The 57,285-nt window shown below is 62.5% G+C and carries 45 protein-coding genes, 3 tRNA genes, 3 rRNA genes and 1 pseudogene (1 of these 52 only partly in view); 27 read left to right on the top strand and 25 right to left on the bottom strand.

Features of this window, described 5'->3' with window-relative positions:
* The 8 genes from ACP16H_RS21475 to ACP16H_RS21440 form a co-directional block, all read right to left on the bottom strand.
* Positions 1 to 614 carry the 5' portion of a LysR family transcriptional regulator gene (locus ACP16H_RS21475; RefSeq protein WP_425074281.1) on the bottom strand. Its footprint begins 292 nt before the window's first position, so the window shows 614 of its 906 coding nt (coding positions 1-614); it begins with the start codon at positions 612 to 614; the stop codon falls past the left edge of the window.
* 90 nt (positions 615 to 704) lie between these two features.
* On the bottom strand, positions 705 to 1,178 hold the full coding sequence (locus ACP16H_RS21470) for an Hsp20 family protein (protein WP_425074280.1): 474 nt from the start codon (positions 1,176 to 1,178) through the stop codon (positions 705 to 707).
* Between the two features lie 142 nt (positions 1,179 to 1,320).
* Positions 1,321 to 2,046 carry a trypsin-like serine peptidase gene (locus ACP16H_RS21465; protein ID WP_425074279.1) on the bottom strand — a complete coding sequence of 242 codons (726 nt, stop codon included), beginning with the start codon at positions 2,044 to 2,046 and terminating at the stop codon, positions 1,321 to 1,323.
* 38 nt (positions 2,047 to 2,084) lie between these two features.
* Positions 2,085 to 2,876 (bottom strand): trypsin-like serine peptidase, encoded by a 792-nt coding sequence (locus tag ACP16H_RS21460; RefSeq protein WP_425074278.1) that lies wholly within the window; start codon positions 2,874 to 2,876, stop codon positions 2,085 to 2,087.
* 87 nt (positions 2,877 to 2,963) lie between these two features.
* On the bottom strand, positions 2,964 to 4,271 hold the full coding sequence (gene glcF, locus ACP16H_RS21455) for a glycolate oxidase subunit GlcF (protein ID WP_425074277.1): 1,308 nt from the start codon (positions 4,269 to 4,271) through the stop codon (positions 2,964 to 2,966).
* A 9-nt stretch (positions 4,272 to 4,280) separates the two neighbouring features.
* Positions 4,281 to 4,589, bottom strand: coding sequence for a hypothetical protein (locus tag ACP16H_RS21450; RefSeq protein WP_425074276.1), 309 nt, complete (start codon positions 4,587 to 4,589; stop codon positions 4,281 to 4,283).
* 29 nt (positions 4,590 to 4,618) lie between these two features.
* The gene (locus ACP16H_RS21445; RefSeq protein WP_425074302.1) at positions 4,619 to 5,731 is read right to left on the bottom strand and encodes an FAD-binding protein; all 1,113 of its coding nucleotides are present in this window, start codon (positions 5,729 to 5,731) and stop codon (positions 4,619 to 4,621) included.
* Between the two features lie 53 nt (positions 5,732 to 5,784).
* On the bottom strand, positions 5,785 to 7,230 hold the full coding sequence (locus ACP16H_RS21440; RefSeq protein WP_425074275.1) for an FAD-linked oxidase C-terminal domain-containing protein: 1,446 nt from the start codon (positions 7,228 to 7,230) through the stop codon (positions 5,785 to 5,787).
* Positions 7,231 to 7,391: 161 nt separating this feature from the next.
* On the opposite strand from ACP16H_RS21440, the gene ACP16H_RS21435 reads away from it, so the two are divergent.
* Positions 7,392 to 7,802: a CopD family protein gene (locus ACP16H_RS21435; protein WP_425074274.1), complete on the top strand. Its 411-nt coding sequence runs from the start codon at positions 7,392 to 7,394 to the stop codon at positions 7,800 to 7,802.
* On the top strand, positions 7,802 to 8,509 hold the full coding sequence (locus ACP16H_RS21430) for a DUF599 domain-containing protein (RefSeq protein WP_425074273.1): 708 nt from the start codon (positions 7,802 to 7,804) through the stop codon (positions 8,507 to 8,509). Before ACP16H_RS21435 ends, ACP16H_RS21430 begins: the two co-directional genes overlap by 1 nt.
* Here ACP16H_RS21430 and ACP16H_RS21425 read toward each other — a convergent pair.
* From ACP16H_RS21425 to ACP16H_RS21410, 4 genes are read right to left on the bottom strand one after another with little or no spacing between them, the layout of a single operon-like run.
* Positions 8,506 to 10,545, bottom strand: a complete 2,040-nt coding sequence (locus ACP16H_RS21425) for a glutamine amidotransferase (RefSeq protein ID WP_425074272.1) — start codon at positions 10,543 to 10,545, stop codon at positions 8,506 to 8,508. The genes ACP16H_RS21430 and ACP16H_RS21425 overlap by 4 nt on opposite strands.
* A complete protein-coding gene (locus ACP16H_RS21420) occupies positions 10,542 to 13,319 on the bottom strand; it encodes a DUF4159 domain-containing protein (RefSeq protein ID WP_425074271.1) in 2,778 nt (925 codons plus the stop codon). Before ACP16H_RS21420 ends, ACP16H_RS21425 begins: the two co-directional genes overlap by 4 nt.
* Positions 13,316 to 14,191 (bottom strand): DUF58 domain-containing protein, encoded by an 876-nt coding sequence (locus tag ACP16H_RS21415; RefSeq protein WP_425074270.1) that lies wholly within the window; start codon positions 14,189 to 14,191, stop codon positions 13,316 to 13,318. The genes ACP16H_RS21420 and ACP16H_RS21415 overlap by 4 nt, the downstream gene beginning before the upstream one ends.
* Entirely contained in the window at positions 14,188 to 15,204 is a 1,017-nt protein-coding gene (locus ACP16H_RS21410; RefSeq protein WP_425074269.1) for an AAA family ATPase, read from the bottom strand. The genes ACP16H_RS21415 and ACP16H_RS21410 overlap by 4 nt, the downstream gene beginning before the upstream one ends.
* 67 nt (positions 15,205 to 15,271) lie before the next feature.
* On the opposite strand from ACP16H_RS21410, the gene ACP16H_RS21405 reads away from it, so the two are divergent.
* Positions 15,272 to 15,853 carry a DUF1285 domain-containing protein gene (locus ACP16H_RS21405; RefSeq protein WP_425074268.1) on the top strand — a complete coding sequence of 194 codons (582 nt, stop codon included), beginning with the start codon at positions 15,272 to 15,274 and terminating at the stop codon, positions 15,851 to 15,853.
* An 85-nt stretch (positions 15,854 to 15,938) separates the two neighbouring features.
* On the opposite strand, the gene ACP16H_RS21400 is transcribed toward ACP16H_RS21405, so the two are convergent.
* Both ACP16H_RS21400 and ACP16H_RS21395 read right to left on the bottom strand, forming a co-directional pair.
* A complete protein-coding gene (locus ACP16H_RS21400; RefSeq protein WP_425074267.1) occupies positions 15,939 to 16,313 on the bottom strand; it encodes a rhodanese-like domain-containing protein in 375 nt (124 codons plus the stop codon).
* A 12-nt stretch (positions 16,314 to 16,325) separates the two neighbouring features.
* Positions 16,326 to 17,219 carry an MBL fold metallo-hydrolase gene (locus tag ACP16H_RS21395; protein WP_425074266.1) on the bottom strand — a complete coding sequence of 298 codons (894 nt, stop codon included), beginning with the start codon at positions 17,217 to 17,219 and terminating at the stop codon, positions 16,326 to 16,328.
* A gap of 491 nt (positions 17,220 to 17,710) precedes the next feature.
* On the opposite strand from ACP16H_RS21395, the gene mutL reads away from it, so the two are divergent.
* The 5 genes from mutL to lpdA all read left to right on the top strand — a co-directional run bounded on the left by mutL (position 17,711) and on the right by lpdA (position 26,651).
* Positions 17,711 to 19,582, top strand: coding sequence for a DNA mismatch repair endonuclease MutL (gene mutL, locus ACP16H_RS21390; RefSeq protein WP_425074265.1), 1,872 nt, complete (start codon positions 17,711 to 17,713; stop codon positions 19,580 to 19,582).
* The gene (locus tag ACP16H_RS21385) at positions 19,579 to 20,745 is read left to right on the top strand and encodes a DNA recombination protein RmuC (RefSeq protein WP_425074264.1); all 1,167 of its coding nucleotides are present in this window, start codon (positions 19,579 to 19,581) and stop codon (positions 20,743 to 20,745) included. Before mutL ends, ACP16H_RS21385 begins: the two co-directional genes overlap by 4 nt.
* 242 nt (positions 20,746 to 20,987) lie before the next feature.
* Positions 20,988 to 23,645, top strand: a complete 2,658-nt coding sequence (aceE, locus tag ACP16H_RS21380) for a pyruvate dehydrogenase (acetyl-transferring), homodimeric type (RefSeq protein ID WP_425074263.1) — start codon at positions 20,988 to 20,990, stop codon at positions 23,643 to 23,645.
* Between the two features lie 22 nt (positions 23,646 to 23,667).
* Entirely contained in the window at positions 23,668 to 24,915 is a 1,248-nt protein-coding gene (locus ACP16H_RS21375) for a 2-oxo acid dehydrogenase subunit E2 (protein WP_425074262.1), read from the top strand.
* 5 nt (positions 24,916 to 24,920) lie between these two features.
* Positions 24,921 to 26,651 carry a dihydrolipoyl dehydrogenase gene (gene lpdA / locus ACP16H_RS21370; RefSeq protein WP_425074261.1) on the top strand — a complete coding sequence of 577 codons (1,731 nt, stop codon included), beginning with the start codon at positions 24,921 to 24,923 and terminating at the stop codon, positions 26,649 to 26,651.
* Between the two features lie 354 nt (positions 26,652 to 27,005).
* On the opposite strand, the gene ACP16H_RS21365 is transcribed toward lpdA, so the two are convergent.
* Positions 27,006 to 27,662, bottom strand: coding sequence for a ChrR family anti-sigma-E factor (locus ACP16H_RS21365; RefSeq protein ID WP_425074260.1), 657 nt, complete (start codon positions 27,660 to 27,662; stop codon positions 27,006 to 27,008).
* Positions 27,659 to 28,237, bottom strand: coding sequence for a sigma-70 family RNA polymerase sigma factor (locus ACP16H_RS21360; RefSeq protein WP_425074259.1), 579 nt, complete (start codon positions 28,235 to 28,237; stop codon positions 27,659 to 27,661). Before ACP16H_RS21360 ends, ACP16H_RS21365 begins: the two co-directional genes overlap by 4 nt.
* Before the next feature lie 212 nt (positions 28,238 to 28,449).
* Between ACP16H_RS21360 and ACP16H_RS21355 the strand changes: the two are divergent.
* The 5 genes and pseudogenes from ACP16H_RS21355 to ACP16H_RS21335 form a co-directional block, all read left to right on the top strand.
* Positions 28,450 to 29,280, top strand: a pseudogene (locus tag ACP16H_RS21355) (NAD(P)/FAD-dependent oxidoreductase); the annotation flags it as partial.
* Positions 29,281 to 29,723: 443 nt separating this feature from the next.
* Entirely contained in the window at positions 29,724 to 30,488 is a 765-nt protein-coding gene (locus ACP16H_RS21350; protein ID WP_425074258.1) for a DUF1365 domain-containing protein, read from the top strand.
* Complete coding sequence (locus ACP16H_RS21345; protein ID WP_425074257.1) at positions 30,485 to 31,048, top strand: DUF3833 family protein; 564 nt, start codon at positions 30,485 to 30,487, stop codon at positions 31,046 to 31,048. Before ACP16H_RS21350 ends, ACP16H_RS21345 begins: the two co-directional genes overlap by 4 nt.
* Positions 31,045 to 31,779 (top strand): SDR family NAD(P)-dependent oxidoreductase, encoded by a 735-nt coding sequence (locus ACP16H_RS21340; RefSeq protein WP_425074256.1) that lies wholly within the window; start codon positions 31,045 to 31,047, stop codon positions 31,777 to 31,779. The genes ACP16H_RS21345 and ACP16H_RS21340 overlap by 4 nt, the downstream gene beginning before the upstream one ends.
* A 111-nt stretch (positions 31,780 to 31,890) precedes the next feature.
* A complete protein-coding gene (locus ACP16H_RS21335) occupies positions 31,891 to 32,229 on the top strand; it encodes a DUF3775 domain-containing protein (RefSeq protein WP_425074255.1) in 339 nt (112 codons plus the stop codon).
* A gap of 34 nt (positions 32,230 to 32,263) precedes the next feature.
* Here the strand turns inward: ACP16H_RS21335 and ACP16H_RS21330 are convergent, their stop codons facing one another.
* Positions 32,264 to 33,517: a DNA polymerase IV gene (locus tag ACP16H_RS21330; protein ID WP_425074254.1), complete on the bottom strand. Its 1,254-nt coding sequence runs from the start codon at positions 33,515 to 33,517 to the stop codon at positions 32,264 to 32,266.
* 97 nt (positions 33,518 to 33,614) lie between these two features.
* Here ACP16H_RS21330 and ACP16H_RS21325 point away from each other — a divergent pair, with 97 nt between their 5' ends.
* From ACP16H_RS21325 to ACP16H_RS21315, 3 genes are read left to right on the top strand one after another with little or no spacing between them, the layout of a single operon-like run.
* Positions 33,615 to 34,511 carry an SPFH domain-containing protein gene (locus ACP16H_RS21325; protein ID WP_425074253.1) on the top strand — a complete coding sequence of 299 codons (897 nt, stop codon included), beginning with the start codon at positions 33,615 to 33,617 and terminating at the stop codon, positions 34,509 to 34,511.
* Positions 34,508 to 34,771, top strand: coding sequence for an NfeD family protein (locus ACP16H_RS21320; RefSeq protein WP_425074252.1), 264 nt, complete (start codon positions 34,508 to 34,510; stop codon positions 34,769 to 34,771). Before ACP16H_RS21325 ends, ACP16H_RS21320 begins: the two co-directional genes overlap by 4 nt.
* On the top strand, positions 34,764 to 35,180 hold the full coding sequence (locus ACP16H_RS21315) for an NUDIX domain-containing protein (RefSeq protein ID WP_425074251.1): 417 nt from the start codon (positions 34,764 to 34,766) through the stop codon (positions 35,178 to 35,180). Before ACP16H_RS21320 ends, ACP16H_RS21315 begins: the two co-directional genes overlap by 8 nt.
* A 255-nt stretch (positions 35,181 to 35,435) precedes the next feature.
* On the opposite strand, the gene ACP16H_RS21310 is transcribed toward ACP16H_RS21315, so the two are convergent.
* The 3 genes from ACP16H_RS21310 to ACP16H_RS21300 all read right to left on the bottom strand — a co-directional run bounded on the left by ACP16H_RS21310 (position 35,436) and on the right by ACP16H_RS21300 (position 37,191).
* Positions 35,436 to 35,711, bottom strand: coding sequence for a hypothetical protein (locus tag ACP16H_RS21310; protein WP_425074250.1), 276 nt, complete (start codon positions 35,709 to 35,711; stop codon positions 35,436 to 35,438).
* Between the two features lie 434 nt (positions 35,712 to 36,145).
* Positions 36,146 to 36,880, bottom strand: a complete 735-nt coding sequence (gene pyrF / locus ACP16H_RS21305) for an orotidine-5'-phosphate decarboxylase (protein ID WP_425074249.1) — start codon at positions 36,878 to 36,880, stop codon at positions 36,146 to 36,148.
* 47 nt (positions 36,881 to 36,927) lie between these two features.
* The gene (locus ACP16H_RS21300; RefSeq protein ID WP_425074248.1) at positions 36,928 to 37,191 is read right to left on the bottom strand and encodes a hypothetical protein; all 264 of its coding nucleotides are present in this window, start codon (positions 37,189 to 37,191) and stop codon (positions 36,928 to 36,930) included.
* Positions 37,192 to 37,382: 191 nt separating this feature from the next.
* On the opposite strand from ACP16H_RS21300, the gene clpB reads away from it, so the two are divergent.
* A complete protein-coding gene (clpB, locus tag ACP16H_RS21295; RefSeq protein ID WP_425074247.1) occupies positions 37,383 to 39,995 on the top strand; it encodes an ATP-dependent chaperone ClpB in 2,613 nt (870 codons plus the stop codon).
* A 175-nt stretch (positions 39,996 to 40,170) separates the two neighbouring features.
* Entirely contained in the window at positions 40,171 to 41,415 is a 1,245-nt protein-coding gene (locus ACP16H_RS21290) for an aminopeptidase (RefSeq protein WP_425074246.1), read from the top strand.
* Between the two features lie 36 nt (positions 41,416 to 41,451).
* Here ACP16H_RS21290 and ACP16H_RS21285 read toward each other — a convergent pair whose 3' ends face one another.
* The 4 genes from ACP16H_RS21285 to ACP16H_RS21270 all read right to left on the bottom strand — a co-directional run bounded on the left by ACP16H_RS21285 (position 41,452) and on the right by ACP16H_RS21270 (position 47,436).
* Positions 41,452 to 43,482 (bottom strand): calcium-binding protein, encoded by a 2,031-nt coding sequence (locus ACP16H_RS21285; protein ID WP_425074245.1) that lies wholly within the window; start codon positions 43,480 to 43,482, stop codon positions 41,452 to 41,454.
* A gap of 285 nt (positions 43,483 to 43,767) precedes the next feature.
* A complete protein-coding gene (locus ACP16H_RS21280) occupies positions 43,768 to 46,089 on the bottom strand; it encodes a calcium-binding protein (RefSeq protein WP_425074244.1) in 2,322 nt (773 codons plus the stop codon).
* 234 nt (positions 46,090 to 46,323) lie between these two features.
* Complete coding sequence (locus ACP16H_RS21275) at positions 46,324 to 46,812, bottom strand: fasciclin domain-containing protein (protein ID WP_425074243.1); 489 nt, start codon at positions 46,810 to 46,812, stop codon at positions 46,324 to 46,326.
* 171 nt (positions 46,813 to 46,983) lie between these two features.
* Positions 46,984 to 47,436: a DUF302 domain-containing protein gene (locus tag ACP16H_RS21270; RefSeq protein WP_425074242.1), complete on the bottom strand. Its 453-nt coding sequence runs from the start codon at positions 47,434 to 47,436 to the stop codon at positions 46,984 to 46,986.
* Between the two features lie 127 nt (positions 47,437 to 47,563).
* Between ACP16H_RS21270 and ACP16H_RS21265 the strand changes: the two genes are divergently transcribed.
* Positions 47,564 to 49,129, top strand: coding sequence for an FMN-binding glutamate synthase family protein (locus ACP16H_RS21265; protein ID WP_425074241.1), 1,566 nt, complete (start codon positions 47,564 to 47,566; stop codon positions 49,127 to 49,129).
* A gap of 15 nt (positions 49,130 to 49,144) precedes the next feature.
* On the opposite strand, the gene ACP16H_RS21260 is transcribed toward ACP16H_RS21265, so the two are convergent.
* Positions 49,145 to 49,390 carry a hypothetical protein gene (locus ACP16H_RS21260; RefSeq protein WP_425074240.1) on the bottom strand — a complete coding sequence of 82 codons (246 nt, stop codon included), beginning with the start codon at positions 49,388 to 49,390 and terminating at the stop codon, positions 49,145 to 49,147.
* Between the two features lie 170 nt (positions 49,391 to 49,560).
* On the opposite strand from ACP16H_RS21260, the gene msrP reads away from it, so the two are divergent.
* The 8 genes from msrP to ACP16H_RS21220 all read left to right on the top strand — a co-directional run bounded on the left by msrP (position 49,561) and on the right by ACP16H_RS21220 (position 57,095).
* Positions 49,561 to 50,460: a protein-methionine-sulfoxide reductase catalytic subunit MsrP gene (gene msrP, locus ACP16H_RS21255; RefSeq protein ID WP_425074239.1), complete on the top strand. Its 900-nt coding sequence runs from the start codon at positions 49,561 to 49,563 to the stop codon at positions 50,458 to 50,460.
* Positions 50,461 to 50,463: 3 nt separating this feature from the next.
* Entirely contained in the window at positions 50,464 to 51,072 is a 609-nt protein-coding gene (gene msrQ, locus ACP16H_RS21250) for a protein-methionine-sulfoxide reductase heme-binding subunit MsrQ (protein ID WP_425074238.1), read from the top strand.
* A 672-nt stretch (positions 51,073 to 51,744) separates the two neighbouring features.
* Positions 51,745 to 53,195 (top strand): 16S ribosomal RNA (locus ACP16H_RS21245).
* Between the two features lie 151 nt (positions 53,196 to 53,346).
* Positions 53,347 to 53,423 (top strand) — tRNA-Ile (locus tag ACP16H_RS21240).
* A 4-nt stretch (positions 53,424 to 53,427) separates the two neighbouring features.
* Positions 53,428 to 53,503, top strand: a tRNA-Ala gene (locus ACP16H_RS21235).
* Positions 53,504 to 53,952: 449 nt separating this feature from the next.
* A 23S ribosomal RNA gene (locus ACP16H_RS21230) occupies positions 53,953 to 56,775 on the top strand.
* Positions 56,776 to 56,858: 83 nt separating this feature from the next.
* Positions 56,859 to 56,973: ribosomal RNA gene (gene rrf / locus ACP16H_RS21225) — 5S ribosomal RNA — on the top strand.
* Together the 16S, 23S and 5S rRNA genes with 3 tRNA genes alongside form the textbook arrangement of a ribosomal RNA operon.
* Positions 56,974 to 57,018: 45 nt before the next feature.
* Positions 57,019 to 57,095, top strand: a tRNA-Met gene (locus tag ACP16H_RS21220).
* Positions 57,096 to 57,285 lie beyond the last annotated feature (190 nt).

The raw sequence follows: 57,285 nt of genomic DNA, 5'->3' as shown, positions 1-57,285 counted from the left end.
ATGAATGCAGCGTTTTCATCGAACCCGATCATCCGCGCGTGGACCAGGTCGTCAGGCTCCTGAAGCGGTCGCGATTGCTCAAGATAGCTGAGGGAGGCGAAGAAGCCTGCCTCATCCTCGGCCAGCCGCTTCGCGATCAGGTCGGGCTGTTCCGGGCGGGTGTTTCGTATGGCGATATCCGCCTCGCGCCGCTTCAGATCGCGGATGTCGTTAGAGGCAACGATTTCAACACGAATACCCGGAGCAACGCCGGCGAGGCGCTTCAGTACGGAGGGCAGAAGCCAACTGGCGTAAATTTCTGTGGTCGTGATCGCGACCGGGCCGGAAAGATCCGTGGCTTGACCGGTGGCGGCCAGTGACACGGCAAAGGCGGCTTCGCCCATGGCGCGAACATGCTCGACCAGACGTGCGCCAGAATCCGTGAGGATCAGCCCGCGCCCGGCGCGGTCAAACAGGATGACGCCCAGCTCTTCTTCCAATGCGGCGACCTGGCGCCCCAGTGTCGGTTGCGTCATGCCCAATGCACGGGCGGCCGCGGACAGTGATCCTTCCTCGGCGGTCACCAAGAAGGCCCGCGCACGATTCCAGTCGAAATTTACAGAGCGCCAGTCCATGCAGGACTGTATGGATGCGGGTGTAGCGTGCGCAAGCGTCAAACGAAAAAGGGGGCCGAATGGCCCCCTTCCGGTGAAATCGCATCGGGGTCAGTTGACCTTTTCTGCGTCCACCACGTCCTTGGTGATCGCGGTCTGCGGCTTCGCGATCTCGATCCTGCGCGGTTTCAGCGCCTCGGGGATCTCGCGCGCGAGGTCGATGTGCAGCATGCCGTTCTCGTGGCTGGCACCGACGACGCGGACGTGATCGGCCAGATGGAAGCGGCGCTCGAAGGCACGGGTGGCGATGCCGCGATGCAGGTAGGTGCGTGCCTCTGTGTCATCGGCCTTGCGGGCAGAGACGATAAGCCCACCGTCCTTGACCTCGACTGACAGATCGGCGTCCGAGAAACCGGCCACGGCGATCGAGATGCGGTACGCATTCTCGTCGGTTTTCTCGATGTTGTAGGGGGGGTAGCCAGCAGGCTGCGCGTCGGTATTGGTCAGGACGCGGTCCATCATCTCGGCCAATTGGTCAAAGCCGACAGAGGCGCGGTAGAGCGGTGCAAAATCGAAATGTCGCATGGAATCCTCCAATTGAGCGATACCGTATGATCGGGCCTTCCTATGGCGGGACAGACCCTGATTAATGCCGGGACCCTCAACAGGCGCCCCGGTGGACATTAGCTGTGCATCCAGAAGCCGGGTTTCAAGACCCCGCCACGAGTCAAGGGCGCACGAAACGCGCACCTGCGCTGCCGCGTTCGCCGGCACCTATGCGGCGGGCCCCTTTGTCATCATTTTCAGACACTTGGGCACGTGTCAGTCGGCTCCTGAGAGTGGCGACGTGCGCCGGGAGCGATGCGCCGTAACTTCGGGCAAGCCCGTTCTCGTCGGTTGCCACGGCAGAGATCACCGAAAGGATGCTCAAACGACCGCCACGCTCTGCCAGAACCGGTGCGCCTGAGGCGCCGGGGTGCATGGTACAGTCAAATTCCATCACGCCGTCGGCAAAACGGTGCAACAGTCGGCAGGGCATCGGGGGTGACAGGTCAGCGTCGATGCCCTTCGAATAGGAAACTGTACGGACCTCGTTTGTCCGCAGCAGGCCCGGATGCAGCGCGATAGGAACAACGGTGTCGCGTGCCATCGGTTCAGCCAGCAAAAGCAAGGCCACGTCACTTCTGATTGCTTCGGCTCCGGGCTGGATTTCGCCTTCATCACGATATCCCGGCGCGGGCAGCCAACTGGCAACTGACACATCAGCCACCGAAACACCGCCGCTGTAGCCGGCGCGGAAGGTGACTTGTTCTGCTGAGATCGGCGTGCCGTCGGCGTCGTAGAGGCAATGAGCGGCAGTCAGAACGATGTCCGAAGCTATCAAGGTCCCGGTGCAAAGTGTCCCGCCACTGTCCACCTGCCCGACGGCGTCCCAGACCCCGGCTTTGGCCACGGAGGCAAAGAACGCCAGCGCGAGCGCCGCAGTGTATGTCAAGGCTTGACGAATTTTGCACCCGTTTCGCGACGGTTCCCTGCGGTCAGCGGTTCAAGCCCGTTGCCGGGGTCCCGAGCAACTGCCAGCATGGCGCGCAGGTCGCGCAGCGGAGACAGCAGATCCACCGCGAGGGACACTGGCTTGCCATCAGCTTCGGCCTTTGCCGAGATCACCGAAACAATGCGCGGTGTGCCGCTGGAGTCGAAGCTGAATACCGGCGAGCCAGAAGCGCCGAAGTCCACGGCGCAGGACAGGACCAGCATGCCCTCCTGCTCTGAGAGAACGGTGCATAGGTCCTGCAGCGATGGTGCCTCGGAGCGGTTGTGGGCATAGGAAACAACGCCAACCTGTGCGCCTTGGCCAGGGAGGATTTCGGTTTCGAATGGCATGATCGTCGTGTTGCGGATGGGGTGCTGCAGTTCGATCAACGCGACGTCGTGCCGGACGCGGTCAGTGCTCGAGTCTCCGGTGTAGTTGTAGGCGGGATGCGCCAACGCACGCCGCGTGCGGCGGTAGGCAGCGGCACGCCCATTGCGCCAACCGGCAAGGAATTGGATCTCTTCTGCTGCGACGGGTTGGCCGGTCGCGGGATTGAACAGGCAGTGCGCAGCCGTCAGCACGAGGCGCTCGGTGATCAATGCGCCGGTACAAAAGGCCTCTCCGGCAATTTCCAGACGACCCACGGCTTCCCACTGGCGAGCGCCCTGAGTGCTCTCCATAGAGAAAAGCCCCTGCGCTTGCGCAATGTTTGCCAATAAGATCAGCCAGATAACCGCTATGATCCGCACCGCTGTACCCTCTTTTGCACAGCGTTTACCGAGACTTTGGGGCAAAATTGCGGCGCATGCCTTAACTTTACCACAGTTAACCGAGGGTTAATCCGTGGTCTGATATGTCGCATCTTGCAGGGTTCGGGGCTTCGGTCCGCCAGTGGCCCAGTCCAGCAGTTCGACGGTATGTACGACCGGTACACCTGTACCGGATCCGATCTGCATCATGCAGCCGATATTGCCCGCCGCGATGATGTCGGGCTTCCTGGCTTCCAGTGTCCGAACCTTGCGGGCTTTCAGCTGGCCGGAAATCTCTGGCTGAAGGAGGTTGTACGTCCCGGCAGAGCCGCAACACAGGTGCGGGTCCGCAGGCTCGACCACATCGAATCCAGCACGCCGGAGGAGTGCCTTGGGCGCATCCTTGATCTTTTGACCATGCTGCAGGGAGCATGCGGCATGATATGCAATACGGAGGTTTTTCGGTATGCCCTCCGGGATTGTCAGCCGTTCCAGCAGCTCTGAAATGTCACAGGCCAGACCTGCCACCTCGGCGGCGTCTTCTGCCAACGGACCTGCGCGGAACATGTGTCCATAATCCTTGACGGTCGTACCGCAGCCTGACGTATTGACCACGATGGCGTCGAGGCCGGGCCCGCGTTTCTCGGACATCCAGGCTCGGATGTTGGTCGCCGCCGAGGCGTGGCTTTCGTCTGTCTTGCCCATATGATGTGTCAGGGCGCCACAGCAGCCAGCACCCTTCGCCACCACGACCTCGACTCCGAGCCGGGTCAACAGCCGGATGGTTGCGTCGTTGATATCGGTGTTCAGCGCCTTTTGTGCGCAACCTGTCATGAGAGCAACGCGCATCTTGCGCGGTCCCTTGGCCGGGAATGCCTGTGGATCGTCGTTGCGTGAGACCGGCGGGATCTCCTTGGGTGCCATTTCGAGCATGGCCCTGAGGCGGGGATCGGGCAGCAGTCCGCGGAACGGGCGCGCGATCTTTGCCCCCAGCAGAGCAACGCGGAAGCGACGGGGATAGGGAAGTATCCGTGACAACAGCCACCGCAAGGCGCGGTCGGTGAGGGGGCGGTTGTAGCGCTTTTCGATGTATTCGCGCGCGTGGTCGACAAGATGCATGTAGTGAACGCCCGAGGGGCAGGTTGTCATGCACGCGAGGCAGGACAAGCAGCGGTCGACATGTTTGACCGTCTTGGGGTCGGGGTCCCGCTCGTTTTCGAGCATGTCCTTGATCTGGTAGATACGGCCGCGCGGGCTATCCAACTCGTCCCTGAGAACCTGGTAGGTCGGACAGGTCGCAGTACAAAATCCGCAATGGACGCAGGCACGCAGGATCTGATTTGCGCGTGCGGTGCCTGCATCCTTCAATTGGGCTTCGGTAAAATTCGTCTGCATGTGTGCCTCTCAGCCGATCAGGCGGGCGGTGGCCAGCCCGAACCACGGCAGGGTGGTTGCCAGGATGGCGATGACGGTGATCCAACGCCGCGCGCGCGGGCTGGCGATGCGGCGGCGCAGGGCGTGGGCGATCATGGCGCATGCGGCGACCCATCCCAGCCAGAGCGCCACCAGCGACGGCGCGGGCGCGCGGTCGCGCAGGAACAACGCGGCACCCATCATCATGACTTCGAGGATTGCCAATGATACTAGGACACGCAGCGTCGCCGGCATCCGCAGCAGCAGTGCGCAGAGCGCCGGACCCACCACGAATGACATTACGAACGCGCTGAGCACCGGCCCCGACATCAGTGGAATGTTCCGGGATTGAAGATGCCGCGCGGGTCGAAGCGCTGTCGTATCGCACGGGACAAGGCCGCCACGGGCGCCGGCTCTGGCGGGAAGACTGGTGTCGTACCGTTGCCGCGTTCACGGGTCGCATGACCGTCAAAGTGACCAAGCTGCAAGCGCGCGTCGGTGCCTTCTGGTAGAAGCGCCCGGACAAGCCCGCCGCCCCAGTCGTAGAGATGGGCGAGCGGTTTGAGTTTCCCGACCAACGATGGTGCATCCGAAGGCTTGCAGGAGATCCGCCAGATATCGCCCGCTGTGTTCTGAAGTGGCTGTACGTCGCGGATCTGGACCCAGCGTGCCGCCACGCTGGTCGGATCGTTATCGATCCGCACGGAGCTTTCCGCGAAGAGTTCAGCAAGCTGTCTGGCGCGATAGTCCACGGACCCGGCAAAGCCCTCAATCCTGAGCAAGGTCAAAGGTGTTCCGTCAGGGCCGCTAGGCAAATGCGCGGCACCTGTGATGTCGAACGGAGAGGTCAGACCCTTCGACATCGCCCCGACCGCGGCTGAATCGTCGAGTCCTTCGATCATGACACAGGCCATGGCCTCTGGTTTTGGCAGGACCTTGAGAGACACTTCGGTCAAGACGCCCAATGCGCCGCGCGATCCGGCCATGAGTTTGACGAGGTCGTAACCGGTGACGTTCTTCATCACCCTGCCACCATTCTTCACGACATTCCCCAAGCCATCCACAAATCGGACGCCCAACAGGAAGTCGCGGCAGGCGCCGGCCTGAATACGTCGCGGACCAGAGGCGTTTGCCGCAACGACGCCGCCAATCGTGCTGTCTCCATCTGTTCCCAGAAGCCCACGGTAATCCGTCGGCTCAAACGCCAGCCGCTGACCAGAGGCGTCCAGAAGGCGTTCCACCTCTGACAGGGAGGTGCCCGCTTTGGCAACCAGCGTCAGTGCGCCCGGTTCGTACAGCGTAACCCCGGACAGGCCGCCGGTCTGCAAGACCTCGCTTGCACCGCCGCCGCCGATTGTGCGCGTGCCGCCGCCGACCACGCGCAGCGGGGCCGCTGCGTCGCGTATCATTTCGGCAAGTTCGGCCTCACTCTCAGGTCTCATGTTTCGTGTGCCTCTTTCGTGCTTCTGCCCGGTCGAACGAACGCCCGTGATACTCATTCAGCGGCTTGGACCACCGCACGGCGGGTCTCCGAGGCTTCCAGCGGAAAGACCTTCGCTGGATTCAACAACCATTTCGGGTCGAAAACGTCCTTGATCGCCATCTGCGCCTCTAGATCTGCCGGAGCATATTGGTGGCTCATCAGATCGCGTTTCTCGACACCGACGCCATGCTCACCAGTCAGGCAGCCTCCGACCTCGACGCACAGCTTGAGAACCTCTGCGCCGAACTGTTCGCACAGCTCGAGCTGGCCGGGCTGATTGGCATTGAACAGGATCAACGGATGCATGTTGCCGTCTCCGGCGTGGAAGACATTTGCCACCTCCAGGCCGAAGTCCTTCGACATTTCGCCTATGCGCTTCAGAACATATGGCAGCTCGTTCACAGGGATCGTACCATCGAGGCACATGTAGTCGTTGATATTGCCCATGGCGCCAAAAGCGGATTTGCGGCCCAACCAGATACGCGCGGCTTCGTCGGCGGACTTTGCCTCGCGCAATTCGACGGGATTATGGCGTCGAGCAATCTCGGTGATCTTGGCGAGTTGTTCGGCGATCTCGGCTTCGGAGCCTTCAACTTCGACAATCAACAAGGCCTCGCAGTCAGGATAGCCCGCCTTCGCAAAGTCCTCGGTCGCGCGGATGCAGGGGGCGTCCATGAACTCGATCGCGACGGGCAGGACACCAGCCTTGATGATGTCCGAAACACAGGCCCCTGCGACTTCGTTGCTGTCATAGCCGATCAGAACCGGGCGCGCGCCCTCAGGTTGCCGCAGTATCCGCAGTGTCGCCTCTGTCACGACGCCCAACTGGCCCTCGGAGCCGCAGACGACGCCCAGAAGATCCAGTCCGCCTGCATCCAGATGCGCGCCGCCCAGTTCGACGATCGTGCCGTCCATCAGCACCAGCGTGACGCCCATCAGGTTGTTGGTTGTTACGCCGTACTTCAGGCAGTGCGCCCCACCGGAGTTCATGGCGATGTTTCCTGCGATGGCGCAGGCCAGCTGTGACGAAGGATCGGGCGCGTAGAAAAATCCATTTTCCTGCACTGCTCCGGTTACGGACAGGTTGGTCCGCCCGGTCTGAACCCTGATAAACCGGTTGTCATAGTCAGTTTCCAGAACCGCGTTCATGCGGGAAACGCCCAGGATCACAGAGTCCGCTGTGGGTAGCGAGCCACCGGCCAGCGAAGTCCCCGCCCCGCGCGGCACGACCGGCACGCCTTCGTCATTACAGATCTTCAGAACCGCACTGACTTCCTCGGTCGAAGTGGGCAGCACGACGGCCAACGGAGGGCAGCGATAAGCGGTCAGCGCATCACATTCGTAGGCGCGGACCTCGGCTTCGTCGTGGATGACGCCGCCGGGCAAGATGGCGTTGAGTCGCTCGACGATACGCGCTTTGCCGGCAATCACGTCACGGTTCGGTACGGGCATTTGCATGGGCAGACTCCTCCCGCGCTGCGGTCATCCTCAGGTAAAACCAAAAACCGCTCAATTGGTCAACTGAAATAACCAAAACTGGCATTTGAGGTTCAGTTGCGTGGTGGACACTTGCGCCGCCCCGTCCGTAAGGGTCATCTGCCTTCAAACAAGGAGCGGGCATGGCTTGGGTCAAGATCATACACATTCTTTGCGTCATGGGGTGGATGACTTCGATTTTCGCCGTCCCGCGCGCCATCATCTATTGGAAGCGAGACTTTGCCAAAACCGGCGAAAACGGCCCTCTGGGCGATCTGACATATAGGCTGTACCGGTTTTCCTTTGGCTTGGGGATCATCGCGATCGTGACCGGGGCATGGTATGGCACATGGCTGGGATGGCCCGCATGGTTGCACCTCAAGGTCGCGCTGGTGATCCTGCTTGCGGCTCACTACCTGTACACCGGCAAGTTGGTGAAGCGGGCGCAGCGGGGCGAGTTCCGCGAATCCGACATGTTTCTGCGGATATTCAACGAAGTCAGCGTCTTTGGTGCCATCGCGATCCTTTGGGTCGTCGTGGTGAAGCCGTTCTGATGCAAACGTTGTTATCCGGATTCAGCGTTTTTGACGCACTCGCCTTGTTGCTGCTCTTGATCTGCTGGACAGGTGCGACGCGGATCATCGAACATCCTCCGGCGCGCCGTCCCTCGACTTCTGTTCTTATGGCAGACTATCGCCGGGCTTGGATGGAGCAGTTCGTCACCCGTCAGCCCAGAATCTTCGACAGCCAGATCGTTGCAAACCTGCGGCAGGGGACCGCTTTCTTTGCCTCGGCCTCGATGATTGCCATTGGTGGGGGATTTGCACTTCTTGGCAATGCGGATCAGCTGAGGGGCGTCGCCGCAGACCTGACAGAGCATACCGATCCTGTCGTGGTTTTCGAGATCAAGCTGATGGTTATGTTGTTGTTCGCTGCCAACGCCTTTCTGAAATTTGTCTGGTCTCATCGCCTGTTCGGCTACACTTCGGTTCTGATGGCGGCCGTTCCCGAAGATCCGAATGATCCTGCGACCATGCCGCGTGCCCGGAAGGCCGGGGAAATCAATATTACAGGTGCGCGCAGCTACAATCGCGGGCTGCGGTCTGTCTATTTCGGTATTGCCGCGTCGGCCTGGCTGGCGGGACCTTGGGCGCTTATGGCGGCAGTGATCGTCACCTCCGCAGTGATTTTGCGGCGCGAGTTCGCTTCGGCCAGCCGCGCCGTACTGCTTGATCCATCTGACAAGCTGGCAGGAGACTAGCTGCGGCCTTCCCTCAGCCAGGCACCCACGATCATCGTCGCCGCAAGCAGCAAAACGAGCCAAGCGGGCAAAAGCGGTGTCTGGCGGACATCCAGCGTTTCGTAGGCTTCACGCGGCGTGATGCCGATCCAGCCGCGACCGGCGGCGGGTCGGCCAGCACTAACGGTGCGGATCGATGGGACGCCCTCCTGCAATCGCAATATGCCGCCGCGCACCCCGTCGATCATCGGCTCTAGTACATCGCCGCTCGCAATGGTCTGAACGAATTCGCGTGGCGCTGCGGGCCCAAGTCCGACAACGGCGTTCAGTTCGCCCTCAGTCAGCCTGTAGAGGCCGATTTCCGGACCTTCATAGGTCGCTTCAAACCGACCAGGGGTGACTTCCTCGAGGGGTATGTCCACTTTCTGTCCGTCGGGACCGATCACCGAGACACTCCCGACATCGCCTGAAAGCGAGCGGCGAATGATGCGCATGCTCTGGCCGGTCGGTTCAGCCCAAAGCGCCTCTTCCTCGAGTTCGGGTTCCTTCATCATCCAGTGCGCGAGACGGCGAAGCAGCTCCAATTGGGGACCGCCTCCTTCGTATCCACGGTTCCAAAGCCAGGCGTGGTCGGAAGCCATCAGGGCGACACGCCCCTCCCCGACACGGTCGAGGATCAAAAGAGGCCGATCATCCACGCCGCTCATGACCATGTCACCTGACGTCGGATTGACCTCGACCTGCCGAAGCCAGCGGCCCCAGGTATCCTCGCCCAGCAAGCCGGCAGTGACCGGGTGGCGCTGGCCCAGTTCCGTCACAGAGGGCCGGTAGCCCTGCTCGATCACACGGGCCGTGGGTTCGGCAGGGAGAATTTCGGCAAGTGGCGAGCGGTAAATGGAATCCGCCGAAGCAAAATCCGGTCCCGCTGCAATCAGCACGGCGCCACCTTTCTCGACGTAGTTTCGCACGTTGTCGAGATATATGGCGGGGAGGATTCCGCGCCGCTTGTAGCGATCAAAGATGATCAGGTCGAAATCGTCGATTTTTTCGAGGAACAATTCCCGCGTCGGAAAGGCGATGAGAGACAGTTCGGAGACCGGAACACCGTCCTGCTTTTCCGGCGGCCGGAGAATGGTGAAGTGAACCAGGTCAACGCTGGAATCCGATTTCAGCAGGTTGCGCCACGTGCGCCCGCCAGCGTGCGGTTCGCCAGATACCAAAAGCACGCGCAGACGGTCGCGGACGCCGTTGATTTGCACCAACGCGCGATTGTTGCGGTCGGTCAGCTCCCCTTCAGCCTCAGGCACGACGAATTCGATCACGTTCAATCCGCCGTGCGGCAGGCTGAGCGGTAGTTTCAGGTCTTCGCCGATGGGGACACGGTAACTGAGGGGAGATTCTCCGCCGATCGAGATCTGAATGTCCGTGTGGGTTTCACCGGGCGCCGCGCCATCGTCTTCGATGCTGAGGGTCAATTCGACCTCTTCGCCGAGAATGGCGAATGCCGGGGCGTTCTTGACGATCAGGCGGCGGTCCCAGTCGGTCTCGCGGCCGGTCATCAGCAGGTGGAGGGGGGCGGGCAGGTCTGGCGCGCGCTCCAGGTCGTGCAGCCGACCGTCCGAGAGCAGGACGATCCCGGCAATACGCGCTCGCGGTTCTTCCGCCATTGCGGTCGAGAGGGCCGTCATCAGCTGCGTGCCTGCGTCGCCTTCGCCGTCGGGAACGGGAATGCGACGCACCTCGGTATTTGGGCGGGCCAGAAGTTCAGCTTCCAGTTCGTCGGCGGCTTCGGAGGTCACGCCAGCGCGTTCCGCTAATCGCTGTGATGCGGTCTGGTCCTCCATAAGCAGCACGATATCGGAAAGTGGCGCGCGATCCTCGGTTTGCCATGACGGCTGCGCCAAGGCAGCAACGAGCACCACGCCCGCCAAAAGCCGCAGCGCCCAGCCTTTCAGCCCGCGCCAAAGTGCCAGTACCACGCCTGAAAGCGCCAGCGCCGCCATCCCGTAAATGACAGGCCACGGCAGCAGCGGATCAAAAACCACTTGCCCGGTCATTGACCCAACCGATCCAGCAGCGCGGGCACGTGGACCTGGTCGCTTTTGTAGTTGCCGGTGAGTACATGCATCACGAGGTTCACTCCAAACCTGTAGGCAATCTCGCGCTGGCGTTCGCCGGTGAAGCCCCGTCCGAGCGGCACCATGGGATTGCCGTTGTCATCCATCGCCCAAGCAGCTGCCCAGTCGTTTCCACCGATCACCACGGGAGTCACATTGTCGTTCAGGTCCCGGAAGGGCATCCCTTCGATCAGCTCGGCATCGGCGGGCGCGGCTTCCACCCAGACTTCTCTTCCCTGCCAGCGGCCCGGAAAGTCATTCAGGAGGTAAAAGGTCCGAGTCAGTACATGGTCCGCAGGCACCGGCTCCAACGGGGGAATGTCCAGAGGCGCGGCCAGTTGTTGCAGCTTGCGTCCCTCGGGCGTGCCAGATCCAAACCCCGCTATGTCGGCGTCGCGAGTGTCGAAAAGGATCATGCCGCCAGATCGCAGGTAGGTGTTCAGCTTTGCATAGGCGTCGGCCGACGGCATTGGCTGCGTCTGGGTTATCGGCCAATAAAGCAGCGGATAAAACGCCAATTCATCGGTTTCGAGGTTCACGCCCATCGGCTCGGCAGGTTCAACGGAGGTCCGGAAATACAACGTGTCCGACAGGCCGCGCAGTCCTGCTTGGGCAATGCGGTCAAGCTGATCGTCGCCGGTAAGTACATGCGCAAGCACAACCTCTGAAGTGGCTGCAATCGCTCGGGCTTCACTGTCGCTGGAAAGCGGCGTGGCATCTTGTGCGCGCAAGGTTTGGGGCGTCACGGTCACCAGCATCAGGGCCAAACCAGCAGCGACGGCTCCGCGCAAGCGGCCAGACAATGCAAGCGACGCTATGACATCGGCCAACAACATGGTGATGGCCGCGGCCAGCAACCAACCCGCCAGAGGTGTCTCCGGCAGTCGGTTCAATCCTTCGATCGGCACGTTAGCAGGCCAGGTCATTGGAGCCATTGGAGTTTCGGCTGTCACCACGTTTCGAGCAAGTGAGCGTTCATCGCCCATATAAAGCCCCGGACGCAGGTCGGGTCCAAGCGGGGCAGACACCAGCACGGGCCCCGCCACGCCCGGCAATGTACCAGCATCCTGAGGGTTCCCGAAAGCATCGAGAACTCGGGCGGGTTGCCATACAGTGCCTTCCATGTCCTCGATTTCGGGCTGTGCCATGGCAGAAGACACCGCCAAACGTTCCAGCATCTGGACGAAAAGGCCGGACAGCGGAAGGGTGGACCATTCTGCGTTTGCGGTGACGTGGAACAGGACGACCTGCCCTTGGCCAATGGACTTGCGGGTGACAAGCGGAGTGCCATCAGCCAGTTGCGCAATGACGCGCTCGGCCAGTGTGGGATCGGGCTGCGCCATGACTTGACTGTTGACCGTCACGTCGTCGGGGAGGTTGAGGCCAAAGAACGGGCTGTCCTCGGTAAACGGAGCCAGCGCCTTTGGTTCGCCCCAGCTCATTGCACCGCCAACGGAGCGGCCTCCCTCGCGCAGACGTACCGGCATCAAGGGGTCCTCTTCGGTCCGGCTGACGTCCGAGGCGGCAAGTCTTGGGCCGGCAAAGCGCAGAAGAGTGCCACCCTTCGTCACCCATTCGGTGACGTCTGCAGCCTCGCTACCTGTCAGGCGGGCGATGTCAGCCAGCACGATCACGTCAGGATTCGCCGGGAGGACGCTTTCCAGATCGGTTTCGATGATATCTGCCGTTGGGATCAACGCCTTGCGGAGATAGTGAAGCGGATCCAGAAGTTGCAGGCCTTCCCGGTCGTCGCTGGCGGCAATCAACGCCACCTCGCGCCGCCTGAGCGAGTCGTCCGGCAGCGTTACGGCACCGGCGCTGTTCGCACCGCCGATCTCGTAGCGTTCTACGCGGGCCCGAAGTTCCGAAGGGAGGGACAGTTCAATTTCGGCGCTCAAAGCATCCTGCTGGAAGGTCACGGGCGTTCGCATCAGGACTGCGGGGTTCCCGGCAGGGTCCTTCCCGTGTGCTTCCAACTGCACTTCGGCTTCCGGCCCGGGACGCAGGCGGCGCAGCACGGCTTTGAGGTTGCCATCCTGAAGGATAAGCGGTTCCAGGGCCATCAGGTTGCGAGGCGCCTCGAAAACGGTGACCTGCCCCATGGCTTGCAGGACCTCAAGCAGCACATCGCGCCCTTCGCGGTCCAGACCGTCACTGAGCCAATAGGTATCGAACCTTTGGTCTGGAACGAGTTCTGCAGCGCGCGCCATGGTATCCGCAGAGGGTTCCCATGGTTCGGGCTGGACCCCGGACAGGCGTTGGCGCAAGGCATCCGCGGAAATGAATTGCGGCATTTGCGGGTCCGTCAAACGCATCAAGCCGACGGTGCGCCCATCGCGTGCGGTTTCGTTCAAGAGACTTTCCAGCGCCGCTATCTGCAAGCGCCATTCCGCAGCAGAGGCCCAGCTGGCATCCATCACCACGAGCACGGGCGAGTCGCTTTGGTTTTCCGTTTCGGCTCTCGGGTTCAGGATCGGTCCGGCAAGCCCGATGATGACCGCCGCAACCGCCAGCATGCGGAGCAGAAGCAGCCACCATGGCGTGCGGTCCGTGACCTGCTCCTCATCTTTGAGGCCCAACAGCAGCACAACGCCGGGAAACATCCTGCGGATCGGCGCAGGGGGCACGGCCCGTAGAATGACCCACAGGATCGGAAGCGCGGCGAGTGTGAGCAAAAGCCATGGCGCGGTGAAACCGATGCCGAAAAGGGTCATCCGTGGCTCCCGTCCAGCGCGCGATAAACCCAAAGCAAGGCGGATTGAGCGCTGTGATCCGTGTGATGGGTGAAGTGCTGCCAACCCGTCAGGCGGCAAATGGCGTCCAGGCGGCCTTTGCGTTCCGCCAGCCGTTCCAGATAGCTGTCGCGCAGATCGCCCGCTTTGAGAGTTTCGTAGGCCACCGTCTTGCCGACGCTTTCAAAGATCGTACGCCCTTGAAAAGGGAAGGCCTCCTCTGTCGGGTCCAGCACCTGAAGCAGTACCCCCCGGACACCGCGATCGGCGGCCTTTGTTAGCGCCGCTTCGACTGGAGCGATGTCACCAAGAAAATCCGAAACGAATAGGGCCTTTGCGTTGGGCAACATGCCGCGGGCTTCGGGCGCCGCGTAGTCGTCGGCGCCGTCCGAACTGAAATATTCCGCCAGCCGCAAGGACTGCGCGTCCCCCCGGCGTGGGGGAAGGTCCCAGCCTGTCAGGCCGACACGTTCACCGCCCCGGATCAGCAACACCGCTGTAGCCAGCGCCACAAGCCGCGCACGATCCGCCTTTGACGGGATGTCCTTGTTGCTGGAAAAGCGCATGGAGGCGCCGGGATCGACCCACATCTGAACGGATTGCGCGATCTGCCATTCGCGCTCTCGCACGAACTGTTCGTCCCCGCGACCGGAGCGCCTCCAGTCAATTTGGCGAAATGTGTCGCCGGCTCGTAACGGCCGATATTGCCAGAAATCATCGCCCAAGCCAGCGCGCCGCCGCCCGTGGTCGCCCAGCAGAACGGTCCCGGCGAGGTGTTCGGCTCGGGCAAGAAGCGCCGGGAAACGGCTCGCTTCTTCTTGGGCGCGGGTGCGTAGATGGGCGACTGTGCTCACGCGGCAGCCTTCCTTGAAAGTCCACCGGCGACTTCGTCGATCAGGCTTCCCAGATCCTCACCACGGGCGCGCGCCGAGAAGGTCAACGCCATTCGGTGGACCAAAACGGGCTTGGCCATGTCCAGAACGTCCTCGGGGGAGGGCGCGAGGCGGCCTTGCAGAAGCGCACGGGCCCGGACGGTCAGCATCAGCGCCTGCGCAGCGCGCGGGCCGGGACCCCAAGCGACGATATCCTTTACCCGCTCCGGCGCGGATGGATCGTCAGGACGGAATGCGCGGACCAAATCGAGGATCTGCTCCACCACCGCGTCACCCACTGGCATCCTTCGCAGCAATTTTTGCGCGGCGATCAGCTCCGCGCCTGTGAATACCTGGTGGGACTCCGCCTCTTCGGTGCCTGTGGTCGCCAGCAGGATGTCCCTTTCGGTCTTGCGATCCGGGTAGGCCACGTTGATCTGCACGAGGAAACGGTCCAGCTGCGCTTCGGGCAAGGGATACGTGCCCTCTTGCTCAATCGGGTTCTGAGTGGCGAGAACGTGGAATGGTGCCTCCAGTGACCGGGTCTGTCCGGCGACGGTGACTTGCTTCTCCTGCATCGCCTGCAAAAGCGCGGACTGTGTTCGCGGTGAGGCGCGGTTGATCTCGTCTGCCATCAACAGCTGACAGAAGATCGGACCCTCGATGAACTTGAACGCGCGCTGCCCGTCCAGACCTGTTTCCAGTACCTCCGAGCCGAGGATGTCTGCGGGCATCAGGTCGGGCGTGAACTGAACGCGATTGCCATTCAGGCCCATCACGGTCGACAGGGTTTCGACCAGCCTGGTCTTGCCAAGGCCCGGAAGACCGATCAGCAGCGCGTGCCCTCCGCACAGCATCGCGGACAGCGTCAGGTCGACCACCCGTTCCTGACCGATGAAGCGCGCGGTTATGGAACGCTTCGCCTCGGCCAGCTTCGCTTCCAATGCCTCGATATCGGCGACAAGGTCCTCGGCATTGGTTTCGGTAGGGGCCATGGCGTCTCTCCGTTTCCGACCTATACTATGGGTGAATGTATCCTCTGGCAGGTTAATGACAAAAGCAATGGCGGGACAAAATATCGTGACACCCTCGGCGGATGGCCTCGCGGCCTCGGCACGCGCTGCAAAAAAGGGCAAGGGGTTGCCCCCCGTGCACCTGTGGAACCCGCCATTTTGCGGCGATCTCGATATGCGTATCGCCCGGGACGGAACGTGGTTCTACCTGGGTACGCCAATCGGGCGGTTTGAGTTGGTCAAGTTGTTTTCATCCATCTTACGCAAGGATGACGACGCGTATTTCCTTGTAACGCCGGTGGAAAAAGTCGGGATTACGGTAGATGACGCGCCATTCGTGGCCGTTGACTTCGATGTCGAGGGGGAAGGCGAGGCGCAGGTCTTGACCTTTGAAACCCATGTCGGAGACCTCGCAAAGGCAGGGCCGGACAACCCGATCCGGGTCGTCCGTGATCCTGACACCGGCGAACCCTCGCCCTATGTACTGGTCCGCGCCAATCTCGAAGCGCTCATTGACCGCAAGAGTTTCTACCGACTGGTGGAGCTTGGCTGCCATCACGACGAATGGTTCGGCGTTTGGTCGGGCGGGCAGTTCTTCCCGATCATCCCATCGGCAGATCTGGCGGACTAAGCCGCTGCTCTGAATTGTCCGCTTCCAGGCGAACTCGGGAGGCCGATTTCCGGCAAAGCTGGATAAGGGCCACCCGACGCTTCGCTCACTCGACTTTTTGCGGGGCGCCCGTGCCCATATTGGTCCCGATGTAAGGCTTCTTGGCTGCCTTCCATGCGCCGAATCCGCCGTCCATATGAGCGATTTTCGTGATCCCGGCATCAATGGCTGCGCGGCTCACCTTCTCCGACCGCATGCCAGATCCGCAGTGCAGAACAATCTGCTTGTCCGATTGTCCGGGCAGGGCCTTGGCCTTGAAGAAAGCCATCGGCATCAACAATGCGCCGTCGATGTGCTCAAACATGTATTCCTGCGGAGTGCGGACGTCGATGACGACGACTTCTCCCGCCTCCATCGCAGTCTGAACCTCGTCGACGGTCCATGTTTCGAATGTTGCTTCGCCGACCTTCTCGCTTTTCATCGTCGCGTCTCCTCAGAATTTGTTCGCGGGTATCTTGAAGTAGAAGTGGCCGTCTTCCTCGACAGGCGCAAGGCGTCCGGCACGGAGGTTCACCTGCAGCGCGTGAAGCATCCGATCCGGCAGGGCAAGCGTCGCGTCCCGGTCGTCCCGAAGCTTGCGGAATTCGTCCTCGGATTTGCCCGCGATGTGTGGGTTACTGGCGCGGTGCTCCTCCACCGTCGCTTCCCAAGCCGGATCCTCGCGGTTCTTTACCGGTGGGTAATCGTGACCAACGAAGAGCCTGGTCTCGTCTGGTAAGGCGAGTATTGCCTGCAGCGAATTCCACAGGTCCTTGGATGAACCGCCCGGGAAATCAGCGCGTGAGGTGCCGACATCAACATGCATGAAGGTGTCATGAACGAAAGCGGCATCGCCCATGACATAGGTTATGGAGCCCAAGGTATGTCCGGGGGAGAGCATCACACGCACATCGACGTTGCCAAAGCGGAAGCTCTCCCCGTCGACAAACAGACGATCAAAGTCGCTTTCTACATCAAAGGCATCCGGCAAATGGTAAATGTCGCGCCACAGTTCTGCGATTTCGGCGACCTTTGCGCCAATCGCATTGGGAGCGTTGGTTTGCGCCTTGAGCCAGCTTGATGCCATCAGGTGATCGGCGTGCGGGTGCGTGTCGAGGATCCACGCCACGGTAAGCCCCTTGTCGCGCACGAAGTTCAGAACCTCTTTGGCAGAATCTGTGCGTGTGCGGGCAGCTTCGGGATCGAAATCGAGTACCACGTCGATCAGCGCTGCCTGCTTCGTCTCAGGGCAGGCCGCTACGTACATGATCGATCCGGTGGCGGATTCGTAAAACCCGGTCACCTCGGGCGAACCGGGGCCGGTCGATGGGCTTGTGCGGGTGAACATGTGCTCCTCCTGCGGATTTGTATTCCGATCAGGGAATGTAACGTGCGTTACGGAGGAGGGTTCCGGCGTGAATTCGAAAAAGCGCCATTTGTTGTCGCGAGCTTGGACCGCTTATTACAACCACGCATGCCAGCGTGTCTCGCTGGCTCAAGGGAGGAACTAATCTGGCCTCCCGATGGAGCTTCGCTGGGTCACATCCTAGAGACGTGACCTGTGCGGTGAGTACATCAGCGCTTTACGAGCGAAACCGGCTTGAACCACGCATTTGCAAAAGCTTCGCCGTAGATGGCCTGGATCGTTTCGAAGGTGATCAGGGGGACAAGCATTCGTGACTCCATATGTTCGCGTTACCACTCAAACGTTAACGCAAGATTGTTTCGCCGTACATGCGACAATGGTACATATCTTTCATTAATAACTCATACTGTGCTCCGAACGCACATGTGGACATTTGGTTTCAGAATCAAACGCGTTTTGCTAGGTCTGGTGGCATGAACACTCATGACCCCAACATGCGCCCAACGATCCGGCAACTGGACGAGGCCGCCATTAACCGTATCGCCGCGGGCGAGGTGGTGGAACGGCCTGCCTCTGCCGTAAAGGAGCTGGTTGAGAACGCCATCGACGCGGGTGCGCGCCGAGTCGGGATCGAGATTGCCGACGGGGGAAAGACCCTGATCCGGGTCACGGATGACGGTTGCGGCATGACCGCCGAAGACCTGCCGCTGGCGCTGTCGCGGCACGCCACGTCCAAGATCGACGGGTCGGACCTGCTGAACATTCACTCCTTTGGCTTCCGCGGTGAGGCGCTGCCTTCACTGGGGGCGGTCGCCCGGCTGACGCTTCAAAGCCGCGCGCGTGGCTTCGACGCGGTGGAACTGTCGGTCGAGGGCGGGCGCATGGGCGCGGCAAAGCCCTGTGCGCTGAACGGTGGAACCGTGGTCACCCTGCGCGACCTGTTCTACGCCACGCCAGCGCGGCTGAAATTCCTGCGCAGCGACCGGGCAGAGATGCAGGCGATTGCGGATACCGTGAAACGCCTCGCCATGGCCGAACCCTCGGTGGGATTCACCCTGCGCGATGTGTCGGGTGGAAATGACCGGGTCAGCTTCCGTGTCGAGCCGGAACAGGGCGATCTGTTCGATGCCCTGCGCGGACGGCTGTCCCGCGTCATGGGCGCCGAGTTCACCGAGAACGCCCTGCCCATTGACGCCGAGCGCGAAGGGGTCCGCCTGACGGGCTATGCCGCCCTGCCGACCTATTCGCGTGGCACCTCCGTGGCGCAGCACCTGTTCGTCAACGGGCGCCCCGTGCGGGACAAGACGCTGATCGGGGCGCTGCGCGGGGCCTATCAGGACTTCCTCTCGCGTGACCGCCATCCTGCCGTTGCACTGTTTGTCGATTGCGACCCGCACAAGGTGGACGTGAACGTGCACCCGGCGAAGTCCGAGGTGCGCTTTCGCGATCCCGGTCTGGTGCGCGGGCTGATCGTGACGTCGCTGAGGCATGCCTTGGCCACTGCCGGGCACCGGGCGTCTTCGACCGTGGCCGAGGCGACCTTGGGCGCGATGCGACCTGAACCTGTCGGGCCGCGCGTCTACCATATGGACCGCCCCTCGCTGGGGGCGCGGACGGCGGCCTACCGGATGCAGGCGCCTGACTACCAGCCGGTGCCGCCGTACCAGCAGGCGCCGCAGCCGACGGGGTTTGCCGATCTCGGCGGCAGCTATTCTGGCCGCGTGGTGGAACCCGTGGCCGAGGCCCCGCGCGAAGATTACGCGCAGCGGCCGCTCGGGGCGGCGCGCGGGCAGGTGCACGAGAACTACATCTTCGCCCAGACCGAGGACGGCGTGGTCATCGTCGACCAGCACGCGGCGCATGAGCGGCTCGTCTATGAAAAGCTGAAGAAGCAGATGGCCGAGAATGGCGTCGCCGCGCAGGCGCTGTTGATCCCTGACGTGGTGGACCTGTCCGTGGATGACGCGGGCCGCTTGCTGGCGGTGGCGGATGACCTGTCGCGCATGGGGCTGAGCATCGAACCCTTCGGTGCCGGGGCCATCGCGGTGCGCGAGACGCCCGCGATATTGGGCGAGGTGGACTCACAGGGGCTGATCCGGGACATCCTTGATGAACTGGACGACATGGGCGAAACCCACCTCGTGCAGGAAAAGATCGAGGCGATCCTCAGCCGCGTGGCCTGCCATGGTTCCATCCGCTCGGGCCGCGTGATGCGCGCCGAAGAGATGAACGCGCTCCTGCGAGAGATGGAGGCGACGCCGCATTCCGGCCAATGCAACCACGGGCGGCCCACCTACGTGGAGCTGAAACTGTCCGACATCGAACGGCTGTTCGGGCGCACATGACCGTGGGCGGCGTGACGCTGAACCTGAACGATCCGTTGACCCTGGCGGCGCTGGTCGGGGCCTTGGTGTTGCTGTTCCTGCTGGTTTCGGGGGTGCGCGCCTCGGGGCGTGCGGCGCGGTCGGCGGATTTGTTGGCGCAGCAGATGCGCGGCGTGGCCGGGCGGGTGCAGCAACTGTCCGATGGGCAGGAACGGCTGGCGGGCGGTTTGCACCACGTGTCCGAGATGCAGGCCAACAGCCAGTCCGCCATGTTGCAGGTAATGGAGACGCGCCTCGCCGAAGTGCAGGCGCGCATGAACGAGACCCTGCATGGCACGGCGCGGCGCACGGCGCATTCGCTTGGCGAGTTGCAGGAGCGGCTGCAAGCCATCGACAAGGCACAGTCCAATATCACCAAGCTGTCGTCCGACGTGCTGTCGTTGCAGGACATCCTGTCGAACAAGCAGACGCGCGGTGCATTTGGCGAGATCCAACTGACCGATATCGTGGGAAAGGCGCTGCCCTCGGACAGTTTTACCCTGCAGGCGACGCTGTCGAACGGGCGGCGGGCGGATTGCCTGATCCACCTGCCCAACCCGCCGGGGCCGATCGTGGTGGACGCGAAATTCCCGCTGGAGGGATACGAGGCACTGCGCCGGGCTGAGACGCAGGAACAGCTGGCCCGCGCCGCGCAGGCGTTCCGGCTGTCGGTCAGGAAGCACATCCGCGACATCTCGGACCGCTATATCATCGAGGGTGAAACAGCGGACGGCGCGCTGATGTTCCTGCCCTCCGAGGCGGTCTACGCCGAGCTGCACGCGAACTTCCCTGACGTGGTACGCGAGGGATTCGCGGCGCGGGTCTGGATCGTGTCGCCGACCACATGCATGGCGACGCTGAACACCATGCGGGCGATTCTCAAGGATGCGCGAATGCGGGCGCAAGCCGGGGCGATCCGGCGCGAGTTGCATGCTTTGTACGGCGATGTGGACCGATTGAGCGCCCGCGTTGCCAACCTGGACCGCCATTTCGGCCAAGCTGCCAAGGATATCGAAGAGATCAAGATCAGCGCCGACAAGGCCGGTAAGCGTGCGCGACGGCTGGATAATTTCGATTTTGAGGAACTGGCGGAGGATCATCGCCCCGCTGTCGCCGTGCTGCGTGCTGATCAACGCGTCGATTAGTTTACCATTGAACTAAATTGACAGGGTGCGCCTGCGGAGCTATGCGTTCAGCGCATGGAGGTTATGCGCTTACCCTTCTGCCGCCACGTCGCCCCCCCTGTTAGACCCGCCTTTAACCAAGGGAAGATCGTGCTACCATTACCGCAGCGCGGGAGGAGAGCACCGCCCTTATCGAAAATGGTTTAACGCTCAACCATTGCCGCGGTGCGGCGAAGGCGAGCCGACAGGAGGGAAGAGGACATATGAAAGACGCTCCCCAGGACATGGATCCGGTCGAGTCCCAGGAATGGCAGGAAGCCATCGAGGATGTGATCGAACGCGACGGCGCCGACCGGGCGCACTTCTTGCTGGACAAGGCCGTGCAGCGGGCGCGGGCGGCCGGGGCGAAACTGCCCTTCTCGGCGACCACGCCCTACCAGAACACTATCTCTCCCGATGACGAGGTCGAGATCCCCGGCGACCACGAGATGGAATGGCGCATCCGCACCATCAACCGCTGGAACGCCATGGCGACCGTGGTGAAGCGCAACAAGGAAAGCAGCGAATACGGCGGACATATCGCTTCTTTCGCGTCGTCGGCGGCGCTGTATGACGTCGGTCTGAACCACTTCTGGCGGTCGAAATCCGCTATCCACGGCGGCGACCTGGTGTTCTTTCAGGGCCACGTGATCCCCGGCATCTACGCGCGCTCCTTCATGGAGGGCCGCATCTCCGAGGAGCAGCTGAAGGAGTTCCGCTCCGAGGTCTCCGGCAAGGGCCTGTCGTCCTACCCGCACCCCTGGCTGATGCCGGATTACTGGCAGTTCCCGACCGTCTCCATGGGCCTCGGCCCGTTGATGGCGATCTACCAGGCGCGCTTCATGAAATACATGGAGAACCGGGGCCTGATCGAGAAGTCCGACCGCAAGGTCTGGGCCTTCCTCGGCGATGGCGAGATGGACGAACCGGAATCGCTCGGCGCGATCCACCTCGCGGCACGCGAGAAGCTGGACAACCTGATTTTCGTGGTGAACTGCAACCTGCAACGCCTCGACGGCCCGGTGCGCGGCAACTCGAAGATCGTGCAGGAACTGGAGGGCAACTTCCGTGGCTCCGGCTGGGACGTCATCAAGCTGCTCTGGGGCAAGGGCTGGGATGAACTGCTGGAGCAGGACACCTCGGGCAAGCTGCGCCAGTTGATGGACGAGACCATCGACGGCGATTACCAAACCTTCAAATCCAAGGACGGCGCCTATATCCGCAAGCATTTCTTCGGCAAGTACCCGGAGACCGCCGAGCTGGTGAAGGACTGGACCGACGACCAGATCTGGGCGCTGCGCCGTGGCGGCCATGACCCCAAGAAGGTCTACAACGCCTTCAAGCGCGCGACCGAGGCCGAGGGCCAGCCGACGCTGATCCTGGTGAAGACGGTCAAGGGCTACGGCATGGGCACCGCTGGCGAAGGCCAGAACACCACGCACCAGCAGAAGAAGATGCAGCTGGACCAGCTGAAGGCGATGCGCGACCGCTTCAAGATCCCGGTCACCGACGAGGAACTGGAAAAGGACATCCCCTTCGTCAGCCTGAACAACGCGCAAAAGGCTTACCTGGCCGAGCGGCGCAAGGAGTTGGGTGGCGCCTTCCCGAAGCGGTTCACTGACGCGCCCTCTCTGGAGGTGCCGGCGCTGGAGGCCTTCAAGAAGGAATTGCAGGACAGCGGAGATCGGGAATTCTCGACCACCATGGCTTTTGTCCGCATCCTGACCACGCTTTTGCGCGACAAGAAGGTGGGCAAGCAGGTCGTGCCGATCGTCCCCGATGAATCGCGCACCTTTGGCATGGAGGGGCTGTTCCGCTCGGTCGGCATCTACAACCCGCTGGGCCAGCAATACACGCCCGAAGACCGCGAGCAGATGTCCTACTACAAGGAATCCGCGGACGGTCAGGTGCTTCAGGAAGGCATCAACGAAGCGGGCGCCATGGCGGACTGGATCGCTGCGGCGACGTCCTACAGCACCCACGGCGTGCCGATGATCCCGTTCTACATCTACTACTCGATGTTCGGCTTCCAGCGGATCGGTGACCTTGCCTGGGCGGCGGGCGACTCGCGTGCGCGCGGCTTCATGCTTGGCGGCACGGCGGGGCGGACCACGCTGAACGGTGAGGGCTTGCAGCACGAGGACGGGCACTCCCACATCCTCGCGGGCACGATCCCGAACTGTGTCAGCTACGATCCGACGTTCTCTTACGAAGTCGCGGTGATCGTGCAGCACGGGCTTGAACGCATGTTCAAGAACCAGGAGGACGTGTTCTTCTACCTGACGCTGATGAACGAGAACTACCACCACCCGGAAATGCCGATGGGCGCCGAAGAGGGCATCATCAAGGGCCTCTACCGGATGCGCCGCGCCGAGAAACCGGCGAAAAAGCACGTCAACCTGATGGGCTCCGGCACGATCCTCGTGCAGGCGATCAAGGCGGCCGAGATGCTGGAGAAGGACTTCGGCGTCACCTCGGACATCTGGTCGGCGACCTCGTTCAACGAACTGGCCCGCGATTATCAGGACTGCGAGCGGCACAATCGCCTGAATCCCTTCGCGGAGGAGCGCGTGCCTTACGTGACGCAGACCCTCGCAAACGCACAGGGGCCGGTGATCGTCGCGACCGACTACATGAAGAACTACGCCGAGCAGGTGCGCGGCGCGGTCAAGCAGCGGTTTACCGTGCTGGGGACGGACGGCTTTGGCCGTTCCGACAGCCGGGTGAACCTGCGGCGCTTCTTCGAGGTCGATGCCAACCATATCGCGGCGGCGGCCATGGTCGACCTCTACCGCGAGGGCGTGGTGGGCGAGAAGGATCTCGAGGCGGCACTGAAGAAATACGACATCGACGGCGGCAAGCCGAACCCGCGTTTGGTTTGACGGGGACAGGAGGAAAAACATTATGACGACTGAAGTTAAGGTCCCCGATATCGGCGACTTCAAGGACGTGCCGGTTGTGACGGTGCTTGTGTCCGTGGGTGACACGATCGCCGTCGAGGACGCCATCATCGAGCTGGAATCCGACAAGGCAACCATGGAGGTTCCTTCCTCTCATGCGGGCGTCGTGAAGGAAATCAAGGTCGCCGAAGGGGACAAGGTCTCTGAAGGGTCTGTGGTTCTGGTGATCGACGCGGCGGACACGGGCGATGCGCCGAAGGAAGAGCCGAAGGCCGAAGCGCCGAAGCAGGAGGCGCCCAAGGAAGCCCCGAAGGCCGCGCCTGCGCCGGTGATGGACGCGGGCTTCTCCAAGGTCCACGCCTCGCCGTCGGTCCGCGCCTTCGCCCGCCGGGTCGAGGTCGATCTGAACACCATCAACGGGTCGGGCCGCAAGGGTCGTATCCTGCGCGAAGATGTTGAAAAGGCGCTGAAAACCGTGGCAGCCCCGGCGTCGGGTGGCACGGTTCAGGGCGGCATGGGCATCCCGCCGATCCCCGCCGTAGATTTCTCGAAATTCGGCCCAATCGAAGACGTGGAGATGCCGCGGATCAAGAAGATCTCTGGCCCGGCGCTGCATCGTTCATGGTTGAACATTCCGCATGTCACCCACAATGACGAGGCCGACATCACCGAGCTGGACCAGTACCGCAAGGAGATGGACACGCAGGCCAAGCAGGATGGTTATCGTGTGACGTTGCTGTCCTTCGTCATCAAGGCGTCGGTGTCGGCGCTGAAACAGCACTGGGAAGTCAACTCTTCGATCCATCCGGATGGCGAAAAGCTAATTCGTAAAGGTTACTACAATATTGGCTTTGCGGCCGATACGCCAAATGGCCTTGTTGTGCCGGTCATCAAGGACGCGGATCGCAAGGGTCTGGTGGAGATTTCCAAGGACCTGATGGAGCTGTCCAGCGCGGCGCGCGAGGGGTCGCTGAAATCCAAGGACATGCAGGGCGCGACGTTTACCATCTCGTCGCTGGGTGGCATCGGTGGCACGTCGTTTACCCCGATCGTGAACGCGCCGGAGGTGGCGATCCTGGGCCTGACACGGTCCAAGATGGCCCCGGTCTGGAACGGGTCGGAGTTCGAACCGCGCCTTATGCAGCCGCTGTCGCTGTCCTATGACCATCGCGCCATCGATGGGGCCTTGGCGGCACGCTTCTGCGTGACGCTGAAGACGCTCCTTGGTGACATGCGCAAGCTGATGTGGTGACCGACATGGATGTGAAAGTTCCCGATATCGGTGATTTCAAGAACGTTCCGGTGGTCACGGTGCTGGTCTCGGTCGGTGACACCGTCGCCGCCGAGGACGCGCTGATCGAGCTGGAAAGCGACAAGGCGACCATGGAAGTGCCCTCGCCCGCCGCCGGAAAGGTCAAGGAAATCAAGGTTTCCGAAGGCGACAAGGTGTCGATGGGCGACGTGATCGTCGTGCTGGAAGGGGCCGAAGCAGCGGATGCCGCTGAGGAAACTCCAAAGGACGCGCCCAAGGCCGAGGCGCCCAAGGCGATCGAGGCCAGTGGCACGGCCACGGGCAAGGGCGACGTGCACGCGGACGTGGTGGTGCTGGGCTCTGGCCCCGGCGGTTACACGGCGGCGTTCCGCGCGGCGGACCTTGGTCAGAGCGTTGTTCTGGTGGAGAAGGATTCGACCCTTGGCGGCGTGTGCCTGAACGTGGGCTGCATACCGTCCAAGGCGCTGCTGCACATGGCGAAGGTCATCACCGAGGCCGAAGAAGTCGCCCATCACGGGCTGAAATTCGGCAAGCCGGAGGTCGATCTGGATGGGCTGCGCGACTTCAAGGACAGCGTTGTCGGCAAGCTGACGGGCGGTCTGGACGGTCTGGCGAAGGCGCGAAAGGTGAAGGTTGTCAAAGGTTTCGGCAAGTTCACCGGGCCGAACATGCTGGACGTGGATGGCACGTCGGTCAGCTTTGACAAGTGCATCATCGCGGCCGGGTCCGAGCCGGTGACGCTGCCGTTCATCCCGCATGACGACCCGCGCGTGATCGATTCGACCGGCGCGCTGGAGCTGATGGACGTGCCCGAGCGCCTGCTGGTGCTGGGCGGTGGTATCATCGGGCTGGAAATGGCCTGTGTTTACGATGCCTTGGGGTCGCGGATCACGGTTGTCGAACTGATGGACCAGATCATTCCGGGTGCCGACAAGGACGTGGTCAAACCCTTGATGCAGCGCATAAAAGGTCGTTACGAGAACATCTTCCTCAAGACCAAGGTGACCGCGGTCGAGGCGCAGGAAGATGGGCTGCATGTGACCTTCGAGGACGATAAGGGCGAAAGCTTCAAGGATCGTTTCGACAAGGTACTGGTGGCCGTAGGGCGGCGTCCCAACGGCAAGAAGATCGCCGCAGAGGCTGCTGGCGTGGCCGTGGACGAGCGTGGCTTCATCGCGGTGGACAGCCAGCAACGTACTGGTGTGCAACACATTTTCGCCATCGGTGACGTGGTGGGGCAGCCCATGTTGGCGCATAAGGCGGTGCACGAAGGCAAGGTCGCGGCAGAGGTCTGCGCCGGTGAGAAGCGGCACTTCGATGCGAAGGTGATTCCCTCGGTCGCTTATACCGATCCCGAGGTCGCCTGGGTCGGCGTGACGGAGACGCAGGCCAAGGCCGAGGGCATCAAGGTCGAGAAGGGCGTGTTCCCTTGGGCCGCGTCGGGGCGGTCGCTGTCGCTGGGTCGGTCCGAGGGCATGACCAAGCTGCTGTTTGATCCGCAAGATCAACGGGTTGTGGGTGGATGCATCGTCGGTCCGAACGCCGGGGACCTGATCGCCGAGGTGGCGCTGGCCATCGAGATGGGGGCCGATGCGGTCGATCTGGGGCACACGATTCACCCGCATCCGACCCTGTCGGAGACGGTGAACTTTGCCGCCGAGATGTTCGAAGGCACAATCACCGACCTGATGCCGCCGAAGCAGAAAAAGCACTGAAACCGGGGGCGTTAACTATCGGGGCGGGGCCCCGGATTAACGCGCAGAACGGTAGAGTTAAGAGGGCGTCCGATGCAGATCGGGCGCCCTTATCTTGTGGTGCGGCGGGCGCGGACCACAAGGCGGAAGGAAATCGTAAAACAGGTGTACGGTTTGTAAGGGATGAACCGGCCGGTTTGGCCCGGTTTTCCGGCCGGTTGTTAACCTTTGCGGCCTGACCTTGCGTCACAAGCGGTTAACGGCACGAAAAAGCCCCCGCCGGGAAGGTGGCGGGGGCGGCTGTCCGGTCCGGGCGGGTTTGAGAGGAGAAGGCCCGAAGCGGCAGGATCAGATTCGGAAAATCGGCTGAAGCAGTCAGATCCGGAAAATCGGCTGAAGCAGCCGAGGCAGGAAGGAGTTGAACCGCAAGGGCGCGTCGGTGACGGCGAGGCAGATGCAATCCTCAGAAATGTCGGCCACGGGCATGTGGTTCACGGTGGGATCGGCGACCTCGATGTCGCCGCGCGCGAAATGGCCATCCTCGTCAGAGAACGCGCCCTGAAGCACCAGCGTCAGTTCCAGCCCCTTGTGCGAGTGGTCCGGCACGGCGACGCCTGCGGGGATGAACAGCAGACGTGCCGTCGCCTCGGGCGAGGTGTCGAGAATGGCCTGCTTCACCCCCATGCCCAAGGGACGCCAGCGCACCTTGTCCAGCGCGCCGATGTAATCGGCCAACGGGCCGGGTACGACCGGGTCGGAGGGCAGGACGATGGGGCGTGCGTCGGGCGCTGTGCCGTGGATCGTGGCCATGGCGCGGGACAGGGCGTCGTGGGCCAAGGGGGCCTCGGTCACGTCTTCAAGCAGCGCGCCGCCCACGGTCTCGTGCGCCTCGACCGCCGCGCGGCAGGTGTCGCAGAGCGAGACATGAGAGGCCACGATCAGGTTCACCGCCTCGGGCAGGGTGCCGGCGGCGTAGCCCATCAGGAGCTCTTCGGTCAGGTGGTGTTTCGGGTTGGGCATGGTGTCGGTCATCGCGCGTCTTTCGTATCCATGGCATGACGCAGGCGGTCCAGCGCGAGCCGTAGGCGGGATTTGATCGTGCCAAGGGGCAGGCCGGTGGCTTCGGCGATTTCGCTGTGCGTCATCTCGCCGAAATAGGCCTTTTGTACGAGGTCACGTTGCTTTTCGGGCAGGGCGGCAAGCGCCTGACCGAGGTATTCGGTTTCCTGTTGCAGCCCGACGAGGGCGGCGGGATCGGGGTCTGGTTCCGGGCCCCAAGGCAGGTCCTCGGGTTCGGGGCGCCTTGTGCGGCGGATCAGGTCGATCCGCTTGTTGCGGGCGATGGTGAACAGCCACGTCGCCGCCGACGCGCGGGTGGGATCGAACAGCGCGGCCTTGCGCCATGCAGTTGTCATCACCTCCTGCACCAGTTCCTCGGCCTGTGCGGCATCGGCGCCGGAGCGGATGAGGAAGCCCTTCAGGCGGGGGGCGAAGTGGCGGAAAAGGGCGGCAAAGGCGGCTTCGTCCCGGTGATCGCGGATGCGGATCAGGAGCGCGGCCCATGTGGCGTTTTCCCGGGTTTTGTCGTCGGGGTTTTCGGATGTCACCGGTTTTGCCTTTGGCTTTGACACCAATGATGGCCTGACGCGCGGGGGGGCGGCAAGGGGCAGGGCGTCGCAAGCGTCGGTTTGTCGGAATGCGGTGTACATGCCCAGCATACGCGGGGGCGCGCGGGCTGGATCAAAAATTTTTCGCGCTGAGTCATCCGGTCTGGCGTGTGGCGCGTAACCCTAGGTGAGACAAGCAGAAGGACCACGCCATGCCGTTCGAACAAAGCCCCGCCCCGCGTCGCCGGATTGCCGTCATCGGTGGCGGTATCTCCGGCATGGGGGCGGCGCATATGCTGGGCGATCAGCACGAGGTGGTGTTGTTCGAGGCAGAGGGACGGCTGGGCGGTCATGCCCGTACGCGGATGGTGATGGGGCAGCCGGTGGACACGGGATTCATCGTGTTCAACTACGCTAATTATCCGCTGCTGGCCGACCTGTTCGAGCGGCTGGACGTGCCGGTGGTGAAGTCGGACATGAGCTTTTCCGCGTCGCTGAAGGGCGGGCTGGAATACGGGCTGCGCGACCTGTCGGCGATCTTTGCCCAGAAGCGGAACGCGTTGAAGCCGCAGTACTGGGGGATGCTGCGCGATGTGATGCGGTTCAACGCGCGGGCCGTCGAGGTGGCGCAGGACGAGAGCCTGTCGCTGCGCGAATTCCTGCGGGTGTTGGGGACCGGCGATTGGTTCCGGGACTACTACCTGTTGCCGCTGTCCGGGGCGATCTGGTCGACTCCGCTTGAGAAGATCCTCGATTTCCCGGCGCACGCCTTGGTGCGGTTCTTCGAGAACCATGCGCTGTTGAGCCATACCGGCCAGCACCAGTGGTACACGGTCAAGGGCGGGTCGATCGAGTATGTCTCGCGCCTGCGGGGGGCGTTGCAGCGGCAGGGCGTCGGCCTGCGCGAGGGCGTCCCGGTGGAGGCCGTGCGGCGCGATGCCAGCGGCGCGCTGGTGCGGTCCAGGGGCGCGTGGGAGCGGTTCGACGAGGTGGTCTTTGCCACGCATGGGGATATTTCGCTGCGCCTGCTGGAGGATGCGGACGGGCAGGAACGCGCGGCACTGGAGCGGGTGAAGTACCAGCCGAACAAGGTGGTGCTGCATTCGGACGAGAGCCTGATGCCGACGCGGCGGGCCTGCTGGGCGTCGTGGAATTACTGCGAGGCGGCGGACAAGACGTCGGAGGCCATCGATCTGACCTATTGGATGAACTGCCTGCAACCGATCCCCGAGGCGCTGCCGCTGTTCGTGACGCTGAACTCCACCCGGCCGATCCGCGAGGAGGCCGTGCATGACGAGGTGGTGCTGCATCACCCGGTCTATGACGCCGGGATGCTGGCGGCGCAGCGGGCGGTGGCCGGGTTCAACGGCGCGCGGAACACCTGGTTCTGCGGCGCGTGGATGCGCAACGGATTCCACGAGGACGGGCTGGCGAGCGCGGCGGAGGTGGCGCGCGGGATCGGGACTCGGCAGCTTGGGGCCGTGGCATGATCGATTTCGTCCCGGCGCATACGTTCCACGGGCGGAAGGGCTCGGTCGAGAATGCGTTCCGGTATTCGGTGGATTACGTGCTGCTGGATGCTGAGGACGCCGAGGGGCCGGGGCTGTTCGCGCGCAATGGTGCGGGGCTGATGTCGGTGCAGGATGTGGACCATGGCGGCGCGCCCAAGGCGGGGCGGGGGCCGGAGTGGGCGCGTGAGGTCTTTGCCGCCTATGGCGTGCGGGTCGGGCTGCTGATGCTGCTGACGCAGCCGAGGCTGCTGGGCCATGTGTTCAACCCGGTGTCGTTCTGGCTGGCCTATGACGACGCGGGGCTGAGGGCGGTGATCGCCGAGGTGACGAACACCTTTGGCGACCGGCATTCCTACCTGTGTGCGAAGGAGGACGGGACGGTGATCGGGGCGTCGGACCGGATCGCGGCGCAGAAGGTCTTTCACGTCTCGCCGTTCCAGCCGATCGAGGGGGGATATACCTTCCGCTTCGACATCCGCGACGATCGGCTGGGCATCTGGATCGACCTCGATCACGCAGGCGGCGGGGTGATTGCCACGCTGGTCGGGCCGCGCAAACCGCTGACCAATGGCGCGATCCTGTGGTCGGCGCTGCGCAGGCCGTTCGGGGCGCGCCGTGTGCTGGCGCTGATCCACTGGCAGGCGCTGAAGCTCTGGTGGAAAGGCGCAGGCTACCGGGTGCGACCGGAGCCGCCGGCCGAGACGGTCTCGGGCGCAGAAGACCGGAGGGACGCGGCATGATGGCGGCATGGTTCGGGGCGGGCGCGGCGATGGTGGCGTTGCCGGTCTGGGCGCGCGGGCGCTTTGCAGCCTTTGGCGCGCAGGGGCCGGGCGACTACCTCGACGCGCCGGGAGAGATGTTCGATCCGCGCCACCACCTGAGCGGCGAGATGGGGATCGACGGCGTGATCTACGGGCCGATGGGGCGGGTGACCTCGCGGTTTTCCGGGGATTTCCAGGGGATCTGGCAGGGCAACGAAGGCGTGCTGAAGGAGACCTACCGCTATGCCTCGGGGCAGGTGGAGGACCGCGAATGGCGGCTGCGGCTGGGCAATGACATGACCCTGCGGGCCGAGGCCCCGGATGTGCCGGGCGGTGCGCGGGGGCGAATCAGCGGGCCGACGGTGCAGATGCGCTATCGGCTGAAACTGGGCGAGGACGCGGGCGGCCATGTCCTGCGCGCGACCGACTGGATGTATCTCTCTCCGGACGGCGCGGTGGTGAACCGATCGCAGTTTCGGAAGTTTGGTCTGAAGGTGGCTGAACTGGTCGCCGTCATCCGACCAAAGGAGACGACATGAGCCGGGATTGGGCAGGCAAACGCTATTGGCTGGTGGGCGCGAGCGAAGGGCTTGGCGCGGCGCTGGCGCGGGAAATGAGCGACGCGGGCGTGGAGCTGATCCTGTCGGCCCGGTCCGAGGACAAGCTGAACGAGGTGGCCAAGCACCTGCCCGCGAAGGCCGAGGTGAAGCCGGTGGACATCACCGACGCCGAGGCCCTGGCGCGGGTCGCCGACGAGATCGGCGAGATCGACGGTGTGGTGCAACTGGCGGCGGTCTACTGGCCCTTTGGCGCAAAGGACTGGGAAGCGGAGCACGCCAACCTGATGGCCGATGTGAACCTGGGCGGCGCGATGCGGCTGGTGGGCGTGGTGGTGCCGCGCTTTGTTGCGCGGGGGCATGGGCATATCGTGCTGACCGGATCGCTTTCGGGGTATCGCGGGCTGCCCGGCGCGGCGGCCTATGTGGCGACGAAGTCCGGCGTGATGGCGCTGGCGGAATCGCTCTACGCCGATCTGCGCGGCACGGGGGTCGAAGTGCAGTTGCTGAACCCCGGTTTCATCGAGACCCGGCTGACGGACAAGAACGATTTCAGGATGCCGTTCAAGATGAAGCCGAACGAGGCGGCTGAGGTCTATTTCGCGCATATGTCGGGCGGCGGTTTCCAGAAGGCGTTTCCGCGGCTGTTTTCCTGGGTCTTCCGGGGCAGCCAGTTCCTGCCGGACTGGCTGTATTACCGCGTTTTCGGATAGGCGCGAAAACGCGGCGCGGGTGGGTGGATGATTGCCCCGTTTGTTTAAGATCAAGGTGGCGTACCTCTTTTACGCCCATGCTGGGGGCGACTCGGACATGGGAGGCGTGACATGGAATTCAGCGACAAGATCAGCGTGCGGCAGGTGGCGGCAGTCATCCTCATGGCGCGCGAACTGGATCGGGGCGAGGGCGAATTGCGCGGCCTGATCGACCGGATGGACGAAGAAGAGGCCGCCGCGCTGACCGCGATCATGTGGATCGGGCGCGGGTCCTTCGAGGCGGAGGAATTCGACGATGCCTATGGCACCGCGATGTCCGAGGCGTCCACGCCCACGGCGGATTACCTGATCGGCACGCCGCATCTGGCGGACAACCTCGAAGCCGGGTTGGAGGCGCTGGGCTATGATCCGACCGACGAAGAAGACGAATTGATGCGGCGCGGCGCGTAAGCGGGTTACGCGGCAGGCCTGACGGATCAGACGCTCAGCGCAGCGCCCGGCCCTTCATGATCGCGTCATTGCCGAAACGCGCGCGGATTTCGTCGGCGGCGCGCTCGGCCTTGGCCCGTGTGGCGGCCTGCGGGTCCAGCAGGTCGGGCACGCGGTCGGCCATGCTGTCCGGCACAAGGTCCGACAGGCCGACGCCGATCAGCCGCCACGGGCCTGCCTCTGGCACCTGATCGAACAGCGCGCGGGCATTGCGGTACAGCGTGTCCGCCATCTGCGTCGCATCCGGCAGGGTCATGCGGCGCGTGATCGTGGTAAAGTTCTTGCGCTTGAGTTTGAGCGTTACGGTGCGGCCCGCCATGCCCTTGGCCTTGGCCCGGTCGGTGGTCTTTTCCGACAGCCGCCAGAGATGCCCGTCCAGCAGGTCGGGGTCCGAGGTGTCCTCGTTGAAGGTGGTCTCGTTCGAGATGGATTTGACCGGGGCATTGCGGGTGACGCGGCGGTGATCCTCGCCGCGTGCGAGGTGATAGAGCCGCTCGCCCATCGACCCGAAGCGGTGCATCAGGTCGCGTTTGTCCCAGCGCAGGAGGTCGGCAAAGGTGCGGATGCCCGCGCGGTCCAGCGAGGCTTGTCCGGCCTCGCCCACGCCCCAGAGCATCCGTACGGGTTTCGGGGTGAGGAAGGATTGCGTTTCCGCCTTGCCGATCACGGCAAAGCCGCGCGGCTTGTCGAGGTCGGAGGCGATTTTCGCGAGGAACTTGTTGTGCGACAGGCCGATGGAGCCGGTGACGCCGATTTCTTCGGCCATGCGTTTCGTCAGGCGGGCGAGCATGACGGCGGGCGGTGCGCCGTGCAAGCGGGCGGTGCCGGTGAGGTCGAGAAACGCCTCGTCGAGCGAGAGTGGTTCGATGGCGGGGGTCAGTTCCTCCATCAGCGCGCGGATCTGGCTGCTGACCTCGGCGTAGACCGCGCCGCGCGGTTTGACGACCACAGCGTCGGGGCAGAGTTGCAGCGCCTTGAACATCGGCATGGCCGAGCGCACGCCGCGAATGCGCGCGATGTAACAGCAGGTGGACACGACGCCGCGCCGGCCGCCGCCGACGATGACGGGCTTGGATTGAAGCTCGGGGTTGTCGCGTTTCTCGACCGAGGCGTAAAATGCGTCGCAGTCCATATGCGCGATGCTGAGATCGAAGAGTTCCGGGTGCGAGATGACGCGCGGCCGACCGCAGGCCGGGCAGCGGGTGCCGGCGTCAAAGGTGGTCAGGCAATCGCGGCACAGGCTGGGCATGGGCGCAGAATATCGCGACCTGAAGGCGCGGACAATCTGGCGCAGCGCGTCGGCAAGGCTTAAGTATTTCACAGATATTTGAACGAAAGGGACTTCGATGACTCCGGAACAGGTTGTTGGTCAGTTCATCGGCGGGAATATTGTCCTGCTGCTGCTGGCGGCGTTTATCATTCTTTGTATCTTCCTTGGCGTGCGGATCGTGCCGCAGTCGGAAAAGCACGTGGTGGAGCGGTTTGGCCGCCTGCGCGCGGTGCTGGGGCCGGGGATCAACTTTGTCATCCCCTTCCTCGACAAGGTGAAGCACAAGATTTCCGTGTTGGAACGGCAGTTGCCCACCGCCTCGCAGGACGCGATCACGCTGGACAACGTGCTGGTGGAGGTGGAGACCTCGGTTTTTTACCGCATCCTTGAGCCGGAGAAGACCGTGTATCGCATCCGTGACGTCGATGCCGCGATTGCCACGACCGTGGCGGGCATCGTGCGCGCCGAGATCGGCAAGATGGAGCTGGACGAGGTGCAGTCGAACCGCTCGCGGCTGATTTCCGAAATCAAGGCGCTGGTGGAGGACGCCGTCGACAACTGGGGGATCGAGGTGACGCGGGCGGAGATCCTTGACGTGAACCTCGACCAGGCGACGCGGGATGCGATGTTGCAGCAGTTGAACGCCGAGCGGGCGCGCCGGGCGCAGGTGACCGAGGCCGAGGGCAAGCGCCGCGCGGTGGAACTGGCCGCCGACGCGCAGCTGTACGCGGCCAAGCAGGAGGCCGAGGCGCGGCGCATCACGGCGGACGCCGAGGCCTATGCAACCGGCGTCGTGGCCAAGGTGATCCGTGAAAGCGGCATCGAGGCAGCGCAATACGAGGTCGCGTTGAAGCAGGTCGACGCGCTGCGCAAGATCGCCGAGGGCGGGGGCACGCAGACCATCGTCCTGCCGTCGAACGCAGTCGACGCCTTTGCCGACGCGTTCAAGCTGTTCAGGGGAGGCAAATCATGAGCTGGGATACCTGGTGGCTGTGGATCGCCTTTGGCGTCGTGCTGCTGATCGTCGAGGTGGCGGCGCCCGGGTTCATCGCCCTTGGGCTGGCGGTCGGGGCCTTTGTCGTGGGGCTCTTGTTGCTGGTCATGGGGATGTCGCTGCCGGTGGCGCTGCTGGTCTGGGCCGTGGCCTCGCTGGTGGCCTGGCTGGTGATCCGCAAGCTGGCCGGAGAGCGCAAGGGGCAGGTGAAAATCTGGACCACCGACATCAATGAATGACGCGCGCCGCGCTTTCCGGGGCGCGAAACTGATGCTGTTCGCGGGGGACGATCTGCTGGTCATTCGCCGCGATGACCTTCCGGGGCTAGAGTGGGCCGGGTATCTCGATCTGCCCGGCGGGCTGCGCGAGCCGGGCGAGACGCCGGAGGCCTGTGTCTTGCGCGAGTTGCGCGAGGAATTGGGGCTGGATCTGCCGGTGGAGTTGCTGCGGGTCGCGCTGATCCGGCACGCGCCGAAGGGGGTGGAGTGGTTCTTTGCCGCCCATGGCCCCGCCGATCTGGTGGACCGGGTCCGGTTTGGCGACGAAGGGCAGGGGTGGAAGCCGATGCGGCCCGAGGGGTTTGTCGAGGCCGAGGATGCGATTCCGCATTTCCGCGTGATCCTCGGGAATTATCTGCGGACCATTTGAGGCGAATGGGCAAGAAAAAACCGGGGCCGCCTGAAATTGGCAGACCCCGGTCAGTATTCCGGACCTCAGGGGACAGTAGAGGACCCGGACGGCAGGCTCATACAGGCGTATGAGCTGCAGGCAGATCGCCCCGTTTGGGGCTGCCGGACCCCTCTGGCAGCGAGGGATCCGGCGCTGATACGCGAGCCGAGGGACAAAGGCTGCGCATCGACGTGTCAGGCGGACGAGCAGCCACGCCGGACGAATTCTGGCGGCTCAGGCCGCGTGCGGCATCTCGGCGCCAGAGCGACGCGGCGGCACGATCGGCTGGCGCAACTGGCGGGATTTCAACGCAGTTTTGTCGGTCAGCGCCATCAGCGCGGTGTTGAGAAGCCCGCGCGAGGCGGCTTCGAAGTCCGTGGTGATCGGCGCCGTGAACTGGCTGGCGACGTGCACGCGCCCGGCGGGGGTGTGCAGGGTGACCAGAGCCTCGAAACACTGTTCGACGGCATTGTAACGGACGTCATGGATGCGCGGAGTCATGTCGCTCATACCTGTATTCCTTTCTGCCCTTGCTGGCCCGTCTTGGGCCGCTCTGATGCATTAACGTAACAGCCTGTGGAAAAGTTTCACGGGTAAATCAGAAAGCCCTTTTCCCCCTGATTCAGCGGGTTGGCGGGAAGTTGCACATGAGTCGGCCAACTTATGCCCATTTAACCCACAAGTTTATCCACACACGGAGGCGTGACGGGTTGCCCCCTTGCAGTCTTAACAATCGTTACCATTTGGTTGCGCCGTTTATCTGGCGTTTACAGATTGTTAACCACCTTGCGGCGGGTTTGGTTCCGAGGGGGATCTATATTTCGTAGGCGGTCCCTCTGAGACATTGGTATTTTGTGTTTATGTCTAAATAGTGACGCCATGTGAAAAGGCCCCACAGGGGGTGTCCTGCGGGGCCGTCGGGCGAAGATTAATCTTTGCGGGTGTCAGTGCGCGCGCTGAGCCTCTGGCGAATTGAGCTCGGCCACGATGGCCTCGGCCGCGGCGCGGGGGCTGAGGGCCTTGTGGATCGGGCGGCCCACGACGATGTGGTCGGCACCGTCGCGAATCGCCTGCGCCGGGGTGGCGATGCGTTTCTGGTCGCCCTTGTCAGCGCCGACCGGGCGCACGCCGGGGGTGACGATGAGCCGACCGGCGGACTCGGGCAGCGCGCGGATCATCACGGCCTCGTTCGGCGAGCAGATGATGCCATCGGCCCCGGCGTCAAAGGCGCGACCGGCGCGCTCGGTGACCATGTCGGGGATCAGCCCGTCCTTATACATGCAGTCGTCGAGGTCGCCCCGGTCCAGCGAGGTCAGGATCGTCACGCCGAGGATCTTCGTGTTGCTGCCCGCCGCGCCTTGTTTCGCGGCACGGATCACATGGGGGTCGCCGTGCACGGTCAGGAAATCGAGGTCGAACTGGGCGATACCGCGCACCGCCGCCTCGATCGTGGCGCCGATGTCGAAGAGCTTCATATCGAGGAAGATGCGTTTGCCGTGTTCCTGCTTCAGTTCGTTGGCCAGCGCCAGCCCGCCGCCGGTCAGCATCCCCAGGCCGATCTTGTAGAAGGAGACGGAGTCCCCGAGGGTCTGCACCAGCTCGACGCCTTGCAGGACGTTCGGCACGTCAAGGGCAACGATCAGGCGGTCATTGGATTGGGGCAGGGTTTCGGCGGTCATCTGGCGGCACTCCTTTTGCACCCATGTGGCCGCCTGCGCCCGCTACGTCAAGCGCGCCGGAGTTCGGGCGGCAGCACGCCGGGGGCAAAGCGCAGCCGTCCGCGTTGGCGGTAGTCCGGGATGCGCCGTGCCTTGCGCAGGGCCTCGGCCAGCAGGAGCAGCCGGTGGCGGCTGTGCTGAACCTCGACCCTGCGCGGCATGGTCAGCGGGATCTGCATCCGCGTGTCTTCGGACACAAGGACGACCGACCCGCTGAACGGCCCGTTGGGGGTTGGTTTGAAGCCTGCAAACTCGATTCTGGTGACATACATTTTCTGCCTCTGTTTTGCAGGATGTTTGCCATGTCGCCCTTTAACATATGGTGCACGACATGCGTGGCATTTTCGCAACAAATCCCTTGAAGGGCGGGCGTGGGATGCCCATGTTTCGGACGAGGCCCGAGGGGGCCACGTGCCGCAGTGGTGGGCGTGGTCGTGAAGGGCGCTTTTAGAGGAGAGCCAAGATGAACTTGGAGAAATTCACCGATCGTGCGCGTGGGTTCGTTCAGGCCGCGCAGACGATCGCGATGCGTGAAAGCCATCAGAAGCTGGCGCCGGAGCACCTGTTGAAGGCGCTCATGGATGACGAGCAGGGGCTTGCATCCAACCTGATCGCTGCCTCGGGCGGCGATGCCAAGCGCGTGGTGCAAGTGCTTGATACCAAGATGGCAAAGATCCCGAAGGTCTCGGGCGATGCCGGTCAGGTGTACCTGGATTCGGCCACCGGCAAGGTGCTGGACGAGGCCGAGAAGATTGCCAAGAAGGCAGGCGATTCCTTTGTTCCGGTGGAGCGGATCCTCATGGCGCTGGCCATGGTGAAATCCCCCGCAAAGGAGGCGCTGGATGCGGCGAATGTCTCGGCCCAGGGGCTGAACACGGCGATCAACGACGTGCGCAAGGGGCGGACGGCGGACAGCGCGTCGGCCGAGGATGCCTATGAGGCGTTGAAGAAATATACCTTGGATTTGACGGAACGCGCCCGCGAGGGGAAGATCGACCCGATCATCGGTCGGGACGAGGAAATCCGTCGCGCGATGCAGGTGCTGTCCCGCCGGACAAAGAACAACCCGGTGCTGATCGGGGAACCCGGCGTGGGGAAGACCGCGATTGCCGAGGGTCTGGCGCTGCGCATCGTCAACGGTGACGTGCCGGAGTCGCTCCTTAACAAGCGGTTGCTGAGCCTCGATATGGGCGCGCTGATCGCCGGTGCGAAGTACCGCGGCGAGTTCGAGGAGCGGCTGAAGTCGATCCTCTCGGAGGTCACCTCGGCCGCCGGTGAGATCATCCTGTTCATCGACGAGATGCACACGCTGGTCGGCGCGGGCAAGGCGGATGGCGCGATGGATGCGTCGAACCTGCTGAAACCGGCGCTGGCGCGCGGGGAGCTGCATTGCGTTGGCGCGACCACGCTGGATGAGTACCGCAAGCACGTCGAGAAGGACGCGGCCCTCGCGCGGCGCTTCCAGCCGGTCATGGTGCAGGAGCCGACGGTCGAGGACACCATCAGTATCCTGCGCGGCATCAAGGAGAAGTACGAGCTGCACCACGGCGTGCGGATCTCGGACAGCGCCCTGGTGGCGGCGGCGACGCTGTCGCATCGCTACATCACCGACCGCTTCCTGCCGGACAAGGCCATCGACCTGATGGACGAGGCCGCCAGCCGTCTGCGGATGGAAGTGGACAGCAAGCCCGAGGAACTCGACGCGCTGGACCGCGACATCTTGCAAAAGCAGATCGAGGTCGAGGCGTTGAAACTGGAGGATGACCAGGCGTCCAAGGACCGGCTGGAAAAGCTGGAAAAGGATCTGGCCGAGCTTCAGGAGAAGTCCGACGCCATGACGGCGCAGTGGCAGGCGGAGCGTGACAAACTCAGCCAGTCGCGGGACCTCAAGGAGCAGCTGGACCAGGCGCGCGCCGAGTTGGAGATCGTCAAGCGTGAAGGCAACTACGCCCGCGCCGGGGAACTTCAGTACGGCAGGATCCCGGAGCTGGAGAAGAAGCTGGCCGAGGCCGAAGGCGGCGACGACGTGATGGTCGAGGAGGCCGTGCGCCCGGACCAGATCGCCTCGGTGGTCGAGCGGTGGACCGGTATTCCGGCGGGCAAGATGCTGGAAGGCGAGCGCGAGAAGCTGCTGGGCATGGAGGCGAACCTGCATCGTCGGGTCGTCGGCCAGAACCAGGCGGTGACGGCGGTGGCGAATGCCGTGCGGCGTGCGCGTGCCGGTCTGAACGACGAGAACCGGCCGCTGGGCTCGTTCCTGTTCCTCGGACCGACCGGCGTCGGCAAGACCGAGCTGACGAAGGCCGTGGCGGAGTTCCTCTTTGACGACGACAACGCGATGGTGCGCATCGACATGTCGGAGTTCATGGAGAAACACGCCGTGTCGCGGCTGATCGGTGCGCCTCCGGGCTATGTCGGCTACGACGAGGGTGGTGTCCTGACCGAGGCCGTGCGGCGTCGTCCCTACCAGGTCGTGCTGTTCGACGAGGTGGAAAAGGCGCATCCTGACGTGTTCAACGTGCTGTTGCAGGTGCTCGACGATGGTGTGCTGACCGATGGTCAGGGCCGGACCGTAGACTTCAAGCAGACGCTGATCGTGCTGACGTCGAACCTTGGGTCGCAGGCGCTGTCGCAGCTGCCCGACGGGTCCGATCCGGCTCAGGCCAAGCGCGACGTGATGGACGCGGTGCGGGCGCACTTCCGCCCCGAGTTCCTGAACCGTCTGGATGAGACGATCATCTTTGACCGGCTCAAGCGCGCGGACATGGACGGCATCGTCGATATCCAGATGGCCCGCCTGCTGAAGCGCCTTGCCGCGCGCAAGATCCGGCTGGAGCTGGACCAGGGGGCGAAGCAGTGGCTGGCGGATGAAGGGTACGATCCGGTGTTCGGTGCCCGCCCGCTGAAGCGCGTGATCCAGCGCGCCTTGCAGGACCCGCTGGCAGAGATGCTGCTGGCTGGCGATGTGGTGGACGGCGACGTGGTGCCGGTGTCCGCCGGGGCCGAGGGTCTGCTGATCGGCGACCGGATCGGGGCGACCAACCGGCCCAAGCCGGACGATGCTGTCGTCCATTAAATGTTGACGGAAAAGGCGGGGGAGACCCCGCCTTTTTCATGCGCCGGGGCGAAGTCTTTGAAAGACTTCGGGGCGGAAACTTTTGAAGTTTCCGCGGCGCGCGGGGCGGGCCGGGGTTGATTTTTCCGCCCGCATTCGCAGGTTGCTTGGGACAGACCTTGTTTCAGGAGCCTCCATGACCGTCACACTCGATCCCGTCCTGACTGCCCGCCTTGCCGATGTCGCGGTGAATGTCGGGCTGAACCTGCAACCGGGGCAGGACCTTGTTCTGACGGCGCCGGTCGAGGCGCTGCCGCTGGTGCGCGAGATCGCGGCCAGTGCCTATCGTGCAGGTGCTGGCGTGGTGACGCCGATCCTGTCGGATGACGCGGTGGCGCGGGCGCGGTTCCAGAATGCGCAGGACGAGAGTTTCGACAAGGCGGCGGACTGGATGTATCGCGGCATGGCAGAGGCCTTTGGCAACGGCGCGGCGCGGATGGCTGTTGCGGGGGCCGATCCGATGGCGCTGGCCAAGGAAGACCCGGCCAAGGTCGCGCGGGCGAACAAGGCCAACTCCATCGCCTACAAGCCCGCGCTGGAAAAGATTTCCAACTTTCACATCAACTGGAACATCGTGGCCTGGCCCACGGCGGGCTGGGCGCGGCAGGTGTTCCCGGACCTGCCCGAGGACGAGGCGATCGTGAAGCTGGCGGATGCGATCTTTACCGCGTCGCGGGTGCGCGTGGACGATCCGGTGGCGGCCTGGGCCGAGCATAACGCGGCGCTGGCAGCGCGCTCGAAATGGCTGAACGCCGAGCGGTTCGATGCGCTGCATTTCACCGGGCCGGGCACCGATCTGGTGGTCGGGCTGGCCGATGGGCACGAGTGGCATGGCGGGGCGTCCACGGCGCAGAACGGCGTGACATGCAATCCGAACATCCCGACCGAGGAGGTGTTTACCACGCCGCACGCCCATCGGGTGAACGGCACCGTTCGGGCGACGAAACCGCTGTCCTACAACGGTGCGCTGATCGAGGAGATCGAGATGCGTTTCGTGGACGGGCGCGCGGTGGAGGCTCGGTCAACCTCGGGCGAGACGGTGCTGCAAAGCATGATCGACAGCGACGAGGGTGCGCGGCGGCTGGGCGAGGTGGCGCTGGTGCCGCATCGCTCTCCGATCTCTGACACGGGGCTTTTGTTCTACAACACGCTGTTTGACGAGAACGCGGCCTGCCATATCGCGATGGGCCAGTGCTATTCCAAGTGCTTCCTCGACGGGGCGTCGCTGACGGCCGAGCAGGTGGCGGCGCAGGGGGGCAATGCCTCGATGATCCATGTGGACTGGATGATCGGCGGGCCGGAGACGGATATCGACGGGGTGCGGGCGGATGGCTCGCGCGTGCCGGTGTTCCGCAAGGGCGCCTGGGCGCAATCGGTCTGAAAGGTTGGCGCGCCCCGGGAGGGCGCGCCGTTTTCGTCAGAAGATGAAGTCGTCGGCGGTCAGGTCCGCCGCATCCGTGTTCTGCACGAGGATCGTGTTGGTGCCGTCGATGTCGATCAGCGTGTCGGTGCCTTGCTGGGTCAGGGTCAGGTCACCCATGCCCGACAGGCGGTAGGTGGCGAGGTTAAGCAGGTCGAGACCGTCTTCGAAATCGGTGATCGTGTCCGCACCTGATAGACTGCGGAACATGAACACGTCGGCATCCGCGCCGCCCGTCAGCAGGTCGTCGTCGCGGCCTCCGTCGATGGTGTCGGCCCCCGCGCCCCCGTCCAGCGTGTCGTTCTGGTTGCCGGCGGCCATCACGTCGTCGCCGCCGCCGCCATTCAGGATATCGGTGCCGGACCCGCCGTACATCAGGTCGTTGTCGGCGTCGCCGTTCAGCAGGTCGTTGCCCGCCGCGCCGATCAGGAAGTCGTTGCCATCGCCGCCGTTGATCGTGTCCGACGCCTTGCCGCCGTCCAGCTTGTCGTCGCCACCGAGGCCGTCGATGGTGTCGTTGCCGTTCAGGCCTTCGATCAGGTCGGCGCCCGCCGTGCCGGTGAGCATGTCGGCGGTTTCGGTCGGGGCGATAGTCGGGGGCGGCGCGGCCGCGAGGACGAAGTCCGCCGCCGTCAGCGTGGCCGCGTTCACCGCCCAGAGCAGCAGCGAATTGCCGTTTCCAAGGTCGATCAGCGCGCCGTCAGCGATTTGGCTGAGGGCGATGGCGTTGAAATCGCCGATATCCAGGATCGTCAGGTCGATTTGGTCAGACCCGCTGGTGAAGCCGTAGATCGTGTCGTTCCCGGTATCGAGGCGGTCGACGATGAACAGGTCGTTGCCGCCGTCGGTGACGGTCGTGCCGCCTGCCAGCGCGTCGTTGCCATGGCCCGCGAGGATGGTGTCGTCGCCCTCGCCGCCGAACATCTCGTCGTTGTCCTTGCTGCCGTCGAGGAAGTCGTTCCCCGCGCCGCCCAGCATCGAGTCGTTGTTGTTGCCGCCCAGCAGGATGTCGTCGCCGTCCTCGCCCAGCAGGAAGTCGCGGCCCGAGGAGCCCCAGAGCGTGTCATTGTCCGCACCGCCCCAAATGGTGTCGTTGCCGCCGCCGCCGTCGAGTGTGTCGTTGCCAGCGTCGCCGTAGAGCAGGTCGCCGTCGTCGCCGCCTTCGACGGTGTCGTCACCTGCGCCGCCGTAGAGGGTGTCGTTGTTCTCTTCGCCCCGCACCAGGTCGTTGCCGTCACCGCCCGAGACGATGTCGTCATGGACGCCGCCGCGCACGATGTCGTCCCCCGCGCCGCCGTCGAGACTGTCGTTGCCGCTGCCGCCGTGAAGGTAATCGTTGCCCTCGCCACCAAGGAGGGTGTCGTCGTTGCCGCCTCCGCCCAGCAGGTCGTTGCCCGTGCCACCGTCGATGGAATCGTTGTGCTGGCCGCCGAGGATGGTGTCATTGCCTGCGCCACCCAGCACGGTGTCGTTGCCGCCACCGGCGTCGAACATGTCGTTACCGTCCAGCAGGTCGGTGTATTCGCCGCCCGGCAGGCCGGTCAGGTCGTCGTCGCCGTTGGTGGGGCCGGTGACGGGAGGGACGTAGGGCCCTTCGACAATGGTCATGGAATAAGGGGTCGCCGCGGTGCCGGAAAACTCGCTCGCGAGGATTCTCCACTGGCCGCTGGTCGATGGCGTGAAGGTATAGGCAAACCCGGTGCCCAGATCGGTGCCGGCCAGGGACGCGATGGCGGTCAGACCAGTCGTGGACTGTAGATAGGCCCATTGCGCACCGCTGCCGTCGGTCGTGTTGAATTCGTAGAAGTCGATGACGCTGGTGCTGTCGTAGGCCATCTGGATGAGGCCGTCGGGGTTTCCGTAGAGGCCTTCGAGCACGACCGTATAGCTGACGCCTGCGACCAGATTGACGAAGAACAGATCCACGGAGTCACCTGGCGCACCGACGGTGCCTGTAAGTGTGTCGCCAAGCGCAAGGGTCGGCGCCGTAAGATTGCCGATGTCGGTGGTTTCGGTGAAGGTGGCCATGATCGTGTCCCCAGCAATGACAAACTGACTCGTCCGGGACGCTCGAAAACAGGGCAGCATCGGCACCGAACACTTAAAATGGTTAACGGCGCTTCAGCAAATCAGGCAAGATTTTAGGCTGATTCACGGCGAATTTGCGGAATCATGTCCCGTCATGAGGGTCAATGGTTGACTCGAATTGGGACTGTTTCCCGATTTGGCGAAATTATCTGATTCGTAAACGGCAAAAGGCCCGCCATGCAGCGGGCCTTCGCGAAGGTGTGATGCGGGGTGGCCCGCAGCGGATCAGAACAGGAAGTCGCCCGCGTCGATGTTGGCGATATCGGTGTTCTGCAGGGTCACCTGGTTGTTGCCTTCGAAGGCGATGACCACGTCGGCCCCGACCTGCGAGATCGCGAGGTCAGCGAACTGGGTGATCCCTACGCCCGCCAGACCGGACAGGTCGATCTGGTCGAGGTTGTCCTCGAAATCGGCGATGATGTCCTGCGAGGTTCCGGTGGCAAAGACGAAGACGTCCGCCCCTGCTCCGCCGGTCAGGACGTCACGACCGCTTTCACCCGCGAGGTAGTCATTGCCAGCGCCGCCGAACAGCTTGTCATGGCCGATGCCGCCGTACAGCTGGTCGTTGTCGTCGCCACCGTCGAGCATGTCGTTGCCGTGCTCGCCGTTGAGGATGTCGGCACCGGCGCCGCCTTGCAGGTTGTCGTTGTTGTTGCCGCCGAACAGCTGGTCGTCGCCGTCCTCGCCCTGCAGCTTGTCGTTGCTGTCGCCACCGTAGAGCGAGTCGTTGCCGGCACCGCCGCGCAGGTCGTCCTTGCCCGCGTCGCCGTTCAGCACGTCGTTGCCGCCCATGCCGAACAGGCGGTCATCGCCATCGCCACCGGAGATCACGTCGCCCGTTTCGCCACCGGTCACGGTGTCATTGGCCGCGCTTGCCGCGAAGGGGTTCGCTGCCAGGACGAGGTCGGCGTTGGTGACGGACGCGGCCAGCACACCTTGGAGAACCACGACCGTGCCGTTGCCGAAGTCGATGGTGGTGTCGGTGCCGTCATCGGTCATCGCCAGTTGACCGGCGTCGTAGATCCCGAAGGCCGAGACGTCGAGCTTGTCCGCACCGCCGGTGAAGTCGGTGATGGTGGTGATGCCGACGCTGTTGTTGACGAGGAAGGTGTCCGCGCCAGCGCCGCCGGTCATGGCGTCGTTGCCCTCGGAGAAGAGGAAAGTGTCGTTGCCGTCGCCGCCGTCCAGGAGGTCTCCGCCCTTGCCACCGTCGAGGAAGTCGTCGCCCGCTCCGCCGTTCAGAACGTCGTCATCGTTGCCGCCGTACAGGGCGTCGGCCCCTGCGTCGCCGTTCAGCGTGTCCGCGCCCGAGGCACCGTAAAGCGTGTCGGCACCGTCGCCACCCGAGACGTCATCGTTGCCCTTGCCCGCGTTGAACATCTCGTCGGCAATCGTGCCGACGATGATGTCGTCGTCCGACACGGGGGCCGGGGGCGGCGGCGGCGGAGCGTCGGCCAGGATGAAGTCGGCGTTGGTCAGCGTCAGGCCGGTGCGTTCGGCGATGACGATGGCGCTGCCGTCCGAGAAGGTCAGCGTGGTGTCGGTGCCATTGTCGCTGACGGTGATCTGCGACACGTCGTAGATGCCGAAGGCGGTGACGTCGATCTTGTCGATGCCGGTGTCGTAGCCCATCAGGCTGTCGGTGCCCATGCCGGGCGCGGCGATGATGACGTCCGCTTCGCCGTCGCCGATGTGCAGGGTGTCATCGCCCTCGCCGCCGTCGAGCGTGTCGGCGCCCGTGCCGGAGCCGAGGACATCGTTTCCGGTGCCGCCGAACATCAGGTCGTTGCCTGCGTTGCCGTGCACTTCGTCGTCGTCATTGCCGCCGTAAAGCGTGTCATTGCCAGCGCCTGCGATGATGGTGTCGATGCCGCCGTCGCCGTAGACGACGTTGTTGCCTTCGCCGGCCTGCAGGTAGTCGTTGCCCTCGTTGCCGTGGATCAGGTCGTCGCCATTCTCGCCGTAGATGGTGTCGGCGCCGTTCATGCCGTTGACGGTGTCGTTGCCGTCGCCGCCCATGTAGCTGTCGTCACCGCCCAGAAGATCGGCGGCATCGTCGCCTGCGGTGCCCGTCACCACGTCCGCGACTTCGGTGAAGAGCGGCGGCACAACGGCCGGAGCCACCGAGACGGTGTAGTTCGTGGTGGTCGCGCCATCGCCGTTGATCTGCAGGGAATACCACTGGGTGGAGCCCGCGATGAAGTCGAATTCCACCGTGTTGCCGATCACGCGCATCTCGACGCGCGTGCCCATGCCGGTGGGATGCTCCCATGCGCCGGGGTTCGTCACGGTGCCGTTGTCGATGTTGAAGCCGGTGGAATGGAAGTTGTTCGGGTTGATGATCGTCAGGTTCGAGAGGTCGTTCACGTCATCGAGAGTGATGGAAATCGTGTACATCGTCCCGGCTTCGAAGGTCGGCAGGTTGATGCCGTCCGCGGTGTCGCCGCCGCCGAAGGTGCCTGCAAAGGTGTCGTCGAAGCCGATGGTGTAATTGCCGGATGCGTATGCGCTGATGTAGGAATCGTTGGTTTCTGTGATCGTAGCCATCAAAATGTCCCCTTAAGACGTGCTGCTCTTGTCCACCCGAAATCAGGTGACTGGGGACTGTTCTTAGGGAGGGCTTTGGGCGCGTTAACGGTGCGTAAAGGTTAATTTCGCGGTAAGTTTTAGGGCGATGTTGCCCGAAACCGGTTCGAATGCGGCGGAAGTTTGTGGGCGGTTTCGAAAAACGAAACGACCCGCCGATTGGGCGGGTCGTTGTTGTGTCAATCGAAACGGAAATTACATCGACGGCATGATGACCTTGTCGATGACGTGAATCACGCCGTTCGAGGCTTCGATATCGGCCTGGGTCACGGTGGCGTCGTTGACCATGACGCCGTTGTCGAGGTCGATGGTGATTTCTTCGCCTTCGACCGTCGCGGCCTTCATGTCGTCGGTCAGGTCGGTGGACATGACCTTGCCCGGCACCACGTGGTAGGTGAGGATCTCGGTCAGCTTGTCCTTGTTCTCGGGCTTGAGCAGATCGTCGACGGTGCCTTCGGGCAAGGCGGCAAAGGCCGCATCGGTGGGGGCGAAGACGGTGAACGGCCCGTCGCCCTTCAGCGTGTCCACCAGCCCGGCCGCGGTTGCGGCGGCGAGGAGCGTCTCGAAGCTGCCCGCCTCGGTCGCGGTGTCGACGATGTCCTTGGCCATGGCGTGGCTCTCGGCAAAGGCAGGTGCGGACAGGGCGAGGGTGGCGGCAGCGGCCAGCAGGGTCTTGCGGATCATGGTTTGGTTCCTCCTTGGTGTGTGATGCGGGTTACATCGTCAGGGAATACGGAGGAGGGCCGCAGGTGGATTTCGCGGAGTCGTGATGCCGCCGGGGTTGCCGAAGGGCGCGTCTCTGCTAAGCCGCGCCCTTTGCATATTTCCAGTGACGTTGTCGTGATCCGACGTGATCTAGTCGAGACCCAAGGCAGAGCGGGCGATGCCGTCGAGCATTGCTTCGACCTTCTTCATCGCGCCCTCGGGATAGGTGCGAAAGCCGATGGTCGTGGTGTCCGGTGTGTCGGGGCGGACCATGACGAAAATGTCGTACGGGCAGAAGACCACGTTCATCGGATCGGCCTCCATCACCTCGCGGCTGACGGCGGCGGAGCAGAAGCTGTAGACGTCGGCATGCACGAAGAGGTCGACGGTGCCGCCCACGTCTTCCTTTGTGCGGGCGAGCATGTCGCCGGTGTGGCTGATGTGGTCCACCACCAGCCCCGCGTCGAGAATCGCGTTTTCGAGGCCAAAGATCACGTCGTCGAAGGACTGGTCGGTGTCATATGTAATGATGTCGGTGCGGGTATCGTCGGCCTGAGCCATGGTGGCAGCGACCAGCGCCAGCGCTGTGAAGAGTTTGTTCATGGGTCCTCCCGTAGGCTGGCTGTCGGCGGAAGTGCCGAGAGGGGTGCCAAGCCGGTGTGATGATGGCAATGTAGGGTGGTTAACACATCTTGCATTGTGACACATCAACACATTCCTGGAGGTGAATATGGAATTCGTCATGGTGGTGCTCCAGTACCTTGCGCTGCTTTTCGTGCTGGCGATCGGGGTCGGCGTACTGGCAATCGGCGCGATGTTCTGGCTGGATACGCGCCAGACCAGCGACGCGATCCGCCGCAACTACCCGGTGATCGGGCGGTTTCGCGGGATTTTCACCGAACTGGGGGAATTTTTTCGCCAGTATTTCTTTGCCATGGACCGCGAGGAGATGCCCTTCAACCGTGCGCAGCGGAACTGGGTCTATCGCGCGTCCGAGAACAAGTCGAACACGGTGGCCTTCGGCTCGACCCGCAACCTGTCGATTCCCGGCACGCCCATCTTCATGAACGCGGTGTTCCCGCCGCTGGACGACCAGTTCGCCTCGACCGAGCCGATGGTGATCGGGCCGCATTGCCGCGAACCCTATGCCGCGCCGTCGATCTTCAACATTTCCGGGATGAGCTACGGCGCTTTGTCGAAACCAGCGGTGCAGGCGCTGTCGCGCGGGGCGAAGATGGCCGGGGTCTGGATGAACACCGGCGAGGGCGGGCTGGCGCCCTATCATCTGGAAGGCGGCTGCGACGTGGTCTACCAGATCGGCACGGCCAAGTTCGGCGTGCGCGATGACGAGGGCAACCTGTCGGACGAGAAGCTGCGCCAGATGGCGGCCAATCCCAACATCAAGATGTTCGAGATCAAGCTGAGCCAGGGGGCGAAACCCGGCAAGGGCGGTATCCTGCCCGCGGCCAAGATCGACGATGAAGTGGCGGCGATCCGAGGCGTGCCGAAGGGCAAGGACGCGATCTCGCCCAACCGGCACCGCGAGGTGGATGATTTCGACGACCTGCTGGACCTGATCGGCCATATCCGCGAGGTGACGGGCAAGCCGGTGGGGTTCAAGACCTGCATCGGCTCGGCCGACCCGTGGTTCGACTTCTTCAAGCGGATCAAGGAGCGTGGTGTCGAATGTGCGCCGGACTTCATCGCGGTGGATGGGGGGGAAGGCGGTACAGGTGCGGCGCCGATGCCGCTGATCGACCTCGTGGGGATGCCACTGCGCGACGCCCTGATCCGCATGGTCGATCTGCGCGATCTGGCGGGCCTGCATGACCGCATCCGCATCATCGCCGCTGGCAAGCTGGTGTCTCCGGCGGACGTGGCCTGGGCGATCTGCATGGGCGCGGATTTCGTGACCTCGGCGCGGGGCTTCATGTTCTCGCTTGGCTGCATTCAGGCGCTGAAGTGCAACAAGAACACCTGCCCGACCGGGATCACCACGCATATCCCCTCCTTGCAGAAGGGGCTGGTGGTCGAGGAAAAGGACAAGCGCGTCGCGGCCTACGCCAAGGCGGTCATCCACGAGGTGGAGATGATCGCCCATTCCGTCGGCGTCGCCGAGCCGCGTCAGATGCGGCGGCGGCACGTCAGGGTCGTCACAGACAGTGGCGCGACGGTGCAGATGAACGAGATCCACCCGTCCGTGCACCTTGGGTTGACGGGACTGGCGCGGGCGCGCGGGAACGTCCAGTTCGAGGAGGCGATGAAGCGCCTGCAGATCGAGGGCGAGGTGCTCTGACGGCGGGGGCGGGGTTCAGTCGCCCCCGCCGTCTCCTCCACCGTCATCGGACATGCTGCTGCCTTCATCGCCAGAGCCGTACCACGCCCCGCCGGGCTTGCGCGGGTCGCGGGGTGAACTGCCTGCGCGGCCATGCCATTCGGTCCAGTACCGTCTGCCGTCCTTGGCCTGATGCAGCGAGCGGCGGCGTACCGCGCTGCGGTAGATGCTGAATACCGAGCCCACGACGAAGATCAGGATGAGGGTGGTCTGGGTGTCCATGTCGTCTCGTGGTCTGCCTCGGGCGGTAGCCCACCGTCGCCGAAGCGGACCGGTCTCGTAATCTGCATGCGCCGGATTGTTTCAACGCCTTGGCGGCAACGTGAAATGGATTGCTTTGGGTTGTTGGCGGGCGTGCATTACCTTTGCTCCAGCAAACACGGGAGACAGAGATGAGCCGCCGCTGGACCAATGACCTGACGCAGGATGACGTGACGCCCGAGGGCCTGTTCCTGAACCGCCGCCAGCTGATGGCGGGGGCCGGGGCGCTGGGCATCGCCGGGGGACTGGCCGCGCCGGCCGGGGCCGAGACGCTTGAGCCGAACGCTTACGAGGACATCACCAACTACTGCAACTACTACGAGTTCGGCACCGGCAAGGACGATCCGGCGAAGTACGCCGGTGCCCTGACGACCGAACCCTGGACCGTCCAGATCGACGGTCTGGTGGACAAACCCGGCGATTACACCCTGACCGATCTGGTCAGCCAGATGGACATCGAGGAACGCATCTACCGCTTCCGCTGTGTCGAGGCCTGGTCGATGGTGGTCCCCTGGCAGGGATTCGAACTGGCGGATCTGCTGGACATGGTCGGCGTAAAGCCCGAGGCGCAGTATGTCGCCTTTGAGACCGCGCTGCGCCCCGACGAGATGCCGGGCGTGAAATATCCCGTTCTGGACTGGCCCTATGTCGAAGGCCTGCGGCTGGACGAGGCGCGCCATCCGCTGACGCTCTTGGCGACGGGCCTGTACGGCAAGCCGATGCTGAACCAGAACGGCGCGCCGATCCGGCTGGTGGTGCCGTGGAAATACGGCTTCAAGTCGATCAAGTCGGTGGTGAAGATCACCCTGACCGACACGCAGCCGCCGACGTCATGGAACAAGGCGAACGCCGGTGAGTACGGATTTTATTCCAATGTGAACCCGACCGTGGATCACCCCCGCTGGAGCCAGGCCACCGAACGGCGCCTTGGCGGCGGGCTGTTCGCGCGCCGCGAGCCGACTCTGCTGTTCAACGGCTACGACGAGGTCGCCGGTCTGTATGACGGCATGGACCTGGTGCGGAACTTCTGATCGATGTTGGGCGGTCTCAATACATATGTGCGGCGCGTGCCGACCTGGGTGGTCTATCTTGGGCTGGCCGTGCCTGCGCCGTGGCTCTTGTACCTCGGCCTGACTGGCGGATTGGGGCCCGAACCGATCAAGGCGCTGGAGCACGAACTGGGTCTTTGGGCGCTGTGGCTGCTGATTGCCGGTCTGTGCGTGACGCCCCTGCGTCGGCACGCTGGGCTGAACCTGTTGAAGTATCGGCGGGCGCTGGGTCTGATGGCCTTTTATTACGTGACGCTGCATCTGCTGACGTGGCTTGTTCTGGACGTTCAGATCCTGTCGCAAATCTGGGCCGATATCGTGAAGCGCCCATACATCACTGTGGGGATGCTCGCGTTTCTCCTGATGATTCCCCTCGCGGCGACGTCCAGCAACCGGGCCATCCGCACCCTTGGGCCGAATTGGCGCCGGCTGCACCGGCTGACCTACGGCGTGGCTCTGCTGGGCGCGCTGCATTTCGTGATGCTACGAAAAGGGCTTCAGTTGGAGCCGCTCCTCTACATGGGGGGAGTGGCCGCGCTTTTGGTGCTGCGGCTTCCCGGATGGGGTGTCGACAGGGTAGTCAGGGGGGCGTGATCGGTGGTTCCGGCGGGTGTCGCAGGGCGTAAATGCATCTGCAGCGAAAGTTGCCGCTGCGTCGCAGCGGTGCCGAGTTGTTTAAGGGGGTGTTAGCGTCGGCAAAGGCGAAGAAAATTCCGGTGTAATCATATGTTTTTGTTATGGTTATTTTGGTTTGCGAAGAAAAAGTGACGGAACTTGAAAAAAGCTCTTGCGACTCTGTGATGGTCTAAGTAGATACCCCTTCACCGGCGGCGCTGAGGTGCTGGTTGGGACGCGGAACGGAGCGGATGTGACGCTGAGAGGCGGGACTGAGGCGAAGGGAAGCGGAGAAAATCAGAGGCATTGACGGGCGGGCGCGCCGGAAGTTAGGGCGCACCGGTTCGGTTTTTGTCTCTACGTTATTTGACATCGCTGGTATCTGAAGAGATATGTGGGCGGCTCTGGTCCGATCGATGGATCAACCCTCTCATATCGACTTTCCTAGGATTTAGGTCCGATGATGGAAAGGTCAGCTTCACTGTTTGAGCGGCTTTCGGTTTCTGATGAAACCTGAAGCACGTTATCAAACAGATGACTTCCAATACGTATCCTTCCTTAGCCGGGTGGATATAGGCGCGGCCCCAAAGTTGCGCTGAGTATTGGAGATGTGCAGAGGTTCGAACGTCAAGGATACGCGGTAACGCGTTTCAACTTGAGAGTTTGATCCTGGCTCAGAACGAACGCTGGCGGCAGGCCTAACACATGCAAGTCGTGCGCGCCCTTCGGGGTGAGCGGCGGACGGGTGAGTAACGCGTGGGAACGTGCCCTTCTGTTGAGGATAGCCCCGGGAAACTGGGAGTAAAACTCGATACGCCCTTAGGGGGAAGGAAGGATCGGCCCGCGTCTGATTAGGTAGTTGGTGGGGTAATGGCCTACCAAGCCTACGATCAGTAGCTGGTTTTAGAGGATGATCAGCCACACTGGGACTGAGACACGGCCCAGACTCCTACGGGAGGCAGCAGTGAGGAATCTTAGACAATGGGCGCAAGCCTGATCTAGCCATGCCGCGTGAGTGATGAAGGCCTTAGGGTCGTAAAGCTCTTTCGCCAGGGATGATAATGACAGTACCTGGTAAAGAAACCCCGGCTAACTCCGTGCCAGCAGCCGCGGTAATACGGAGGGGGTTAGCGTTGTTCGGAATTACTGGGCGTAAAGCGCGCGTAGGCGGATCAGAAAGTTGGGGGTGAAATCCCGGGGCTCAACCCCGGAACTGCCTCCAAAACTCCTGGTCTTGAGTTCGAGAGAGGTGAGTGGAATTCCGAGTGTAGAGGTGAAATTCGTAGATATTCGGAGGAACACCAGTGGCGAAGGCGGCTCACTGGCTCGATACTGACGCTGAGGTGCGAAAGTGTGGGGAGCAAACAGGATTAGATACCCTGGTAGTCCACACCGTAAACGATGAATGCCAGTCGTCGGCAAGCATGCTTGTCGGTGACACACCTAACGGATTAAGCATTCCGCCTGGGGAGTACGGTCGCAAGATTAAAACTCAAAGGAATTGACGGGGGCCCGCACAAGCGGTGGAGCATGTGGTTTAATTCGAAGCAACGCGCAGAACCTTACCAACCCTTGACATCCTGTGCTACATCGAGAGATCGATGGTTCCCTTCGGGGACGCAGTGACAGGTGCTGCATGGCTGTCGTCAGCTCGTGTCGTGAGATGTTCGGTTAAGTCCGGCAACGAGCGCAACCCACATCCTTAGTTGCCAGCAGTTCGGCTGGGCACTCTAGGGAAACTGCCCGTGATAAGCGGGAGGAAGGTGTGGATGACGTCAAGTCCTCATGGCCCTTACGGGTTGGGCTACACACGTGCTACAATGGCAGTGACAATGGGTTAATCCCCAAAAGCTGTCTCAGTTCGGATTGGGGTCTGCAACTCGACCCCATGAAGTCGGAATCGCTAGTAATCGCGTAACAGCATGACGCGGTGAATACGTTCCCGGGCCTTGTACACACCGCCCGTCACACCATGGGAGTTGGTTCTACCTGACGGCCGTGCGCTAACCTTCGGGAGGCAGCGGACCACGGTAGGATCAGCGACTGGGGTGAAGTCGTAACAAGGTAGCCGTAGGGGAACCTGCGGCTGGATCACCTCCTTTCTAAGGATGCTTCTAGTATCTGGGTTCGTCCCAAATCGTGAAGCACTTAGCACGGACAGCAAACAAAGCTGTCCAAAACGTCAGCTCGACTGACATGGACCAGGTCGTCCTCATATCTCTTCAGAACGTGATCAGGCCTACCGGCCTGTATGGGTCGGTAGCTCAGGTGGTTAGAGCGCACGCCTGATAAGCGTGAGGTCGGAGGTTCAAGTCCTCCTCGACCCACCATAGTGGGGACTTAGCTCAGCTGGGAGAGCGCCTGATTTGCATTCAGGAGGTCAGGGGTTCGATCCCCCTAGTCTCCACCACTCACTTCACTTGAGTGAAGCGAGGTCTTAACGTCGAACGATTGTATCGGTAAGCATCTGCGGATGTTTACCCGTCCAATCGGACGCATCATTCACATCGTATAGAGAGAAACAATCAACATTGCTTGATTGCCATAAGTAGTTGGCAATCTCGGTTGGTTCGCCCCGTTACCGGGAAAGCCGCAAGGCTGGATCGGGAATGGAACAAGGCGAAGGTTCTTCTTTGGTCTAGCCGGCCGAAGCGGAATATCCCTTCCGAAACGAGCAATCGTTGTCCAAGTCAAGTACACTAACCAAGTCACTTTAACCGAGTGACAAGTCCTCGCGACAACGCGAGGGCGGGAAAGTATGCTTTGTCCGGTAAGAGAGCGGGGCGGTCTGCCGACCGTGTCACTCTTTGCGAGGGCCACACGAACCAGCGTGGCATCAACCTTGCTCTTACTGGATCAAATCAAGCGCGAGAAGGGCGTTTGGTGGATGCCTTGGCAGCAAGAGGCGATGAAGGACGTGATACTCTGCGATAAGTCATGGGGAGCCGAGAATAGGCTTTGATCCATGAATCTCCGAATGGGGCAACCCACCTGATACTCTGTTGTAATTGCCTTCGGGCAGCCTACAGCGGGGTAAACCAGGTACTTCTTACCTGAATACATAAGGTTTGAAGAGCAAACCCGGGGAACTGAAACATCTAAGTACCCGGAGGAAAGGAAATCAATTGATACTCCCCTAGTAGCGGCGAGCGAACGGGGACCAGCCGAGCCTTGAGAACGATCAGAACATGCTGGAAAGCATGGCCATAGCGGGTGACAGCCCCGTATGAGAAGTTTGATGGGACGTATTAAGTAGGGCGGGACACGTGAAATCCTGTCTGAAGATCGGAGGACCACCTTCGAAGGCTAAGTACTCCTTGCTGACCGATAGCGAACCAGTACCGTGAGGGAAAGGTGAAAAGCACCCCGACGAGGGGAGTGAAACAGTACCTGAAACCGAACGCCTACAATCAGTCGGAGCTTCCTTGCGAAGTGACGGCGTACCTTTTGTATAATGGGTCATCGACTTGGTCTATCTAGCAAGCTTAAGCCGTTAGGTGTAGGCGCAGCGAAAGCGAGTCTTAATAGGGCGTCGAGTTAGATGGATCAGACCCGAAACCGAGTGATCTAGGCATGACCAGGATGAAGATAAGGTAACACTTATTGGAGGTCCGAACCCACACCTGTTGAAAAAGGTCGGGATGAGTTGTGCCTAGGGGTGAAAGGCCAATCAAACTCGGAGATAGCTGGTTCTCCGCGAAATCTATTTAGGTAGAGCGTCATCCGAATACCCCGGGGGGTAGAGCACTGGATGGGTAATGGGGCCCCACAGGCTTACTGATCCTAACCAAACTCCGAATACCCGGGAGTACTAGATGGCAGACACACTGCGGATGCTAACGTCCGTAGTGAAGAGGGAAACAACCCTGACCTCCAGCTAAGGCCCCCAATTCATGGCTAAGTGGGAAAGCAGGTGGGACGACCAAAACAACCAGGAGGTTGGCTTAGAAGCAGCCATCCTTTAAAGATAGCGTAACAGCTCACTGGTCTAATCAAGTTGTCCTGCGGCGAAGATGTAACGGGGCTCAAGCCATGAGCCGAAGCTGAGGATGCACATAGTGCATGGTAGCGGAGCGTAGTGTGACATAGCACTCATCCGTATTTGCATCCCACGGGATGTAATGACGGATAGAGTGCTTTCTGTGAAGCCGGGGCGTGAGCCATCCGGTGGAGAGATCACTAGCGAGAATGATGACATGAGTAGCGACAAAGAGTGTGAGAGACACTCTCGCCGAAAGTCCAAGGGTTCCTGCTTAAAGCTAATCTGAGCAGGGTAAGCCGGCCCCTAAGGCGAGGCCGAAAGGCGTAGTCGATGGGAACCAGGTTAATATTCCTGGGCCAGAAGGATGTGACGGATCGTGGCGGCGTGCAGGTCTTATCGGATTGACCTGTATCCAAGACGGTTCCTGGAAATAGCCCTTCATGAGACCGTACCCTAAACCGACACAGGTGGACTGGTAGAGTATACCAAGGCGCTTGAGAGAACGATGTTGAAGGAACTCGGCAAAATACCTCCGTAAGTTCGCGAGAAGGAGGCCCGGTACATGAGTGCCGGGGGCACAAACCAGGGGGTGGCGACTGTTTATTAAAAACACAGGGCTCTGCGAAGTCGCAAGACGACGTATAGGGTCTGACGCCTGCCCGGTGCCTGAAGGTTAAAAGGAGGGGTGAGAGCTCTGAATTGAAGCCCAGGTAAACGGCGGCCGTAACTATAACGGTCCTAAGGTAGCGAAATTCCTTGTCGGGTAAGTTCCGACCTGCACGAATGGCGTAACGACTTCCCCGCTGTCTCCAACATCGACTCAGCGAAATTGAATTGCCTGTCAAGATGCAGGCTTCCCGCGGTTAGACGGAAAGACCCCGTGCACCTTCACTACAGCTTCGCACTGGCATCAGTCACAACATGTGCAGGATAGGTGGTAGGCTTCGAAGCAGGGACGCCAGTCCCTGTGGAGCCTCCCTTGAGATACCACCCTTGTTCTGATTGATGTCTAACCGCGGTCCGTTATCCGGATCCGGGACCCTGCGTGGTGGGTAGTTTGACTGGGGCGGTCGCCTCCTAAAGCGTAACGGAGGCGCGCGAAGGTTGGCTCAGAGCGGTCGGAAATCGCTCGTTGAGTGCAATGGCATAAGCCAGCCTGACTGCGAGACTGACAAGTCGAGCAGAGACGAAAGTCGGCCATAGTGATCCGGTGGTCCCAAGTGGGAGGGCCATCGCTCAACGGATAAAAGGTACGCCGGGGATAACAGGCTGATACTGCCCAAGAGTCCATATCGACGGCAGTGTTTGGCACCTCGATGTCGGCTCATCTCATCCTGGGGCTGGAGCAGGTCCCAAGGGTATGGCTGTTCGCCATTTAAAGAGGTACGTGAGCTGGGTTTAGAACGTCGTGAGACAGTTCGGTCCCTATCTGCCGTGGGTGTAGGATACTTGAGAGGAGTTGCCCCTAGTACGAGAGGACCGGGGTGAACGTTCCACTGGTGGACCAGTTGTCGTGCCAACGGCAGTGCTGGGTAGCTATGAACGGACAGGATAACCGCTGAAGGCATCTAAGCGGGAAGCCCCCCTCAAAACAAGGTATCCCTGAGGACCGTGGTAGACCACCACGTCGATAGGCCGGAGATGTAAGTGCAGCAATGCATTCAGTTGACCGGTACTAATGGTCCGATAGGCTTGATTTGATCCAGTAACAGCCAGGTTACAAATCAAAGCATACACACAAGTGTAAAACACTTGGACAACAGTTGATCGTGTCTTTCCTCGGTTTGGTGGTCATAGCGAAAGCAATACACCCAGTCCCATCCCGAACCTGGCCGTTAAGTGCTTCCACGCCAATGGTACTGCGTCTCAAGACGTGGGAGAGTAGGTAACCGCCAAACCTAGCAAAGACACAACTCTCTATACAAAACATAATACAAAATTGACGCGGGGTGGAGCAGCCCGGTAGCTCGTCAGGCTCATAACCTGAAGGTCGCAGGTTCAAATCCTGCCCCCGCAACCAAATCCAAATGCCTCAAAGGCCCGCCATCACGGCGGGCCTTTGGCGTTCGCAGCAGCTCCTTTTCCTTAAAAACTTAATCGCTCACAGGCACGATATGGGTCCTTCACTCATCGCGACAGGTGTATTTGGGGATTAGGTTTCTCGTCTGGCTCAAGCGAGCGGCAGGCTTGAACCGGTGCCTGGTTCGCCA

Origin of the sequence: Sagittula sp. S175 (assembly GCF_049800975.1) — a bacterium.
Lineage (GTDB): Bacteria > Pseudomonadota > Alphaproteobacteria > Rhodobacterales > Rhodobacteraceae > Sagittula.
This window is presented reverse-complemented; position numbering and strand designations above follow the sequence as displayed.

Coding starts and splice junctions, on each gene's coding strand:
- ACP16H_RS21470 (WP_425074280.1), bottom strand. CDS start 1,178: ATGCGACATTTCGATTTTGCACCGCTCTACCGCGCCTCTGTCGGCTTT.
- glcF (WP_425074277.1), bottom strand. CDS start 4,271: ATGCAGACGAATTTTACCGAAGCCCAATTGAAGGATGCAGGCACCGCA.
- ACP16H_RS21450 (WP_425074276.1), bottom strand. CDS start 4,589: ATGTCATTCGTGGTGGGTCCGGCGCTCTGCGCACTGCTGCTGCGGATG.
- ACP16H_RS21445 (WP_425074302.1), bottom strand. CDS start 5,731: ATGAGACCTGAGAGTGAGGCCGAACTTGCCGAAATGATACGCGACGCA.
- ACP16H_RS21440 (WP_425074275.1), bottom strand. CDS start 7,230: ATGCAAATGCCCGTACCGAACCGTGACGTGATTGCCGGCAAAGCGCGT.
- ACP16H_RS21435 (WP_425074274.1), top strand. CDS start 7,392: ATGGCTTGGGTCAAGATCATACACATTCTTTGCGTCATGGGGTGGATG.
- ACP16H_RS21430 (WP_425074273.1), top strand. CDS start 7,802: ATGCAAACGTTGTTATCCGGATTCAGCGTTTTTGACGCACTCGCCTTG.
- ACP16H_RS21425 (WP_425074272.1), bottom strand. CDS start 10,545: ATGACCGGGCAAGTGGTTTTTGATCCGCTGCTGCCGTGGCCTGTCATT.
- ACP16H_RS21420 (WP_425074271.1), bottom strand. CDS start 13,319: ATGACCCTTTTCGGCATCGGTTTCACCGCGCCATGGCTTTTGCTCACA.
- ACP16H_RS21410 (WP_425074269.1), bottom strand. CDS start 15,204: ATGGCCCCTACCGAAACCAATGCCGAGGACCTTGTCGCCGATATCGAG.
- ACP16H_RS21405 (WP_425074268.1), top strand. CDS start 15,272: ATGGCGGGACAAAATATCGTGACACCCTCGGCGGATGGCCTCGCGGCC.
- ACP16H_RS21400 (WP_425074267.1), bottom strand. CDS start 16,313: ATGAAAAGCGAGAAGGTCGGCGAAGCAACATTCGAAACATGGACCGTC.
- ACP16H_RS21395 (WP_425074266.1), bottom strand. CDS start 17,219: ATGTTCACCCGCACAAGCCCATCGACCGGCCCCGGTTCGCCCGAGGTG.
- mutL (WP_425074265.1), top strand. CDS start 17,711: ATGAACACTCATGACCCCAACATGCGCCCAACGATCCGGCAACTGGAC.
- ACP16H_RS21385 (WP_425074264.1), top strand. CDS start 19,579: ATGACCGTGGGCGGCGTGACGCTGAACCTGAACGATCCGTTGACCCTG.
- aceE (WP_425074263.1), top strand. CDS start 20,988: ATGAAAGACGCTCCCCAGGACATGGATCCGGTCGAGTCCCAGGAATGG.
- ACP16H_RS21375 (WP_425074262.1), top strand. CDS start 23,668: ATGACGACTGAAGTTAAGGTCCCCGATATCGGCGACTTCAAGGACGTG.
- lpdA (WP_425074261.1), top strand. CDS start 24,921: ATGGATGTGAAAGTTCCCGATATCGGTGATTTCAAGAACGTTCCGGTG.
- ACP16H_RS21365 (WP_425074260.1), bottom strand. CDS start 27,662: ATGACCGACACCATGCCCAACCCGAAACACCACCTGACCGAAGAGCTC.
- ACP16H_RS21350 (WP_425074258.1), top strand. CDS start 29,724: ATGATCGATTTCGTCCCGGCGCATACGTTCCACGGGCGGAAGGGCTCG.
- ACP16H_RS21345 (WP_425074257.1), top strand. CDS start 30,485: ATGATGGCGGCATGGTTCGGGGCGGGCGCGGCGATGGTGGCGTTGCCG.
- ACP16H_RS21340 (WP_425074256.1), top strand. CDS start 31,045: ATGAGCCGGGATTGGGCAGGCAAACGCTATTGGCTGGTGGGCGCGAGC.
- ACP16H_RS21335 (WP_425074255.1), top strand. CDS start 31,891: ATGGAATTCAGCGACAAGATCAGCGTGCGGCAGGTGGCGGCAGTCATC.
- ACP16H_RS21330 (WP_425074254.1), bottom strand. CDS start 33,517: ATGCCCAGCCTGTGCCGCGATTGCCTGACCACCTTTGACGCCGGCACC.
- ACP16H_RS21325 (WP_425074253.1), top strand. CDS start 33,615: ATGACTCCGGAACAGGTTGTTGGTCAGTTCATCGGCGGGAATATTGTC.
- ACP16H_RS21320 (WP_425074252.1), top strand. CDS start 34,508: ATGAGCTGGGATACCTGGTGGCTGTGGATCGCCTTTGGCGTCGTGCTG.
- ACP16H_RS21315 (WP_425074251.1), top strand. CDS start 34,764: ATGAATGACGCGCGCCGCGCTTTCCGGGGCGCGAAACTGATGCTGTTC.
- ACP16H_RS21310 (WP_425074250.1), bottom strand. CDS start 35,711: ATGAGCGACATGACTCCGCGCATCCATGACGTCCGTTACAATGCCGTC.
- pyrF (WP_425074249.1), bottom strand. CDS start 36,880: ATGACCGCCGAAACCCTGCCCCAATCCAATGACCGCCTGATCGTTGCC.
- ACP16H_RS21300 (WP_425074248.1), bottom strand. CDS start 37,191: ATGTATGTCACCAGAATCGAGTTTGCAGGCTTCAAACCAACCCCCAAC.
- clpB (WP_425074247.1), top strand. CDS start 37,383: ATGAACTTGGAGAAATTCACCGATCGTGCGCGTGGGTTCGTTCAGGCC.
- ACP16H_RS21290 (WP_425074246.1), top strand. CDS start 40,171: ATGACCGTCACACTCGATCCCGTCCTGACTGCCCGCCTTGCCGATGTC.
- ACP16H_RS21285 (WP_425074245.1), bottom strand. CDS start 43,482: ATGGCCACCTTCACCGAAACCACCGACATCGGCAATCTTACGGCGCCG.
- ACP16H_RS21280 (WP_425074244.1), bottom strand. CDS start 46,089: ATGGCTACGATCACAGAAACCAACGATTCCTACATCAGCGCATACGCA.
- ACP16H_RS21275 (WP_425074243.1), bottom strand. CDS start 46,812: ATGATCCGCAAGACCCTGCTGGCCGCTGCCGCCACCCTCGCCCTGTCC.
- ACP16H_RS21270 (WP_425074242.1), bottom strand. CDS start 47,436: ATGAACAAACTCTTCACAGCGCTGGCGCTGGTCGCTGCCACCATGGCT.
- ACP16H_RS21265 (WP_425074241.1), top strand. CDS start 47,564: ATGGAATTCGTCATGGTGGTGCTCCAGTACCTTGCGCTGCTTTTCGTG.
- ACP16H_RS21260 (WP_425074240.1), bottom strand. CDS start 49,390: ATGGACACCCAGACCACCCTCATCCTGATCTTCGTCGTGGGCTCGGTA.
- msrP (WP_425074239.1), top strand. CDS start 49,561: ATGAGCCGCCGCTGGACCAATGACCTGACGCAGGATGACGTGACGCCC.
- msrQ (WP_425074238.1), top strand. CDS start 50,464: ATGTTGGGCGGTCTCAATACATATGTGCGGCGCGTGCCGACCTGGGTG.